The sequence below is a fragment of the Pseudomonas sp. PVC-5-1 genome (genome assembly GCF_057444345.1).
Window position 1 is genome coordinate 4,905,485 of record NZ_CM172024.1, and the last position, 57,671, is coordinate 4,963,155.

Sequence of the window (57,671 nt, forward strand, 5' to 3'; positions counted from 1 at the left end):
GCCTCACGCGCCTCGGCCTGCAGGAACACCTGGTTGACCGCCGCGACCATGGCCTTGCTGGAGCGGTAGTTGGTGTCCAGGCTGTGCAGGCGACCACTGGTGGCACGGCGGGCAGCAAGGTAGGTGTAGATGTCGGCGCCACGGAAGGCATAGATCGCCTGCTTGGGGTCGCCGATCATGAACAGGCCGGTTTCGGCGCGGTTTTCGCTGATCTGGTAGATGCGCTCGAAGATGCCGTACTGCACCGGGTCGGTGTCCTGGAACTCATCGATCAACGCCACCGGGAACTGTTCGCGGATCAAGCCGGCCAAGCGCTCGCCAGCCTCGCTGGCCAGGGCGTGCTGCAGGCGCAGGAGCATGTCGTCGAACCCCATTTCCGCACGCCGACGCTTCTCCACTTCGAAGCGTGCCGATACCCAGTTGGCGGCATGCTCGAGCAATGGGGCATCCGGGCTGTCCAGGGCCTGCAACTGTTGCTGCAAGCTCTGCATGGCATTGAGGGCCGGGTGCTCGGGTGGCTCGCCCTTCCAGGCTTCGGCCATGCCCGCCGGGGTCAGGCGGGTAAAGCCGGTGCCCAGGTCGAGCTCCACCAGTTGTTCGTCTGCGGCCCAGGCGCAGAGCTTGTCGAACCAGGGCTCGAAGTAACGGGCCTGCATCTTGCGGCCATCGACCTGTTTGGCGGCCAGTGCATCACGGCAGATCTGGCGCAACTCCTCGGCCCATTGCGCCCAAGGCGCCTTGAGCCGGGCCAACTGCTCGCCACGCTGCTGCTGCGATGCCTGGATCAGTGCCGCCGGCTCAGGCCCGTCGTGCTGGGCGCGCACGCGACCGAACAGCGGGCGGATCCGCGGCAGCAAGGCGTCGGGGCTGCCCCAGTGGCCACGCACCCAGGCCAGCGCGTCGCCTTGCATGCCGTAGCAGAAGCGCCGCCAGTAGTCGCGCATGACCTGACCCAGCAGTTCGCTGTGGTCGGTTTCCAGGGTCTGGGTGAACAGGCTGCCGCTGTCGAAGGCATGTTCGCGCAGCATGCGCTGGCACCAACCGTGGATGGTCGATACCGCTGCCTCGTCCATCCACTGCACGGCGATTTCCAGGCGCCCGGCACAACGTGGCCAGGTTTCTTCCGGGTAATCGTCACGCAGCTGATGCAGCAGCGGGTCGGCCGCCTCCAGCTCGCCACGGAAGAACCGCGCAGCTTCGGCCAGGCGGGCGCGGATACGTTCGCGCAGCTCTTTGGTGGCGGCGTCGGTGAAGGTCACCACGAGGATCTGCGGTGGTAGCAGCTCGCGGTTGAAGCCCTGCTCGCCACCGTGACCTAGGATCAGACGCAGGTACAGCGCCGAAATGGTGAAGGTCTTGCCCGTGCCGGCGCTGGCCTCGATCAGCTGGCTGCCATGCAGGGGGAAACTCAGTGCCAGGGGACGGTCCTGGGTCATGCGCCTTTCTCCGGGTTGCCCAGGGTCTGCCACGGGGCGTTGAACAATGGGCGGTACAAGGCTTCGCACCAGCCTTCGAAGGTTTCATCAGCGGTGAGTGCGGCAAAGTCGCGGAACTGCCGGGCCAGGGCGATGCTTTCACTGCGCTCGCCGAAGCTGGTGCGCTCGTCGCCTTCGTAGGCGCGGGCAGCGGCAGCCAGGGCTTTGTCGCTATCGTCCTGGGCCAGCCAGGCGAACGCGGTCTTGGCCGCGACCGGCAACGGCGCATTCATCGCCGCCTGGCGGGCTACCAGCAGGTCGCCCAGCAATTGCGCCGCCTGCACTTGCGGCAGTGGCGCAAGCAGCAGGGTCAGGTCGCTGGCCACCAGCGCGCTGTTATAGGGGTAGCCCGCCGCGCAGGCCGCCAGGTGCGTGACCCAGGGCGCGATCAGGCGGTGCCACTTGAGGGCGTTACGTCCAGCACTGATGGTGTTGGGTACGGTGGTGATGCTGAGCAGGCTCTGGTCATCCGCCTGGAACACCCGCCCCAGCCAGCCTTCGAGGCGATGCTGGCCGTGCTCGAAATGCACTGGCAATGCCCCCTCGACCAGCTGCGGCCAGCGTTGCAATAGCTGGCGGTGGCGTTGCAGCAGGTCTGGCAGGGGCTCGATCAGCTCGCGCTGCAGCAGTTCGCCAAAGCCGGCCAGTGGCAGCACGCCACAGGCCTGCAAGCGCCGGGCCTGGGCCTGCAGGGCCTGTTCGGGATTGTCCGGCTCGGCCAGCGCTGCACCCAGCAGGCTTTCACTGGCGCCGTACCGTTGCAGGGTATCGAGGACGAAGGGTTCCTCGTCCGGGGTCGGTGCCTCCAGCGCTTCGAAGTACACCTTCAGACGCTGGCTGAAGAAATGCCGCACCGGGTGGCGCAGGAAGTCATTCAGCTGGGTCAGGCTCAAGGCCTCATCGTCATGGTATGGCGGCAGGCCGGGGTCAGCCTGCTGGTCCTCCTGGCCCTGCTGGTGCAACACCTGCCATTCGTGGGCAAAGCTGAACAGCGGGCTGCCCTTCTGGAAGTAGCGTGAACTGAACGGTTGCAGCGGGTGCTCCTGGGTCAGTGCGTGCAGCAGTTGCTCGCCCGGTTCTGCTGGCTGCCCCTGCTCCGCGCCTGCCAGCTGCCAGCCGGCTGCAAGGTGATCGCGCAACTGGCCGATGAGCACCGAGGCCGGGCGTTCGCTGTTGTCGCGGATACTGCGCCCGACCCAGCTGACATACAGCTGGTCGCGGGCCGACAACAATGCTTCGAGCAGCAGGTAGCGGTCATCCTCGCGGCGCGAGCGGTCACCGGGGCGGTAGTCGCTGGCCATCAGGTCGAAGTCCAGCGGCTGCTGAGCGCGGGGGTAATCGCCATCGTTCATGCCCAGAAGGCAGACCACCCGGAACGGGATGGCGCGCATCGGCATGAGGGTACAGAAGTTCACCGAGCCGGCGAGGAAGCGCTGGGACAACTTGCCCTGGTCGAGGCCCGACAGCCATGCTTCGCGCACCACGGTCAGCGGCAATGGGTCTTGCAGGCCGACGGCCTCACACACCTCAAGCCAGCTATCACGCAGATCCTGCAACTGCATCAGCAGGAACTCGTCGCGCTCGCCCTCGGCCAGGAAAAACACTTGCAGCAATGCATGCAGGCGTTCCCCCCACTGGCTGACAGTGGCAGGCTCGGACAAGGCCTGGCCGGCCACTTCGAGGGCGTCGAGCAAGGCGACCAGCGGGCCGATGAGCGCCGCATCCAGGCCACCGATTTCATCGTAGGGTTCGATGCCGTCACAGGCCTCACCCACGCCGACGGCATAACCCAGCAGCATGCGCCGCAGGCCGAACCGCCAGCTGTTCTGTTCCAGCCCAGCGGGCAAGCCCAGGCTAGCCCGCTGCTCGGCATTGAGGCCCCAGCGGATGCCGGCCCCCTCGATCCAGCGGTGCAGCGTGGGCAGGTCGTTTTCGCGTATGCCGAAACGGGCGCGGACTGCCGGCACATCCAGCAGGTCGAGCACTTCGCTGACCGCGAAGCGGCTGTCCGGCAGCTTGAGTAGGTGTTCGAGGGCAATCAGCAAGGGTTCGCGGCCACGTTGGCCCTGGTCGGTCAGGGTGAACGGGATGTAGCGCGGATCGTTGCGCTGCAACTGGCCGAATACGGCGCGAATATGCGGCGCGTAGGTATCGATGGCCGGCAGCATGACGATCACGTCACGTGGGCGCAGGGTTGGGTCTGCGCTGAACCGGGCCAGTAGCTGATCGTGAAGGATCTCCACTTCGCGTTGCGGGCTATGGGCGATGTGGAAGCGGATCGAGCGGTCCTTCGCTGGGTCGACTGGATGCCACTGCTCACGAGTTTCGGCGAGCGGACGCAGTTCAAGGATGTCGTCCTGCAACTGGTTGAGCAGCGTGGTGGGCGAGCCCTCACTGAATAGGTCGATGCGACCGTCGCTGAACACGCCCTGGTAACTGCTGGGGTCATCGTAGCTGTCGAGCAGGTTGATGTAATCGCGGCCTTGTTTGCCCCAGGCGGCCAGCAAAGGGTGGGCATGCTGGTGCAGCGACTGGTCGTCCAGTTGCAAGGGCATGCCCTGCTTGCGTTGCTGGCGCTTGTACTGGTGGCGCAGCAGGTCCTTGTCGGCAACGATATCGGCCCAGTGGTGGCGGCAGGGGTTGTGCACGCACAGCAGCACCTGGCTGAAGCGTGCCAGGCCGGCCAGTGCCTCGAGGGCCTGGGCTGGCAGCGATGAGATACCGAATACGATCACCCGGGCCGGCAGACCGGCAGGTGCCTGCTCCAGGCTGTTGATCCGTTCGATGAAGCGTTGATGTACGCCGGCACGGCTCTGCGCCATGCCCTGCTCACCAACATCCTCCAGCAATGCACGCCACAACTCGGCCTGCCAGCGGTTGCCCGGGGGCAGCGCCTTGCGTTCACCGCGGGCGGTGTTGAGGATGTGCTCGCCAGCGGCCCAGTCCTTGAGCCAGTCGGCGCGGTAGACCTGATACTGGTCAAACAGGTCGGCCAGGCGCTCGGCGAGCTGATAGCGCTTGCGCAGGTCGCTGTCGTCGGTGAGAAAGCGTCGCAACGGCTCGAAATGCGGGCGTTCGATCAAGGCCGGGAGCAGACGCATCAGACGCCAGGTCAGCGGTGCCTTGTCGAGCAGGGAGACTTCGGGAATTTCGTCACGGCCCAGCACGCTGCGGTAAAGCTGCCACATGAAGCTGCCTGGCAGTTGCACATCGATGGCGGCGGCGATGCCACAGCCGCCCTGGTCATCGTCCTGAGGGTCTTCGGCAAGCGCCAGTTTGAGCCATTGGGCGATGCCATTGCTTTGCACCAGGGCGATTTCGTTTTCCAGAGGTGCCAAGGGATAGCGACGCATCCAGCTCACCACCAAGCTGCGCAGGTCGTCGAGGCGGTTGCCGTGGACGATCATGAAGCCGGGGTGAAGCTGGGTGGTGTTGGGCATCGGGAGGTCTCTGGCTGGCGCTGGGGGCTGAGGGGGCACGATATCACGCGGATGCCCGAAAGGGCCGAGTGCCATCAGGCTGACGCGATCGGTGTGGGCGGGCAAGTCGAGGCATCGAACCGCCGCGAAACAGACGACGCGGTGTATGGCACCGGCTTCGCCGGTGTTCGCGGGCGCGCCCGCTCCCACAGAGGAAGGTTGTGCAGGCCTGGGACTTATTGGCCAGAAAGACAAAACCCCTACCTGCATGCGCAGATAGGGGTTTTGCGAAATGAATCTTGACGATGACCTACTCTCACATGGGGAAACCCCACACTACCATCGGCGATGCATCGTTTCACTGCTGAGTTCGGGATGGGATCAGGTGGTTCCAATGCTCTATGGTCGTCAAGAAATTCTGTTGCCAGAATGTCCAGATGGACAGCCCAGCGAATTCGGATATGCGATATTTGTGATGTTGCGAACTTTCGGTTGTTTCGTCTTCACCACCGCAATCTGCGCTAGCAAATTGCTTGGGTGTTATATGGTCAAGCCTCACGGGCAATTAGTATTGGTTAGCTCAACGCCTCACAGCGCTTACACACCCAACCTATCAACGTCGTAGTCTTCGACGGCCCTTCAGGGGATTCAAGATCCCAGTGAGATCTCATCTTGAGGCAAGTTTCCCGCTTAGATGCTTTCAGCGGTTATCTCTTCCGAACATAGCTACCCGGCAATGCCACTGGCGTGACAACCGGAACACCAGAGGTTCGTCCACTCCGGTCCTCTCGTACTAGGAGCAGCCCCTCTCAAATCTCAAACGTCCACGGCAGATAGGGACCGAACTGTCTCACGACGTTCTAAACCCAGCTCGCGTACCACTTTAAATGGCGAACAGCCATACCCTTGGGACCGGCTTCAGCCCCAGGATGTGATGAGCCGACATCGAGGTGCCAAACACCGCCGTCGATATGAACTCTTGGGCGGTATCAGCCTGTTATCCCCGGAGTACCTTTTATCCGTTGAGCGATGGCCCTTCCATACAGAACCACCGGATCACTAAGACCTACTTTCGTACCTGCTCGACGTGTTTGTCTCGCAGTCAAGCGCGCTTTTGCCTTTATACTCTACGACCGATTTCCGACCGGTCTGAGCGCACCTTCGTACTCCTCCGTTACTCTTTGGGAGGAGACCGCCCCAGTCAAACTACCCACCATACACTGTCCTCGATCCGGATAACGGACCTGAGTTAGAACCTCAAAGTTGCCAGGGTGGTATTTCAAGGATGGCTCCATGAGAACTGGCGTCCCCACTTCAAAGCCTCCCACCTATCCTACACAAGCAAATTCAAAGTCCAGTGCAAAGCTATAGTAAAGGTTCACGGGGTCTTTCCGTCTAGCCGCGGATACACTGCATCTTCACAGCGATTTCAATTTCACTGAGTCTCGGGTGGAGACAGCGCCGCCATCGTTACGCCATTCGTGCAGGTCGGAACTTACCCGACAAGGAATTTCGCTACCTTAGGACCGTTATAGTTACGGCCGCCGTTTACCGGGGCTTCGATCAAGAGCTTCGCTTGCGCTAACCCCATCAATTAACCTTCCGGCACCGGGCAGGCGTCACACCCTATACGTCCACTTTCGTGTTTGCAGAGTGCTGTGTTTTTAATAAACAGTCGCAGCGGCCTGGTATCTTCGACCGGCATGGGCTTACGGAGCAAGTCCTTCACCCTCGCCGGCGCACCTTCTCCCGAAGTTACGGTGCCATTTTGCCTAGTTCCTTCACCCGAGTTCTCTCAAGCGCCTTGGTATTCTCTACCTAACCACCTGTGTCGGTTTGGGGTACGGTTCCCAGTTATCTGAAGCTTAGGAGCTTTTCTTGGAAGCATGGTATCAACCACTTCGTCGCCTAAAGGCAACTCGTCATCAGCTCTCGGCCTTGAAATCCCGGATTTGCCTAAGATTCCAGCCTACCACCTTAAACCTGGACAACCAACGCCAGGCTGGCCTAACCTTCTCCGTCCCTCCATCGCAATAACTGGAAGTACAGGAATATTAACCTGTTTTCCATCGACTACGCTTTTCAGCCTCGCCTTAGGGACCGACTAACCCTGCGTCGATTAACGTTGCGCAGGAAACCTTGGTCTTTCGGCGTGCGAGTTTTTCACTCGCATTGTCGTTACTCATGTCAGCATTCGCACTTCTGATACCTCCAGCAAGCTTCTCAACTCACCTTCACAGGCTTACAGAACGCTCCTCTACCGCGTCATCAAAGATGACACCCGTAGCTTCGGTGCATGGTTTGAGCCCCGTTACATCTTCCGCGCAGGCCGACTCGACTAGTGAGCTATTACGCTTTCTTTAAAGGGTGGCTGCTTCTAAGCCAACCTCCTAGCTGTCTAAGCCTTCCCACATCGTTTCCCACTTAACCATGACTTTGGGACCTTAGCTGACGGTCTGGGTTGTTTCCCTTTTCACGACGGACGTTAGCACCCGCCGTGTGTCTCCCATGCTCGGCACTTCCAGGTATTCGGAGTTTGCATCGGTTTGGTAAGTCGGGATGACCCCCTAGCCGAAACAGTGCTCTACCCCCTGGAGTGATACATGAGGCGCTACCTAAATAGCTTTCGAGGAGAACCAGCTATCTCCGAGCTTGATTAGCCTTTCACTCCGATCCACAGGTCATCCGCTAACTTTTCAACGGTAGTCGGTTCGGTCCTCCAGTCAGTGTTACCTAACCTTCAACCTGCCCATGGATAGATCGCCCGGTTTCGGGTCTATACCCAGCGACTAAACGCCCTATTAAGACTCGCTTTCGCTACGCCTCCCCTATTCGGTTAAGCTCGCCACTGAATATAAGTCGCTGACCCATTATACAAAAGGTACGCAGTCACCTAACAAAGTAGGCTCCCACTGCTTGTACGCATACGGTTTCAGGTTCTATTTCACTCCCCTCTCCGGGGTTCTTTTCGCCTTTCCCTCACGGTACTGGTTCACTATCGGTCAGTCAGTAGTATTTAGCCTTGGAGGATGGTCCCCCCATATTCAGACAAAGTTTCTCGTGCTCCGTCCTACTCGATTTCATTGACAAGAGATTTTCGTGTACGGGGCTATCACCCACTATGGCCGCACTTTCCAGAGCGTTCCACTAATCTCAAATCAACTTAAGGGCTGGTCCCCGTTCGCTCGCCACTACTAAGGGAATCTCGGTTGATTTCTTTTCCTCAGGGTACTTAGATGTTTCAGTTCCCCTGGTTCGCCTCTTGCACCTATGTATTCAGTACAAGATACTCAGCTTGTGCTGAGTGGGTTCCCCCATTCAGAGATCTCTGGATCACAGTCTGTTTGCCGACTCCCCAAAGCTTATCGCAGGCTACCACGTCTTTCATCGCCTCTGACTGCCAAGGCATCCACCGTATGCGCTTCTTCACTTGACCATATAACCCCAAGCAATCTGGTTATACTGTGAAGACGACATTCGCCGAAAATTCGCATGTTGCTCTTTCGAGCAGAACTCACAAATTTTACCTTAGCCTGATTAACCAGCAGTGAAACTGGCCATCAGTCTATATCTATCACATATCCGAATTTTTAAAGAACGATCTGACAAAAGTCAGAAATCAACATTCGAGCTGAATGTTCATTTCTAAGTTCTGACAAGCTACTGCGTACGGCGAAAGTGGTGGAGCCAAGCGGGATCGAACCGCTGACCTCCTGCGTGCAAGGCAGGCGCTCTCCCAGCTGAGCTATGGCCCCGTATTCTACGGCTGAACCATGTAATGGTAGGTCTGGGCAGATTTGAACTGCCGACCTCACCCTTATCAGGGGTGCGCTCTAACCAACTGAGCTACAGACCTATAACAGGGTCGCGTTACAGCATCGTCTTTTACAATGAATCAAGCAATTCGTGTGGGAGCTCATCAGCAGGCTGATGTCGTCGATTAAGGAGGTGATCCAGCCGCAGGTTCCCCTACGGCTACCTTGTTACGACTTCACCCCAGTCATGAATCACACCGTGGTAACCGTCCTCCCGAAGGTTAGACTAGCTACTTCTGGTGCAACCCACTCCCATGGTGTGACGGGCGGTGTGTACAAGGCCCGGGAACGTATTCACCGCGACATTCTGATTCGCGATTACTAGCGATTCCGACTTCACGCAGTCGAGTTGCAGACTGCGATCCGGACTACGATCGGTTTTGTGAGATTAGCTCCACCTCGCGGCTTGGCAACCCTCTGTACCGACCATTGTAGCACGTGTGTAGCCCAGGCCGTAAGGGCCATGATGACTTGACGTCATCCCCACCTTCCTCCGGTTTGTCACCGGCAGTCTCCTTAGAGTGCCCACCATAACGTGCTGGTAACTAAGGACAAGGGTTGCGCTCGTTACGGGACTTAACCCAACATCTCACGACACGAGCTGACGACAGCCATGCAGCACCTGTGTCAGAGTTCCCGAAGGCACCAATCCATCTCTGGAAAGTTCTCTGCATGTCAAGGCCTGGTAAGGTTCTTCGCGTTGCTTCGAATTAAACCACATGCTCCACCGCTTGTGCGGGCCCCCGTCAATTCATTTGAGTTTTAACCTTGCGGCCGTACTCCCCAGGCGGTCAACTTAATGCGTTAGCTGCGCCACTAAAATCTCAAGGATTCCAACGGCTAGTTGACATCGTTTACGGCGTGGACTACCAGGGTATCTAATCCTGTTTGCTCCCCACGCTTTCGCACCTCAGTGTCAGTATCAGTCCAGGTGGTCGCCTTCGCCACTGGTGTTCCTTCCTATATCTACGCATTTCACCGCTACACAGGAAATTCCACCACCCTCTACCGTACTCTAGCTCGCCAGTTTTGGATGCAGTTCCCAGGTTGAGCCCGGGGCTTTCACATCCAACTTAACGAACCACCTACGCGCGCTTTACGCCCAGTAATTCCGATTAACGCTTGCACCCTCTGTATTACCGCGGCTGCTGGCACAGAGTTAGCCGGTGCTTATTCTGTCGGTAACGTCAAAACAGCAAGGTATTAACTTACTGCCCTTCCTCCCAACTTAAAGTGCTTTACAATCCGAAGACCTTCTTCACACACGCGGCATGGCTGGATCAGGCTTTCGCCCATTGTCCAATATTCCCCACTGCTGCCTCCCGTAGGAGTCTGGACCGTGTCTCAGTTCCAGTGTGACTGATCATCCTCTCAGACCAGTTACGGATCGTCGCCTTGGTGAGCCATTACCTCACCAACTAGCTAATCCGACCTAGGCTCATCTGATAGCGCAAGGCCCGAAGGTCCCCTGCTTTCTCCCGTAGGACGTATGCGGTATTAGCGTTCCTTTCGAAACGTTGTCCCCCACTACCAGGCAGATTCCTAGGCATTACTCACCCGTCCGCCGCTGAATCAAGGAGCAAGCTCCCGTCATCCGCTCGACTTGCATGTGTTAGGCCTGCCGCCAGCGTTCAATCTGAGCCATGATCAAACTCTTCAGTTCAATACTGCTTGGGTTTTTAAGAAACCCTAAACTTGGCTCAGCAACCTCAAATGACTATGTGATTTCTCGCATGGCCACTTGTGATGCTGATAATCTTTGTGACTATCAGTCCGTACTCACAAGCACCCACACGAATTGCTTGATTCGATTTGTTAAAGAGCGTTTGGTTAAGAGCGTTTTATCTCAACCGAGGCGCGCATTCTACGCTTTCCTCATTTGCTGTCAAGCGTTTATTTTGAAGTTTTTTGCGAGAAACTCGTTTAGCTTCAAACACTTGACTCGCTGCGATCTCTCGTAGCGGGAGGCGAATCATACAGCGTTTAGAAGCGCTGTCAACCATCATCTCAACCGCTGTCGATCATTTGATCGTAGCCCTTTCAACTTCGCTTCAGCTATCTAACTCTTTGAAAATCAAGGAGTTTGTCGTTCAGGCGTCGCTGGAAGTGGGGCGCATTATAAGGGGATTCGAGAGGGCGTCAACCTTTAATTTCAAGAAATTGAAATAATCGCTCAGACCACCCTCCCCTGCCTCCGACCAACCCTGGGCAGCACCCGCGAAACCGCGGGAACCCGCAACACCATCAACACTGCCCCAATAACCGCATAGATTGCCCACTCCCGCAGATCCGAGCGCACGATCCACAAGAAATGCAGCAACCCCAACCCAAGTATCACGTACACCAACCGGTGCAGCTTCTTCCAACGCGCACCCAACCGCCGCTGGCTATACCGATTCGAGGTAACCGCCAGGGCCAGCAGCCCAAGAAACCCAAGCGCACCCACAATAATGTAAGGCCGCTTGCGCAGCTCAACCGCCAGCTGCCCCCAGTCCAGCCCAAGGATAAAGAACAGGTAAGCCAGGACGTGCAGCACGATATAGGCAAACACCCACAACCCCAACTGCCGGCGCACCACGATCCAGCCCGACCATCCCGTCAGCTTCTGCAGCGGCGTCATGCCCAAGGTAACCAGCAGAAAGGTCAGCGCCCCGAGCCCAAGCCGGTCCATCATGATCTTTCCGGGATCAGGCCCTAGCAGATTCATCGCCGCCTCATACAACCACCAGACTGGGAACAGGCATCCCACGATGAAAATGGCCAGACGAAACCAGGGGTAACGCATCAATAGTTCTTCCGCAGATCAAGCCCGGTATACAGCGACGCCACTTCATCGGCATAGCCATTGAACATCTGGGTTTCCCGCACATTGGGACTGAACAGCCCGCTGGGCAGCCGCCGTTCACGCGCCTGGCTCCAACGGGGGTGGTCGACCGTCGGGTTCACATTGGCATAGAACCCATATTCATCCGGCGCCAGCCCTTCCCAGGTGGTGCCCGGCTGCTCCGCCACCAGGCTGATACGCACGATCGACTTGATGCTCTTGAAGCCATACTTCCACGGCACCACCAGCCGCAACGGCGCGCCATTCTGGTTGGGCAGCTCCCGGCCATACATCCCGACCGCCAGGATCGCTAAAGGATGCATTGCCTCATCCAGGCGCAAGCCTTCTCTATAAGGCCAGTCGATCAAGGCAAAACCCGAACGCTGCCCCGGCATGTGCTCCGGGTCTTTCAGGGTTTCGAAGCGCACATAACGTGCCTTGGATGTCGGCTCGACCTGCTTGAGCACCTGCGCCAACGGGAAGCCCAGCCACGGAATGACCATCGACCACGCCTCCACGCACCGCAGCCGGTAGATGCGCTCCTCGAGCTGGTACGGTTTGACGAAGTCCTCCAGCGCATAGCGGCCGGGCTTACCCACTTCGCCATCGACCACAACGCTCCAAGGTTCGGTCTTCAGGCTGTCGCCATTGGCCGCCGGGTCGCCCTTGTCAGGCCCGAACTCGTAGAAGTTGTTGTAGTGGGTGGCATCCTTGAACGGCGTGATTGCCTCACCCTTGACCGTTACTGCCTGCCATCGGGTGGCTGCGAGCTTTTCATTGAACCAGCCAGGCGCCCTGCCCGCCTCGACATCGGCGTATCGGCTGGCTTCAGCTGCACGCGCCATGCTCGGCAAAGCGCCCAGGGCCAGGCCAGCCAACGAGCCACCCAGCAGGGTACGACGGGAGAGATAGATGCCTTCGGGGGTGATCTCCGACGCCTTGCACTCGGAAGACCTGGGAAGCTTGATGAGCATGAGCGGCTCCACAGCACTGGATAACGGATGTACCAGTAAGACTATGGAGCCGGCGGGTTATTCCAGCATTAAATGATTGTCACGCTTTGCGACGGCGTGACTTCAGCAGGAACTGAATCGGGCCCGAAGCCGCATAGGCGAGGAAGATCAGCAGCAGGATACGCGGCGGGTCGCTGAACACCACGGCAAACACCAGCACCACGGCCAGGATAGCCACGAACGGCACACGCCCCTTCAGGTCCAGCTCCTTGAAGCTGTTGTACTTGATGTTGCTGACCATCAGCATGCCGGCAGCAGCCACCAGCAGCGCCACCAGGAACGACAGCTTGGAGCCCTGGATGCCGTAGTCGCTGAACGCCCACACGGTACCCGCGACCACACCCGCAGCAGCAGGACTGGCAAGGCCGATGAAGTAGCGCTTGTCGGCGGTGCCGACCTGGGTATTGAAGCGTGCCAGGCGCAGTGCTGCACCGGCCACATAGATGAAGGCAACCATCCAGCCAACCTTGCCCATGTCGCCCAGCGCCCAGCCAAAGGCCAGCAAGGCCGGAGCGACACCAAAGGCAACCATGTCCGACAGTGAGTCGTACTCGGCACCAAAGGCGCTCTGTGTGTTGGTCATGCGCGCGACACGGCCATCCAGGCCGTCGAGCACCATGGCCACGAAGATGGCGATCGCAGCGAAGGCAAAGTACTTGCTCGCCTCGCGCGGGTCACCGGCACTCAGGGCGCTCTGCGCGCTCATCGAGCTGATGATGGAATAGAAACCGGCAAACAGGTTGGCGGTGGTAAACAGGTTGGGCAGCAGATAGATGCCACGATGGCGTACCTTGCGCCCTTCGGCGTCATGCCCTTCTTCAACGTGCTCATCGACAGGTAGCAGGCTTTCGGCGTCGGAGGGCTTGTTCGGCTCTTCGGGACGTTCGCTCATGGAGGGTACCTTGCAACAGGATGGAAAATGTTCGACACGGACCTGCAAAACAGGTTCTGACGGCAGGCCACTGGTCTGCTTTATACCAGAAGCTGACTGTCAGAACGAAAAAACGCGGCCGAAGCCGCGTTTTTCATCTTTCGATAAGACTTAGTTCTTGGTCTTGTCGACGATTTTGTTAGCCGAGATCCACGGCATCATCGAGCGCAGCTGCTCGCCGATGATTTCGATGCCGTGAGCGGCGTTGTTGCGGCGCTTGGCGGTCATCGATGGGTAGTTGGTAGCACCTTCGGAGATGAACATCTTCGCGTACTCGCCGTCCTGGATGCGCTTCAGGGCATTGCGCATGGCCTTGCGGGATTCTTCGTTGATGACTTCCGGACCGGTTACGTACTCACCGTACTCGGCGTTGTTGGAGATCGAGTAGTTCATGTTGGCGATGCCGCCTTCGTACATGAGGTCAACGATCAGCTTCAGTTCGTGCAGGCACTCGAAGTAGGCCATTTCCGGCGCGTAGCCAGCTTCGACCAGGGTTTCGAAACCGGCCTTGACCAGCTCTACGGTACCGCCGCACAGAACAGCCTGCTCACCGAACAGGTCGGTTTCGGTCTCGTCCTTGAAGGTGGTTTCGATGATGCCGGTACGGCCGCCGCCTACGCCCGAAGCGTACGACAGGGCGACATTCTTGGCGTTGCCGGAGGCGTCCTGGTAGATGGCGATCAGGTCAGGGATACCGCCGCCCTTGACGAACTCGGAGCGAACGGTGTGGCCCGGGGCCTTCGGCGCGATCATGATCACGTCGAGGTCGGCACGTGGGACAACCTGGTTGTAGTGGATCGAGAAGCCGTGGGAGAAGGCCAGGGTAGCGCCCTTCTTGATGTTCGGCTCGATTTCCTGCTTGTACAGTTGGCCCTGGAACTCGTCCGGGGTCAGGATCATGACCAGGTCGGCAGCAGCTACGGCAGAGGCAACGTCGGTCACTTTCAGGCCATGGGCTTCTGCCTTGGCAACGGTGGCCGAACCTTTACGCAGACCGATGGTGACATCTACACCGGAGTCCTTCAGGTTGCACGCCTGAGCGTGGCCCTGGGAACCGTAACCGATGATGGCGACTTTCTTACCCTGGATGATGGAAAGGTCGCAGTCTTTATCGTAGAAAACTTTCATGAAAATACCCCTGGTTATATCTCGGCCCCTGCGGAGCCATCGCTAATTTTTGAATTTAGATGCTGAGCACTTTGTCGCCACGGGCAATGCCGGTAACGCCGCTGCGCACGGTTTCGAGAATCGATGCAGTGCCGATCGCCTGGATGAAGCTGTCCAGTTTGTCGCTGGTGCCGCTCAGCTGCACGGTGTACACGCTGGCAGTCACATCGACGATCTGGCCACGGAAGATATCCGTGGTGCGCTTGATCTCGGCGCGCTGGGCACCGGTGGCCTTGACCTTGACCAGCATCAGTTCACGCTCGATGTGAGCGCTTTCCGACAGGTCGACGAGCTTGACCACTTCGACCAGCTTGTTCAGGTTCTTGGTGATCTGTTCGATCACTTCGTCATGGCCAACGGTGGTCAGCGTCAGACGCGACAGGGTCGGGTCTTCGGTCGGCGCCACGGTCAGGCTTTCAATGTTGTAGTTACGCTGGGAGAACAGGCCGACCACGCGGGACAACGCACCTGGTTCGTTTTCCAGCAGCAGGGAGATGATGTGCCGCATATCAGGTACGCTCCGTCTTGCTCAGCCACATGTCACGCATCGAGCCATCCTTGATCTGCATCGGATAGACGTGCTCACTGCGGTCAACCGCGATGTCGATGAACACCAGGCGGTCCTTCATCGCAAACGCTTCTTCCAGCTTCGGCTTGAGGTCCTTCAGGCTGGTGATGCGGATACCCACATGGCCATAGGCCTCGGCCAGCTTGATGAAGTCAGGCAGCGACTCGACGTACGAGTGCGAGTGACGACCGTTGTAGGCCATGTCCTGCCACTGACGGACCATGCCCAACACACCGTTGTTCAGGTTGACGATCTTCACCGGCAGGCCGTACTGCATGCAGGTGGACAGCTCCTGGATGTTCATCTGGATGCTGCCTTCGCCGGTCACGCAGGCCACGTCCTGGTCCGGGAAGTTGAGCTTGACGCCCATCGCCGCCGGGAAGCCGAAGCCCATGGTGCCCAGGCCACCGGAGTTGATCCAGCGGTTCGGCTTGTTGAAGCGGTAGTACTGCGCCGCGAACATCTGGTGCTGGCCCACGTCGGAGGTGACGAAGGCATCGCCATTGGTCACTTCGCACAGGGTCTCGATGACTTTCTGCGGCTTGATGACATTGCCGTCACCCTTGTCGTAAGGGAACAGCTCGCCATTGCCACGCCATTCGTCGATCTGCTTCCACCAGGCATCCAGCGCCGCCTTGTCAGGCTGCTCGCCGATTTCCTTGAGGATGCCGAGCATTTCGCTGAGCACGCTGTCGACCGGGCCGACGATCGGCACGTCGGCCTTGATCATCTTGGAGATCGACGCCGGGTCGATGTCGATATGGATGATCTTGGCATTCGGGCAGAACTTGGCCGGGCCGTTGACCACGCGGTCGTCGAAACGGGCACCGACGGCGAAGATGACGTCGGCATGATGCATGGCCATGTTGGCAGTGAAGCTGCCGTGCATGCCGAGCATGCCGAGGAACTGGCGGTCGGTACCCGGGAAGCCACCCAGACCCATCAGGGTATTGGTGACCGGCAGGTTCAGCGACTTGGCGATTTCGGTCAGGGCTTCGGAGCCACCACCGAGGATCACGCCGCCACCGGAGTAGACGATCGGGCGCTTGGCCGCCAGCAGCATCTCTGCAGCCTTGCGGATCTGGCCGGAGTGGCCGCGTACCGCTGGGCTATAGGAGCGCAGCTTGACCTTTTTCGGGTAGACGTATTCGAACTTCTCGGCCGGGTTGGTCATATCTTTTGGAATGTCGACCACGACCGGACCTGGGCGACCGGATTGCGCCAGGTAGAAAGCTTTTTTCAGAACTTCGGGAATTTCGCTGGCATGTTTGATCATGAAGCTGTGCTTCACGATCGGCCGCGAAATACCGATCATGTCGGTTTCCTGGAAGGCATCGGTACCCACCATGGTGCTAGGCACCTGGCCGGACAGGATGACCATCGGAATCGAATCCATGTAGGCGGTGGCAATACCGGTAATGGCATTGGTCGCGCCCGGGCCGGAGGTTACCAGCACCACGCCGGCCTTGCCGGTGGCGCGGGCGTAGCCGTCCGCCATATGGGTAGCTGCCTGCTCATGACGAACCAGGATGTGCTCGACTTCCGGTTCCTTGAACAGCGCGTCGTAAACATGCAGGAGAGCACCACCAGGGTACCCGTAGATGTGCTTAACGCCTTCGTCACGCAAGAAGCGGACGACCATCTCAGCGCCAGATAAAAGCTCCACGTTGTTCACCTCTAAAACGCCAGAATACCGCCCTCACTGGACGGGTCTTAATAGGTTTACTGCCAAGCAGAGCATGAGCGAACGTCAGCACTGACTGAGCAAGTATTGGGAGCGCCCCAGAGTGTTGCGGGGTTTTCCCACCCAGCGCGAGGTAACGCGTTGCGGGGTGTAACAGGTCGGCGCGGGTGTGCGCCTCATGATCTGCTTAGCGGGTCTGCTTCTGGCAGTCCCTCTACAGCGGAGATTGGATTCTTCTGATTCGGCGCCAACAAGTCAAGAAAAATTATTGCCAATTTTTCCCCAAGATGAATTCCTGCCACCACTAAAAATCGCTTCAGCAGCAGAATAAATAAGATTTCCACAAAAAAGGGCCACAATCTGCGGCCCTTGAAGGAAAAACTGAAGAAATCAGGCGGAAGGAGCAATCAATTGGTCAAATGCTGCCAACAGGCGGCGTAGCTCACGACTTTGCTCTGGCCGGTCGGTAAATACCGTTTCAGCCATTACCAGGATGCCGGACGCATTGGGCAGCGGGTGGCCCAGCTCGATGATGATCTTCATCCGCGGCAGGAAGATCCATTGGAGCCACTGCTCGAAACTGAGGGTATCGACTGCGAAAGGCACCGTGCTGGCCAGTGCCTCATCGCTTGGCGGCTCGTCATCCCACCAGCCTTGCACCTGCAGCTCACGTTCGATCAGCAGCAGGTGGTCGGCAACATCCAGAATGCGCTGCTCGATCATCACGAATTGACCCGTGCCTTTTGCCGGGCCAGTGCGGCACCAGCGCTGTCACCCTGCTTCTCGCGGGCCTGGGCGATGGTGTTCCACAGCTCGGCCTGCAGGCTCGGGCGGCCGTTGGCGTAAGTCAGGGCACGACGCGCCAACTGCTCGGCCTGCGGGGCATCACCTTGCGACAGGCGCACCTGGGCCAGACGGTACAGTACCTGCGGCTCGCGCGGGGCAATGCGCTGAGCACGCTCCAGGCTCGATGCGGCACCGTTGAAGTCACCGCTGCCCTGCTGGGTCTTCGCGGTGGTCAGCAGCGCCAGCACCGGGCCGTCCAGCTGCTCGTCGGCCGACAGGCCACCGGTAGCAGCACCGCTACGCGGAATACCGGTTGGCGCGCTGGTGCTTTGCGGGGCGCTGTTCATAGCCGCGATGTCGAAGGGTTCGTCGGCGATCGGGTTGGGATTGGTGGTCATTGGTGCCGAACTGACCGGCCCAGTGGTAATTGGGCCTGGGGTGATCGGCCCCGGGGTAATCGGCGAGGTGCTGATTGGGGCCGCGCCATTGGCCGCCGGGAACGTCTGGATGCCCGAAGCGCCAGCGCCCTGCGGGATCATCACGGTCACGCCGGAGTCTTCAGGCAGCGTTTGAGCCTGCGCGGTACCTGCGTTATAGCCACCCGCAGAGCGATTGGCCGTCACGCGTTCGCTGTTGGACACCCGGGTGCTCGAGTCGACCACCGGAATATTGCCGCGCGGGACGCTGGCGCACCCCTGGAGCACAGCCAGCGCCGTCACGGCAGGAAACAGCCACTTGTTCACGTCACACCTCATCAATGCAGCCTGTGCTTAATTCATCCAGCCCTTGACCCAGTCCATGACCGATTCAACTGGATCCTGCTCGCCGCCGCAGGTCGCGCCGGCGGGCGGTTCACTCCCGCGAATATACGGCATCTGCACCGCTCCCGGACAGCTGCCATCAGACCCATGGCCACTGTACGGGTCAATCCAGGCCTGCACCACGTTGTCCGGTTGCGGCATGTCCAGCGGCAGCGGGTCGGCCTTCTTCATGAAGCTGGTCCACACCTGCAGGGCGCCGGTGGCACCAGTAAATGGCGTCTTGCCGTTGTCGTCACGCCCCATCCATACCACGGCCAGCAGGTCCTGGCTGAACCCGGAGAACCAGCTGTCGCGCGAATCGTTACTGGTGCCGGTCTTGCCCGCCAGGGTGAGATTGCGCGGCAAAGTGTTGTACACCGAGCGGCCGGTGCCTTCGCGCATCACCCGCTGCATGGCGTTCTGCACCAGGTAGATAGCCCCCGGGTCGAAGGTTTGCTGGATCTGGAACGGGTAGCGTTTTAGCGGCTCGCCCTCGGCGGTGAGCACGCTGCGGATACCGCGCATCGGGGTATTGAAGCCTCCGTTGGCGATGGTTTGGTACATCGTCGCGACCTGCATTGGCGACATGCCGCCGGCACCCAGCAGCATGGCCGGGAAGGCTGGCCAGTCAACGTTCACTCCCAGCCGGCCAATGGTCTTGATCACGTTGGGCACACCCACTTCCAGGCCGATCTTGGCAGTCGACAGGTTGTAGGAGTTGGCCAGCCCCTGGTACAGGTAGATGGTGCCATGCGGGCGACGATCGTAGTTCTGCGGGCGCCAGACCTGGCCGTCGGCACCTTTGACCGAGAACGGCTCGTCCTGCACCCAACTGGTCAAGGTGTACTTGGTCGGTTGTTCCAGCGCGGTCAGGTACACCGCCGGCTTGACCAGCGAACCGATCGGCCGCACGGCATCAATGGCGCGGTTGAAGCCGGCGAAGCCGGCCTGGCGGCTGCCGATAAGCGCCTGCACCTCACCGGTTTCCGGATTGGTCACGACCATCGCCGACTCAACCTCGTCCGCCCCCTTGCGCCCCGCGAGGCGCTTGAAGGTCTCGCTCATCGAGGTTTCGGCCTTCATCTGCAGGATCGGGTCGAAGCTGGTGAAGATGCGCAGGCCTTCTTCGGTCAAGTCTTCATCGCGGTAGTCCTGGCGCAGCTGACGCTTGACCAGGTCGAGGAACGCCGGGAACGAGCTGTCTGCCAGGCTGCCGCGCTTGGTCACGCCCAGCGGCATCTTCTTCGCTGCATCGACTTCTGCCTGGCTGGCCACGCCCTGCTCGGCCACCAGGTCGAGCACCAGGTTGCGGCGGGCCAGGGCGCGGTCCGGATAGCGACGCGGGTTGTAGTAGGACGGCCCCTTGACCATGCCCACCAGCAAAGCGATCTGGTGCAACTTCAGTTCCGACAGCGGTTGGCTGAAGAAGAACTGGCTGGCGAGGCCGAAGCCGTGCACCGCACGCTGACCATCCTGGCCGACGAACACCTCGTTGAGGTAGGCCTCGAGGATCTCGCGCTTGTCGTAGTGCAGCTCCAGCAATACGGCCATCATCGCCTCGGTCAGCTTGCGGCTGAGGCTGCGCTCGCTGGTGAGGTAGAAGTTCTTCACCAACTGCTGGGTCAGGGTGCTGCCACCCTGGCGCATGGAACCTGCCGAGGTATTGACCCACATGGCTCGGGCGATGGACTTGGGCGACACCCCGAAGTGGCTGTAGAAATCGCGGTCTTCCGTCGCCACCAGGGTTTCGAGCAGGTACGGCGGTACCTGGTCGATCTTGATCAGGATGCGGTCTTCGAGGTTTTTCGGGTAGATGCCGCCGATCATCAGCGGCTCCAGACGCACTACGTCGAGCGTCTTGCCGTTGGCGCCGGAAAGGCCTGCCACGTAATCGCCGGAGAAGCGCACACGCACGAATTGCGCCGGCTCCATGCCCTCGTAGAACTGGAAACCACGAGTATTGAGCTCGACGGTATTGCCGTTGACTGCCGCCGCTCCCGGGCCGTTGGCCGCGCTTTCACGCCGGTAGCCGAGCGCGTCCAGCTCGGTGAGGAAGTCGTTCTTGCTCAGTTTCTGGCCGGTGAACAGCTCCAGCGGCCGGGCATACACCTTGGCCGGGATGGTCCAGCGCTTGCCGGAAAACTTTTCCTGGACAACGGCATCGAGGTAAACCGCGAAGCCGGCGACTATCACCAGGCCGACCAGGCTGAGCTTCAAAGCGCAGCCCAGCCAGGCGCGGGAGCGGCCGGTCGGGCGTTTCTGAGGGGTACGGGGATTTCGAGTTCGGGTCATGGCGGCGGATTATACGCACTTTATAAAGGCTGGGCAGACGCCCCCGGCGGTAGGCAGGGACGGCACCATTGACCATAATGGCGCATTCGAATTCCCTGCCCCCGGAAGGATTTCCCGTGAGCCAAGCCCTTATCACTGCGTTGCAGAACCCAGCCCTGTACCCTCACCCCGTGGATGGGTTCCAGCTCATCGAGACGCATATCTCCTGGGTCCTGCTCACCGGCGAGTATGCCTACAAGATCAAGAAGCCGATGAACTTCGGCTTCCTCGACTTCACCGGCCTGGACCAGCGCCAGCATTTCTGTAACGAAGAATTGCGCCTGAACCAGCGCCTGACCGACGGCCTGTACCTTGAAGTGTTGCCGATCACCGGTAGCGTCGACGCGCCGCAGATCGGCGGTGAAGGCGAAGCCATCGAGTACGTGCTGAAGATGCGCCAGTTCCCGCAGGGGCAGATGCTCAACACCCTGCAGGCCAATGGCGAACTGAACGCCGCGCACATCGACCAGATGGCCCGGCAGATCGCCGAGTTCCACCTGCAGGCCCCACGCGTGCCGGTGGAGCACCCACTGGGCACGCCGGACAGCGTGATGGCACCTGTGGAGCAGAACTTCGAGCAGATTCGCCCGTTCCTCAGCGACAAGGCCGACCTGCAGCAACTCGACGCCCTGCAGGCCTGGGCACGCAGCAGCTTCGAGCGCCTGCATGGCCTGCTGGAAAAGCGCAAGGCCAATGGTTTCATCCGTGAGTGCCACGGTGACATCCACCTGGGCAACGCCACCCTGATCGACGGCAAGGTGGTGATCTTCGACTGCATCGAGTTCAACGAACCGTTCCGCCTGACCGATGTGTACGCCGATACCGGCTTCCTGGCCATGGACCTGGAAGACCGCGGCCTGAAATGCCTGGCTCGCCGCTTCATCAGCCAGTACCTGGAACTGACCGGCGACTACGAAGGCCTGGAACTGCTCAACTTCTACAAAGCCTACCGCGCGCTGGTGCGGGCCAAGGTTGCACTGTTCAGCATGCCAGCCGATGCCGATGGCGTGCAGCGTGCCACCACTCTTCGCACCTACCGCAACTATGCCAACCTGGCAGAAAGCTACAGCGCCATCCCGTCGCGCCTGCTGGCCATTACCCACGGTGTTTCGGCTGTGGGCAAAAGCCACGTGGCCATGCGCATGGTCGAAGCCCTTGGCGCCGTCCGCGTGCGTTCGGATGTGGAGCGCAAGCGCCTGTTCGGTGAACAGCAGCAGGCTGAGGCTGGCCAGCTGAGTACCGGCATCTATGATCAGGACGCCAGTGTCGCGACCTACCAGCGCCTGCACGAGGTGGCAGCGACCGTACTGCGGGCCGGCTTCCCGGTGGTGCTGGATGCCACCTACCTCAAACGTGATCAGCGCCAGGCCGCAGCGGACATCGCCAGCCAGACGGGCGTGCCGTTCCTGATCCTCGACTGCCATGCGCCGGATGCGGTCATCGCCAGCTGGCTGGAGCAGCGCCGGGCAGAAAATACCGACCCGTCGGATGCCACCCTGGAAGTGGTCAAAGCTCAGCAGGCCAGTCGTGAGCCACTGGATGCACAGGAACTGGTGCAGAGCACCGGCGTCGATACCCAGAGCGCCGGGAGCATGGACCAGGTGATCGAGCAGATTCGCCAGCGCTTGCCTGGGCTGTAAGTTCAGCGTTTTCCTGGACCGGCCACTTCGCGGGTGAACCCGCGAATAGGCCGGCACAGGACATCTCGTCGCCCCCTATGGCAAAAGGCCGCGCATTTCCTATCCCCCGCTACACTCCTCTCTGACCTGCTCGCGATTTATCCCCCAATCCCCGTTCAGCCATCGCAAGGAGGCTCGATGAACGATGAATTGCAGCATCTGAAGAACCTTGGCAAGACCTCTGCGCAGTGGCTGCATGCAGCCGGCATCCACAGTGCATCGGATCTGCGCCGCCTGGGCGCGGTAGGTGCGTACCAGGCCGTGAAGACACGAGGGTTCCGCGCATCGAAGGTGCTGTTGTATGCCATTGAAGGCGCCCTGCTGGACATGCACTGGAACGATTTGCCGCTGGAGCGCAAAGAAGCGCTCAACCAACAACTGGATGCGAAAAGCCCTGCGCAAAAAAATCAGAAATAATCTCGGGAAAGGGATTGACGTCGAAATGAGAATAGTTATGATTATCACAACTGGTCGCGAGACTGGTTGGATAAGCTAAGAGCCCCTGGTTCGGACTCTCAGATTATCTCCTCATCAGGCTAATCACGGTTATTGACCCGGCAATTTGCCGGGTCTTTTTTTGCCTTTTACAGCCCCGTCACCGCAGTTGCGCGCAATATTCCTGCTCCGGCATCGCTGCCGTGTACCACACAAAATCAGCCTCGCCTGCCTCGACCTGCTCACCAACCTCAGCTAGCAGTAGCACCTTGCTCTCCCCCTGCGCTTGCAGGTCAGCCAAGTGCAACGGTACACCCAGGTCCTTGCGCACGTGATAGGCCCCGGCCAGCAGCAGTGCTGGCTGCGGCGCCGCCAGCAAGCGCTCGGCCATGCGCCGGTCGCGCTGCTGCTGCACGGCCAGCATCGCCGGCAACTGGCTTTCTGGCAGCATCCCGCAATGTCCGGCGCGCACCTGCTCCAGCAGGGCGGCCTTGACCGTCGGCGCATTGGACCGTTCGCCCATTAACGAAGCCGGCTGGCGATAGGCCTGGCGCATCTCGCCAGGTGAGAGGTTGGCGGACAGCAAAGGCACCCGCTGCTGCAAGGCTTCAGTCACGATTGGCCCGTACAGCTGCCAATCCCAGCCGTCCTGCCAGGCCATGGCCTTGGGCAGGTCTGCCGGCAAAGGTTGCCCCGCGAGCTTGTCCAGCAGCGGTTGCTGCTCGGGCTGCAACATCTCCAGCAGCAGGCTGCCCTGCGCGCGTTGGCCTTGCAAGGCACGCAGCAGCCACAGCTGCAGCGCGTGATGGTCGGAGTTGTCGTGTTTCTCGCCGACCAGCACCCGGGGGGCGGCAGACAGGTGCTGCACCAGCTGCTCAGGGCTGATCAGCTGGCCACTGGCAAGATCGACGATATGCCCCAGCTCGGCATGGCTGCGCCCCTCACTGCTCTGCCAGGCGGGCGGCGGTGGCAGGCTGGCCTGGCAGCCACCCAGTACCAGCCCCAGGCACAGCGAGAAAACGGACAGCAGCGGATGTCGCATGTGTATCTCCCCTCACGGCCTGACCGGAGTATGTAGGAGCAGCCTTGTGCTGCGAAGAGGCCGGTATGGGCAGCAGACATGCATTGTCAGTACCGGCCTCTTCGCAGCACAAGGCTGCTCCTACAAAGATCGCGCCAGCGTTAGCGAGTGATGATCAGCGGATGCCCACGCTCCGGGTGCGCCTGTACCAGTACGTCGATCCCGTATACCGCCTTCAACGCCGCCGGCGTCAGCACTGCTGACGGTGCGGCAAAGGCATGGCAGCGCCCCTGCTCCAGCAGCAGGATACGATCACAGTAGCGCGCCGCCAGATTCAGGTCATGCAGGATCACCAGCACCGCGGCGCCACGGTCGGCAAAGCGGCGCACGGCTTCGAGGGTGGTGTGCTGGTGCAACGGGTCGAGCATCGAGGTTGGCTCGTCCAGCAGCAGCGTTGTACCCGCCTCGCCCGGCCACAGCTGCGCCAGCACCCGAGCCAGGTGCACTCTTTGCCGCTCGCCGCCAGACAACGCCAGGTAACTGCGCTCCACCAGGTGCCAGGCATCCGCTGCCCGCAAGGCCGCTTCGACGATTTCAGCATCGCGCCGCTGCCCGGTGCCATGGGGCATGCGCCCCATGCCCACCACTTCCTCGACCCGGAACGAGAACCCCAGGCTGGACACCTGCGGCAACACCGCCAGGCGCCTGGCCCGCTCCTGCCCTGCCCAGTCCGCCAGTGGCCTGCCCTGTAGCGTCACCCGCCCGTGATCGGGCGCCAGCTCACCACACAGTACTCCTAGCAGGCTGCTCTTGCCGGCACCGTTGGGGCCGAGCACGCCCACCACCTGCCCCTGGCTCAGCTGCAGATGAATGTCATGCAGCACTTCGTTGCTGCCCCGCCGCAAGTGCAGCCCCTCGGCTTGCAACATCAACTGCGCCCTCGTATCAGCAGGAACAGGAAGAACGGTGCGCCGATAAAGGCCGTGACGATGCCGATCGGCAGCTCGGCAGGCGCCAGCAGCAGCCGCGCCGCCAAATCGGCGAACAGCATCAGCACACCGCCAGCCAACAAGGAAGCTGGCAGCACCACACGGTGATCAGGCCCGGCCAGCAGGCGCACCAGGTGCGGCACCACCAGGCCGATGAAACCGATCAGCCCTGCTGCCGCCACCGCCGCACCCACGCCCAGCGCCGTGCAGAACACCAGCTCGCGCTTGAGCCGCTCCACGTCAATGCCCAGGTGACGCGCCTCCGATTCACCAAGCAGCATGGCATTCAACGCCTTGGCCCGACGTGGCAGCCACACTGCCACGCCCGCAGCCACCAGCAGCAAAGGCCACAGCCGCTGGTAACTGGCACCATTGAGGCTGCCCAGGTTCCAGAAGGTCAGCGTGCGCAGCGTGGCGTCGTCGGCCAGGTAGGAGAACAACCCCACGGCAGCACCGCCCAGCGCGGTCATGGCCACACCGGCCAGCAGCATCGTGGCGACGTTGGTCTGGCCGTCGCGTCGCCCCAGACGATAAACCAGCGCAGTCACGCCCAGCCCGCCGATGAAAGCGCACAGCGACAACAGGTAAGGGGCAAGCACATCCGGCATGCCGCCCAGCCAACTGCCGCCAACGATGGCCACCGCCGCGCCCACCGCTGCTCCGGCGGCAACCCCTACCAGCCCGGGGTCGGCCAGAGGGTTACGGAACAGCCCCTGCATGGCCACACCAGATAGCGCCAGCACCGCGCCCACCGCCAACCCCAGCAAGGTGCGCGGCAGGCGGATCTGGCCGAGGATCATCTCGGCCTGCTGCAGGCCGTCAGCGGCAATGGGCAGCCCCAGCAGGCGCAGGCCGGCACGCAGGGTATCGAACAGCGGCAGGCTGACCGGCCCCAGGGCCAAAGACAACCACACCGCCAACAGGCACAACAGGCTCAGGCAAACGAACAGTGTGCGTGGCTGGACGCGTTGTTTCATTGGGAGAGGCTGATCTTGGCGGCCGGATAGAAGGTAGCCGCAAGCAACTGAAGTGTTGCCGGCAGGCGTGGCCCGAGCCCGCCGACCAACAGTGTCGGGTCAAGCGATACCAGGCGTTTCTCTCGCACGGCGCGCGAAGTCGCCAGCGCGGGGTTTTCTTTCAGCAACGCCTTCAAGGCTTCGTCATCGGCCAGCGCCCGGTCGGAAAACACGATCACATCCGGGTCCAGCGCAGCCAGTGCTTCGCTGGAGAAATTCTTGTAGCCCTGATGTTCTGCCAAGTTGCGCCCGCCTGCCTGGCTCAGCAGCCAGTCGCCGGCGGTACCCTGCCCGGCGATCAGCGGCTTGGAACCCGCATGCCCGACCAGCAGCAACACTCCTGGCGCCTTCTGCCCGGCCTGGGCCTGCCTGACCCTGGCCTGCAAGGCATCGAGCTGCTGGTGGTAACCCGACGCCAAGACCGCGGCCTGCTCTTCTGCGCCCAGCAATTGCCCCAGATGCTTGAGGTTTTCATCCACCGCCGCCACCTCGGCTTTGCTGGAGAACAGTTCGACCCGCACGCCAGCCTTGCGGATTTGCGCCAGTACCGGTGGCGGCCCCATTTCTTCGGTGCCCACCAGCACATCCGGGCGCAGGCTGAGAATGCCTTCCGCAGACAACTGCCGCTGGTAGCCGACGCTAGGCAGTGACTTCAGCGATTGCGGGTGCTGGCTGGTGGTGTCCACACCCACCAAGCGCGCTTCACCGCCAAGTGCGCTGATCCATTCGCTCAGTGCGCCACCAGCGCTGACCCAACGCTGCGGCAGCTCGGCCGCCAGGGCCTGGGTGGACAGCACAACGCTCGCGCACAGAGCGAGCAAGGCGACAGGACGGCGCATCATCGGTTTCCTTCTGCAGGCGAGCCGCGCGCCTTGTGGCGAGCGACGGAACTGCGCACCATAGGCAGCCGGGCGCAGCGAATATGGACAATTTGATAATTATTCGCATTGAAGCGTCAACCCATCACTTGTTCCACGAGTCGTCTTTGCCATGCACTTCCTTTGTACCTACCACGGCCTGGCCGAAGGCCAAAGCCGCGCCTTCAGCGTAGACGGCATCGAACTGTTCGGCGTGCGCCGCCAAGGCCAGGTGTACCTCTACCGCAACCGTTGCCCGCACCGCGGCATCCCGCTGAACTGGGTAGAAGATGCGTTTCTCGATGACAGCGCCAGCCTGATTCACTGCGCCCATCATGGCGCGCTGTTTCTGATCGAAAGTGGAGAATGCGTGGCCGGGCCGTGCGAGGGCGAGCAACTGCAGGCCCTGGGCTGCCACGAGGACAGCCAGGGCATCTGGCTCAAGGGGTAAGCAGCACCGGCAGGCGGCGGTCGATGACAATGCCTTCGGAGTCCAGGCGTGCGCCGTAGGCCAGCACCTCCACTCCATCTGAAACTGCCGCGCGCAGGGCCTGGGCATAAGCCGCATCGATTTCCTCGGCTGGGCGCACCGCGTCGATACCGGTCAGGTTCACACAATACAGCTGCACAGCCCGCACGCCTTGCCTGGCCAACTTCGCCAGCTCTCGCAGGTGCTTGGCGCCGCGCTGGGTCACCGCATCAGGAAAGGCCGCGACCGTGCTGGCTGGGTAGCCCAGGGTCACGCTCTTGACCTCGACATAGGCCGGGGCACCGTCGAACTCCAGGCGAAAGTCGATGCGGCTGCCTTCCTCGCCGTAGGCTACCTCACGCCTTAGCGCACTGAAACCGGCCAGTTCGGCGATGATGCCGGCACGCAGGGCCTCTTCGACCAGCGCATTGGCCCGCCCGGTATTCACACAGGCCAGCCGCCCCTGCGGAGTTTCGCTGATTTCCCAAGTGCCCGGGAGCTTGCGCTTGGGGTCGTTGGAGCGGCTGAACCACACCTGCCCGCCTTCACGCATGCAGTTGAGCATCGAGCCGGTGTTGGGGCAGTGGATGGTCAGTTGTTCGCCGCCGGGCAGTTCGATATCCGCCAGAAAGCGTTTGTAGCGGCGCAGCAGGCGGCCCTGTTCGAGTGGGGGATGGAACTGCATCAGCCTTGCCAGCTCCGCAGGCCGCGGGCAATCCGCTGCACCGCCTCTTCCAGGCGCGGCAGGCTCTGGGTGTAGGCAAAGCGCACATGGTGGCCGGCCAGGTGACGGCCGAAGTCCAGGCCCGGGGTGAAGGCCAGGTGCTCGGTCTCCAGGAAGTGCCGGCAGAAGGCGAACGCGTCACCGCCAAAGGCACTGATGTCGGCATACAGGTAGAACGCCCCCTGCGGCTCGACGGCAATGCGGAAGCCCAGTTCGCGCAGGGCGGGCAACAGGTAGTCGCGGCGGCGGGCGAACTCGGCGCGGCGCTCCTCGAAAATGGCCAGGGTTTCGGGCTGGAAACACGCCAGCGCGGCATGTTGGGCCATGCTTGGCGCACTGATGTACAGGTTTTGTGCCAGCTTCTCCAGGTCGGCCACCGCGCCAGGAGGCGCCACCAGCCAGCCGAGGCGCCAACCGGTCATGCCGAAATACTTGGAAAAACTATTCAGGACGAATGCCGAGTCGTCCACTTCCAGCACGCTGGGCGCGTCCATGCCATAGGTCAGCCCGTGATAGATCTCGTCCACCACCAGATGGCCGTGCCGTTCACGGGTGGCGCGGGACAGTTTGGCCAGGTCGTCACGCCCCAGCACGGTACCGGTCGGGTTGGCCGGCGAGGCGACCAGGGCTCCGACCGTGTCCTTGTCCCAGTAGCGGTCGACAAGGTCGGCAGTCAGCTGGTAATTCACGTCCGGACCCACCGGCACAAGCTGCGCCCCGCCCTCGACCAGGCGCAGGAAGTGGCGGTTGCACGGGTAGCCTGGGTCGGCCAGCAGCCAATGTTTGCCTGGGTCGACCAGCAGACTGCTGGCCAGCAGCAGCGCACCGGAACCACCCGGGGTGATGAGGATGCGTTCAGGGTCGACACTCAGGCCGTAACGCTGGCCATAGAACCCGGCAATGGCTTCGCGCAGTGCCGGCAGGCCGCGTGCGGCGGTGTAGCGGGTGTGCCCGGCGGCCAATGCTGCCTGGCCGGCGGCAACGATGGGCGTGGCCGTGGTGAAGTCCGGCTCGCCGATTTCCAGGTGGATCACGTCGTGCCCGGCCGCCTGCAGCTCGTTGGCCCGGGCCAGCAGCGCCATGACGTGGAAGGGTTCGATGGCGCGGCTGCGCGCACTGTAGGGGTGGGCCATGACCTTCTCTCAATTGGGTCTAAACTGGAGATTCTACCTCTGCACGCCACCGAACGTGCGGCTCAGGCCGCTGTCAATTACCAGGATCGGGCGGGGTAGCGCACCCCCGATCTATCTGGTAAGTTCGGCGGCTCGCAGTCGCAGGGCCGGCGGGTGCCGGAGATGGAGCAGCCTGCGCATTGGATCAGATGAGTGAGAGGCGGTCTATTCATGTCCACCGTAGAAAAGCAAAAAGCCCAGACCATGTACGGTGTCGAGCCCTACGTAGAATCCAAAGGTGAAGAGTACATGGGCGAGCCCATGAAGAAGCACTTCACCAAGCTTCTCGGCGCCTGGAAGCAAGAGCTGATGACCAGTGTGGACCGCACTGTGGACCACATGAAGGACGAGGCAGCCAACTTCCCCGACCCGGCCGACCGTGCCAGCCAGGAAGAAGAATTCGCCCTGGAGCTGCGCAACCGCGATCGCGAGCGCAAGCTGATCAAGAAAATCGACAAGACCCTCGACAAGATCAAGGCCGACGAGTACGGCTGGTGCGAATCGTGCGGCATCGAGATCGGCCTGCGTCGCCTGGAGGCCCGCCCTACCGCCGACCTGTGCTTCGACTGCAAGGAAATCGCCGAGAAAAAGGAAAAGACGGTCGGCAAAGGCTGATCTTTCTTTCCACCTGAACGGGGCGCATCATGCGCCCCGTTTCATTTATATGCCCAGCCTGACCATGACCCACTCAAGCTACATCGGGCGTTTCGCCCCCACCCCCAGCGGCTTCCTGCACTTCGGCTCGCTGGTCGCCGCCCTCGCCTCCTGGCTCGATGCCCGCGCCGTGAACGGCCGCTGGCTGCTGCGCATGGAAGACACCGACCCGCCTCGGGAAATGCCCGGTGCTCGCGATGCGATCCTGCAGACCCTGGAGCGCTACGGCCTGGAGTGGGACGGCGAAGTGGTGTTCCAGAGCCAGCGGCACGATGCCTATGCTGCGGTGGTCGACCGCCTGTTCAACATGGGCCTGGCCTACGCCTGCACCTGCTCGCGCAAGCAGCTTGAGGGTTACAACGGTATCTACCCGGGCCTTTGCCGCAATGCCGGGCATGCTAGGGATGGCGCGGCGATCCGCCTGCGCGTGCCAGAGCTGATCTACCGCTTTACCGACCGCGTACAGGGCGAGTTCCAGCAGCACCTTGGGCGTGAAGTGGGCGATTTCGTCATCCAGCGCCGCGACGGGCTGTATGCCTACCAACTGGCGGTGGTACTGGACGATGCCTGGCAAGGTGTTACCGACATCGTGCGTGGCGCCGACCTGCTCGACAACACCCCGCGCCAGCTGTACCTGCAAGAGTTGCTGGGCTTCTCGCAGCCGCGTTACCTGCATATTCCGCTGATCGTGCAGCCGGACGGGCACAAGCTGGGCAAGTCGTACCGCTCGCCGCCGCTGCAGGCGGACCAGGCGACACCGCTGTTGCTGCGGGCGTTGCGGGCGCTGGGGCAGAAAGCCGACCCCGAGTTGTTACTGGCAACGCCGGCGGAGGTATTGGCGGTAGCTCGCAAGCAGTGGCGGCCCGAGGCGATTGCACAGCGGACCACGGTGCCAGAGGCTGATTTGCGCTGAGGCATTACCGGCATCTTCGCGGGCACGCCCGCTCCCACAGGAACTACACCGCCTTCAAGATTTGTGGTTTACCTGTGGGAGCGGGCGCGCCCGCGAAGAGGCCCGCACAGGCAACCCACCCCTCAAAAACAAAAGCCCAATAAATTCAACCTCTTGGCGAACACCATGGATTCCCGCTAGCATCCCCCCAGCCATTTGCGCCAATAATAAGTCCAAGCCCGCAGCGCCCAACCATCGAGGCCAGCATGTACATCTATCGTTTGGTCCTGCTTCTGGTCGTGGGGATCTACCTGTTCTCCCCGGCCATCATGGACTGGTGGATCGAACCGACCGGAGCCTGGTACCGCCCTTACCTGCTCTGGCTGATCCTGATCGTCGTCACCTTCATCCTGCAGAGCCAACGAGATGCCGATGAGCTTTAGCCTGACCCAGATGATCCTGATCAGCGCCGCGTACCTCATGGTGCTGTTCGGTGTGGCCTGGATCAGCGAGCGGGGGTTGATCCCGCGCTCGATCATTCGCCACCCGCTGACCTACACCCTGTCGCTGGGCGTATACGCCAGTGCCTGGGCCTTCTATGGCTCGGTGGGCCTGGCCTACCAGTACGGCTACGGCTTCCTTGCCTGTTACCTGGGGGTGTCCGGCGCGTTCCTGCTGGCGCCAGTGCTGCTCTATCCGATCCTGAAGATCACCCGTACCTACCAGCTGTCCTCGTTGGCCGACCTGCTGGCGTTCCGCTTTCGCAGCACCTGGGCCGGGGCGCTGACCACCATCATCATGCTCATCGGCGTTCTGCCCTTGCTGGCCCTGCAGATCCAGGCGGTAGCCGACTCGATCAGTATCCTTACCGGTGAGCCGGTCAAGGCACGTGTGGCCTTCGCCTTCTGTACGCTCATCATCCTGTTCACCATCTTCTTCGGCTCGCGGCACATCGCCACACGCGAAAAGCACGAAGGGCTGGTGTTTGCCATCGCCTTCGAGTCGGTGATCAAGCTGCTGGCCCTGGGCGGTATCGGCCTGTATGCCCTGTATGGCGTGTTCGGCGGCCCGCACGAACTGGAAGTGTGGCTGCTGCAGAACCAGACCGCCCTGGCCGCTCTGCATACGCCGCTGCAGGAAGGTCCATGGCGCACCTTGCTACTGGTGTTCTTCGCCTCGGCCATCGTCATGCCGCACATGTACCACATGGCCTTCACCGAAAACCTCAACCCGCGCTCGCTGGTCAGCGCCAGCTGGGGCCTGCCGCTGTTCCTGCTGCTGATGAGCCTGGCCGTGCCGCTGGTGCTGTGGGCCGGCCTGCGCCTGGGCGCCACCACCAACCCCGAGTACTTCACCCTGGGCCTGGGGCTTGCCGCCAACAACCAGGCACTGGCGCTGCTGGCCTACATCGGCGGCTTGTCGGCCGCCAGCGGGCTTATCATCGTCACAACCCTGGCGCTGTCGGGCATGGCCCTCAACCACCTGGTGCTGCCGCTGTACCAGCCGCCGGCCGAAGGCAACATCTACCGCTGGCTGAAGTGGACCCGCCGCGCGCTGATCGTCGCCATCATCACCGCGGGCTTCATGTTCTACCTCACCCAGAACAACCACCAGAGCCTGGCCAACCTGGGCATCGTCGCCTTCGTGGCCACGTTGCAGTTCCTGCCGGGCGTGCTGTCGGTGCTGTACTGGCCGACTGCCAACCGCCGTGGCTTCATCGCCGGCCTGCTGGCCGGCACCCTGGTGTGGATGGTGACCATGCTGCTGCCACTGCTGGGCAACCTGCAGGGCTTCTACATCCCGCTGCTGGACATGATCTACGTGCTGGACGACACCAGCTGGCACATGGCGGCCATCGCCTCGCTGGCGGCCAACGTGCTGTTGTTCACCCTGATCTCGCTGTTCACCAACGCCAGCAACGAAGAGGTCAGCGCCGCCGAAGCCTGCGCGGTGGACAACGTGCGCCGCCCGCAACGCCGCGAACTGCACGCCGCCTCGCCACAGGAGTTCGCCACCCAACTGGCCAAGCCGCTGGGCGCCAAGGCCGCACAGAAGGAAGTGGAACAGGCCCTGCGCGACCTCTACCTGCCATTCGACGAGCGCCGCCCCTATGCCTTGCGCCGCCTGCGCGACCGCATCGAGGCCAACCTGTCCGGCCTGATGGGGCCGAGCGTGGCCCAGGACATGGTCGAGACCTTCCTGCCGTACAAGTCCGGTAACGAAAACTACGTGACCGAGGACATCCACTTCATCGAAAGCCGCCTGGAAGACTACCACTCCCGCCTGACCGGCCTGGCCGCCGAGCTCGACGCCCTGCGCCGCTACCACCGCCAGACCCTGCAGGAACTGCCCATGGGCGTCTGCTCGCTGGCCAAGGACCAGGAAATCCTGATGTGGAACAAGGCTATGGAAGAGCTCACCGGCATCGCCGCCAAGCACGTGGTCGGCTCGCGCCTGGTCACCATCAGCGAACCCTGGCGCGGCCTGCTACAAGGCTTCATCAACGTGCCAGACGAGCACCTGCACAAGCAGCGCCTGGCGCTGGACGGCCAGCCGCGCTGGCTGAACCTGCACAAGGCGGCCATCGACGAGCCGCTGGCCCCGGGCAACAGCGGCCTGGTACTGCTGGTGGAGGATCTTACCGAAACCCAGGCCCTGGAAGACAAATTGGTGCACTCCGAACGCCTGGCCAGCATCGGCCGTCTGGCCGCCGGCGTGGCCCACGAAATCGGCAACCCGATCACCGGCATCGCCTGCCTGGCGCAGAACCTGCGCGAAGAGCGTGAGGGCGATGGCGAAATCATCGAGCTGTCCAGCCAGATTCTCGAACAGACCAAGCGGGTATCGCGCATCGTCCAGTCGCTGATGAGTTTCGCCCATGCCGGCGGCAGCCACCAGAACAGCGAAGAACCGGTATGCCTGGCCGAAGTGGCGCAGGACGCCATCGGTCTGCTGGCGTTGAACCGGCGCAATTTCGAAGTACAGTTCTTCAACCTCTGCGACCCGGAGCACTGGGCCGAAGGGGACCCGCAGCGCCTGGCCCAGGTGCTGATCAACCTGCTCTCCAACGCCCGCGACGCATCAAAGCCCGGCAGCGCCGTGCGCGTGCGCAGCGAAGTCAGCGAGCACACCGTCGACCTGATCGTCGAAGATGAGGGCAGCGGGATCCCGAAGAACATCATGGACCGCTTGTTCGAACCCTTCTTCACCACCAAGGACCCGGGCGAAGGAACCGGACTGGGGCTTGCTCTGGTCTATTCCATCGTGGAAGAGCATTATGGGCAAATCACCATCGACAGCCCGGCCGATATCGAACGGCAACGTGGCACCCGGATCCGCGTGACCCTGCCCCGGCATGTCGTAGCGACGTCCCCTGAAATTCGAGACCGTCGAGAGAATTGAATCAATGCCGCACATTCTGATCGTCGAAGACGAAACCATCATCCGCTCGGCCTTGCGTCGCCTGCTCGAACGGAACCAGTACCAGGTCAGCGAAGCCGGCTCGGTGCAGGAAGCCCAGGAACGCTTCAGCATTGCCACCTTCGACCTGATCGTCAGCGACCTGCGCCTGCCAGGCGCACCCGGCACCGAACTGATCAAGCTCGGCCAAGGCACCCCGGTACTGATCATGACCAGCTACGCCAGCCTGCGCTCGGCGGTAGACTCGATGAAAATGGGCGCGGTGGACTACATCGCCAAGCCCTTCGACCACGACGAGATGCTGCAAGCGGTTGCGCGTATCCTGCGCGACCGGCAGAACGCCCCGGCTGCCGCACCGGCGGCCGAGCCACGCGCCACCAATGGCAAGGCCGCCACCGCCGACAAAGGCGGCGCGGCGGCCGCCAATGGCGAAATCGGCATCATCGGCTCGTGCCCGCCGATGCAGGACATGTACAGCAAGATCCGCAAGGTCGCGCCCACCGACTCCAATGTGTTGATCCAGGGCGAGTCGGGCACCGGCAAAGAGCTGGTCGCACGCGCCCTGCACAACCTGTCGCGTCGGGCCAAGGCACCAATGATTTCGGTGAACTGCGCGGCCATCCCCGAGACACTGATCGAGTCCGAGCTGTTCGGCCACGAGAAAGGCGCGTTCACCGGCGCCAGCGCCGGGCGCGCTGGCCTGGTGGAGGCTGCCGATGGCGGTACCCTGTTCCTCGACGAAATCGGCGAACTGCCGCTGGAAGCCCAGGCCCGCCTGCTGCGCGTGCTGCAGGAAGGCGAGATTCGCCGGGTGGGTTCGGTACAGTCGCAAAAGGTCGATGTACGCCTGATCGCCGCGACCCACCGCGACCTGAAGAACCTGGCCAAGGCCGGCCAGTTCCGTGAAGACCTGTATTACCGCCTGCACGTGATCGCCCTGAAACTGCCTGCCCTGCGCGAGCGCGGCAGCGACGTCAACGAGATCGCCAGCGCTTTCCTCGCCCGCCAGAGCGCGCGCATTGGCCGCGACGACCTGCACTTCTCGGCCGAAGCCGAGCAGGCCATTCGTCACTACAGCTGGCCGGGTAACGTGCGAGAGCTGGAAAACGCCGTGGAGCGTGCGGTGATCCTCAGCGAGAGCGCAGAAATTTCCGCCGACCTGCTGGGCATCGACATCGAGCTGGGTGACCTGGAGGAGGACGAAATCCTCGATAACGCCCTGGTCGGGGCCAGTACGGCCAATGCCAGCCATGAGCCTACCGAGGACCTGTCGCTGGAAGATTACTTCCAGCACTTCGTGCTCGAGCACCAGGACCACATGACCGAGACCGAGCTGGCCCGCAAGCTCGGGGTCAGCCGCAAGTGCCTCTGGGAACGCCGCCAGCGCCTGGGCATCCCGCGGCGCAAGAGCAACGCTACCAGCGAATAACCACGCTGCCTGGGCGGGAGGTTCCTCCTGCCCCTATCTACAACCTCTCCAGCCTCTTCGCGGGCATGCCCGCTCCCACAGGAATTTCACTGCCCTAAAGGGTGGTGCATCCCCTGTGGGAGCGGGCGTGCCCGCGAAAGGGCCAGCAAAGCCAGCGCACACACCTCGGTAACACATCAGCCCCCGCAAAAATCTGTTACCCAAGCTTTCCGCCGTAACAGTTCCCGAGGCGTACGGTAACGAAATTTCGACATTTTCGACCGCTGAAAAACTGCTCACCACCTCCAAACCCTTGATTTTACTGGGTTTGCAAAAGTTGGCACGGCACCTGCTATATGTCTGGTACAAGAACAATAACAAGCACTGCAACTCAGAATAAGAACAAGACGAAACGGCTCACGCACAATAAAAACAAGACGGCGGAGGCGCAGCTAACTGATTCTTTTGGAGAGGATGCGTGTTTGGGGCTTGCCCCACAACCAGGTAGAGAACAACAAAAACTGCACTAAAAAGCAGCGCCTGAACTGGTTGGATCGACAGATCAACGTGACATCAGCGACCAAAGCAATCCGTTTGCTCTTAACCCCTGGATTGGGGGTCGTCCACAAGCTTCGAGATTTGTGGACAGGGCACTCAACAAAAACAAGAAGCCCAGCAGAAAAACAATAAGAGCACGCAACGACTTCTTGGGGAGCTTAGGCTCCCCTTGTCGTTTCTACCCTTCTGGCAGGCATCCTGCTACCCGCCTACACCATTCCTTGAGTAAATGCTAGAATCCCCGCCCATCATGCGGCCATTCTCCTATTCTTGGCCGAACATTCCTTCAAACAGTGCATCCCATGCTGAAGAAGCTGTTCCAGTCGTTCCGCCCGCCCGTACCGGGCCCGCACCACAGGCGCACCACGCCTGAGGTGATCAACAAGAGCCAGCACTCGCTGCAACGCCACCAATTCAGCCGCCATGCGGTGAACATCGTGGAACGCCTGCAGAGCGCCGGTTACCAGGCTTACCTGGTCGGTGGCTGTGTCCGCGACCTGATGCTGGGCATCACGCCGAAAGACTTCGACGTCGCCACCAGTGCCACCCCTGAACAGGTCCGTGCCGAGTTCCGCAACGCACGCATCATTGGCCGCCGCTTCAAGCTGGTCCACGTGCATTTCGGACGTGAAATCATCGAAGTCGCAACTTTCCGCGCCCACCATTCGGAAGACGACCAGGGCGACAGCCACCGTTCGTCGCACAATGCCAGTGGCCGCATTCTGCGTGACAACGTGTACGGCACCCTGGAAGAGGACGCGCAACGTCGCGACTTCACCATCAACGCCCTGTACTACGACCCGGTCAGCGAGCGCATCCTCGACTACGCCAACGGCGTGCACGATATCCGCAACCGCTTGCTGCGCCTGATCGGCGACCCTACCCACCGCTATCAGGAAGACCCGGTGCGCATGCTGCGCGCGGTGCGCTTCGCCGCCAAGCTCGACTTCGGCATCGAAAAACACACGGTCCAGCCGATTCGAGAGCTGGCCCCACTGCTGCGCGAAATTCCGCCAGCGCGCCTGTTCGAAGAGAGCCTCAAGCTGTTCCTCTCCGGCCAGGGCGCCATCGTCTTCGAAATGCTGGTCGACCTTCAGTTGTTCGAGCCGCTGTTCCCGGCCAGTTCGCATGCCTTGGACGAGCGCCCGACCTACACCCACACGCTGATCAGCCAAGCGCTGAACAACACCGACCTGCGCGTGAAGCAAGGCAAACCGGTAACCCCGGCCTTCCTCTTCGCCGCGCTGCTGTGGCCAGCCCTCCCGGCTCGCGTGCTGCACCTGCAGAACCAAGGCGTGCCGCCTATCCCGGCCATGAACGGTGCGGCCCACGACCTGATCGCCGAACAATGCGCACGTATCGCCATCCCCAAGCGCTTCACCCTGCCGATCCGCGAGATCTGGGACATGCAGGAGCGCCTGCCACGCCGCAGCGGCAAGCGCGCCGACATGCTGCTGGACAACCCGCGCTTCCGCGCCGGCTACGACTTCCTGCTGCTGCGCGAAAGCGCCGGGGAAGAAACCGACGACCTCGGCCAGTGGTGGACCGACTACCAGGATGCCAACGACAGCGAGCGCCGCGAGATGATCCGCGAACTGGGCAGCCGTGACGAAGGCACCGGCGCCGGCCCGCGCAAACGCAAGCGCAGCGGTGGCAAGCGCAAGCGCAGTGGCGACGAGGCGTTCGAGTGAGCACCCGCGCCTATATCGGCCTGGGCAGCAACCTGGATGCGCCTGCCGAGCAGTTGCGCAGCGCGTTCCAGGCCCTCGACCAGGTCGAAGCCACACGACTGGTGGCGGCCTCGGCCCTGTACACCAGCGATTCGCTGCTGCCCGGCCAGCCGCGCTACACCAACGCCGTCGCCGCCCTGGACACCACGCTAGCGCCGCTGGCCCTGCTCGATGCCCTGCAGGCCATCGAAAACGAACAGGGCCGCGTGCGCAAGGAACGCTGGGGCCCACGCACACTGGACCTGGACATCCTGCTGTTCGGCGACCAGGTGCTCGACGAGCCGCGCCTGAAAGTACCGCACTACCACATGCATGCCCGGCCTTTCGTGCTGTACCCGCTGGCGGAACTGGTACCGGGCGATTTCCGCCTGGCCGACGGCCGCGCCCTTGCGCAACTGCTTGACGACTGCCCGTTCGTCGGCCTGGAACGCCTGTAAACCGGGCGTTCCAGCCTTGCACACTGGCGCGGTAACGCCAGTAACACCCTGATCGTAACAATGCGGTAACAGGGTGATTGACTTCCCCCACCTCGCTCACGACTATAGGCGTCCCGTGTGGCACCAAAGTGCCGCATACCCGTATTTAGGCCCGGACGGACCTGTGCCCGAACATCACGCGCGATGATGTGCCGCTCCGGAAAATGACTACACGCGTTGAATGCAGTCGTTTCTTACAGCGCCTGAACGAGGAATTTCCTACATGCCTGAAGTAACCCTGACCACCCTCAATGGCCTCAAGGCCAAGGGTGAAAAAATCACCATGCTGACCTGTTACGACGCCACCTTTGCCAAGGCTGCCAGCCAGGCCGGTGTCGAAGTGTTGCTGGTGGGCGACTCGCTGGGCATGGTCCTGCAAGGCCACGACAGCACACTGCCGGTGACCACCGCAGACATGGCCTACCATACAGCCAGCGTCAAACGTGGCAACGACGGTGCGCTGATCCTTGCCGACCTGCCGTTCATGGCGCACGCTACACCAGAGCTGGCCTTTGCCAACAGCGCCACGCTGATGCAGGCCGGCGCCCACATGATCAAGATCGAAGGCGCTGCCTGGCTGGCCGAGACCATCCGCCTGCTGGCCGAGCGTGGCGTGCCAGTATGCGCGCACATGGGCCTGACACCGCAGACTGTCAACGTGATGGGCGGCTACAAGGTCCAGGGCCGCCAGGAAGCACAGGCCCGGCAGATGCGCGCCGACGCGATCGCCCTGGAACAGGCCGGTGCGGCCATGCTGCTGCTCGAATGCGTGCCCAGCGAACTGGCGGCGGAAATCACCAGTGCCGTATCCATCCCGGTGATCGGCATTGGCGCCGGCAGCGGCACCGATGGCCAGGTACTGGTCCTGCACGACATGCTCGGCCTGTCGCTGAGCGGCCGCGTACCGAAGTTCGTGAAGAACTTCATGCAAGGCCAGCCGGATATCCACAGCGCCCTCGTCGCATACGTCGAGGCGGTCAAGCAAGTCAGCTTCCCAGGCAGCGAACACGGGTTCAGTGCATGAATACAGTCAAGACCGTCCGCGAACTGCGCGCCGCTGTCGCCCGCGCCCGCGGTGAAGGCAAGCGCATCGGCTTCGTGCCGACCATGGGCAACCTGCACAGCGGCCATGCCGCCCTGGTGACCAAGGCTGCACAGCGCGCCGATTTCGTGGTCGCCAGCATCTTCGTCAACCCGCTGCAGTTCGGCGCCAACGAAGACCTCGACAAGTACCCGCGCACCCTGGCCGCCGACCAGGAGCGCCTGCTCCAGGCGGGCTGCAATCTGCTGTTCGCGCCCAGCGTCGAAGAGATGTACCCCGACGGCATGAGCGTGCAAACCCGCGTCAGCGTACCCCACCTTTCCGAAGGCCTGTGCGGCGCCAGCCGGCCCGGTCATTTCGAAGGCGTGGCCACCGTGGTCAGCAAGCTGTTCAACATGGTCCAGCCCGACCTTGCCGTGTTCGGTGAAAAGGACTTCCAGCAGCTGGCGGTTATCCGCGCCATGGTGCGCGACCTGAACATGCCGATCCAGATCATCGGCGAGCCCACAGTGCGGGCCGAGGACGGCCTGGCGCTGTCGTCGCGTAACGGCTACCTCACGCCGGAGCAGCGTTCTACGGCACCTGCGCTGTACCGCACGCTGCAGCATATCGCTGGGGCCATCCGCCATGGCCAGCGGGACTTTGCCGCACTGGTTGCCGAAGGCAAGGCGCAGTTGACCGCCGCGGGTTTCCGCCCGGATTACCTTGAGGTGCGTCATGCGGTAAGCCTGCGACCCGCGATGATCGATGATCGTGATCTGGTGGTGATTGCGGCGGCTTACCTGGGTAACACACGGTTGATCGACAACCTGTACCTTCATCTGGAAGAGAAGACCGCGTAACGGCCCGGGGCTGCCTTGCAGCCCATTCGCCGGCAAGCCAGCTCCCACCCCGACCGCATCGGCCTCGAGCCATGCGCTATCCCTGCGGGAGCTGGCTTGCCAGCGATGAGGCCAGTACCGGTAGCGCCCCCAAATCACACCCCGACCGCATCGGCCTCGAGCCATGCGCTATTCCTGTGGGAGCTGGCTTGCCAGCGATGAGGCCAGTACAGGCAATACAAGACAGTTGCTTCCCCCAAATTCCCCCGCCTTACCCATTCCCTGCAAGTGGCCTTTGCCTATAATGGTGCCAGCCTGAACCCGGCAATGAGTGCCGTGTCCAAGGTCTCATCACGCACCAAGGGAACCCCGCGCAATGGCGTATTACCGTACACCCCACGATGTCACGGCCCTGCCCGCCTGGCAGGCGCTTCAGCAACACCGCGACGCCATGCAAGGTTTCAGCATGCGCGAAGCCTTCGCCGCCGATACCAAGCGCTTCGAGCAGTTTTCCTTGAGCTGCTGCGGCCTGTTCCTCGACTACTCGAAAAACCTGATCACCGAACAAAGCCGCGACCTGCTGGTGAACCTGGCCAACGAAGTGGGCCTGCAGGACGCCATCAAGTCGATGTTCAGTGGCGAAATCATCAACGCCTCCGAAGGTCGCCCGGTGCTGCACACCGCCCTGCGCCGGCCGGTAGGCGACAAGCTCAGCGTCAACGGCGTGAACGTCATGCCGGAAGTACACAAGGTACTCAACCAGATCACCGAACTGGTCGGCCGCATTCACGACGGGCTGTGGCGCGGCTACAGCGAAAAACCGATCACCGACGTGGTCAACATCGGCATCGGCGGCTCGTTCCTCGGCCCCGAACTGGTGTCCGAGGCGCTGCTGCCCTACGCCCAGCGCGGCGTGCGCTGCCACTACCTGGCGAACATCGACGGCAGTGAGTTCCACGAGCTGTCGGCCAACCTGCGCGCCGAAACCACCCTGTTCATCGTCTCGTCGAAATCGTTCAACACCCTCGAGACCTTGAAGAACGCAATGGCCGCGCGTACCTGGTACCTGGCCCAGGGCGGCTCGGAAGCCGAGCTGTACCGCCACTTCATCGCCGTTTCCAGCAACAAGGCCGCCGCCGTGGCCTTCGGCATCCGCGAAGAAAACATCTTCCCGATGTGGGACTGGGTGGGCGGGCGCTACTCGCTGTGGTCGGCCATCGGCCTGCCGATCGCCCTGGCCATCGGTACCGCCAACTTCAAAGAGCTGCTGTCCGGTGCCTACACCATGGACCAGCACTTCCAGACCGCGCCGTTCGACAAGAACATGCCGGTGCTGCTGGCCCTGCTGGGCGTGTGGTACGGCAACTTCTGGGGCGCCCAGAGTCACGCGATCCTGCCGTACGACCACTACCTGCGCAACATCACCAAGCACCTGCAACAGCTGGACATGGAGTCCAACGGCAAGAGCGTGCTGCAGGACGGCACCCCGGTGAAGACCGACACCGGTCCGGTTATCTGGGGTGGCGTCGGTTGCAACGGCCAGCATGCCTACCACCAGCTGCTGCACCAGGGCACCCAGCTGATTCCGGCCGACTTCATCGTGCCGGTGGTGAGCTTCAACCCGGTGGCCGACCATCATCAGTGGCTGTACGCCAACTGCCTGTCGCAGAGCCAGGCGCTGATGTTGGGCAAAACCCGCGAGGAAGCCGAGGCAGAGCTGCGTGGCAAAGGCCTGAACGAAGCGGACATCGAAAAGCTGGCCCCGCACAAGGTGATCCCAGGCAATCGTCCGAGCAACACCCTGGTGGTGGAACGCATCAGCCCGCGCCGCCTGGGCGCGCTGGTGGCGATGTACGAGCACAAGGTGTTCGTGCAGAGCGTGATCTGGGGCATCAACGCCTTCGACCAGTGGGGCGTGGAGCTAGGCAAGGAGCTGGGCAAGGGCGTTTACCAACGCCTGGTCGGCAGCCTGGAAGAAAGCGCCGAAGATGGTTCCACCCAAGGCCTGATCAACTACTTCCGCGGCCGTCACCGCGGTTGATCTGAAACCTTCGCCAGCTTCTTCGCGGGCTCGCCCGCTCCCACAGGTACCGCACAGGCCTCAAGAACTGTTCAGTACCTGTGGGAGCGGGCGAGCCCGCGAAGAGGCCGGCACAGGTTGAACACCTCTCCCAGCTACACTGTCCTATCGAATAGCCGTTGCAGTCCATCGCCCCTTACAAGAGCAGGACCACCCGCCATGTTCGATATCCGCAACTACCCTCAGGCCCTGGCCGTCAGCCAGTCCGCCGCCCTAACCCCCGACGAGTACCGCCGCCTCTACCGCCAGTCGGTGGATGACCCCGACACCTTCTGGGCCGAACAGGCCAAGCGCCTGGACTGGATCAAGCCCTGGTCGAGCGTGCAGCAATGCGACCTGAAGACCGGCAGCGCCCGCTGGTTCGACGGCGCCCAGCTCAACGTCAGCTACAACTGCATCGACCGCCACCTGGTCCGACGCGGCGAACAGACTGCCCTGCTGTGGGAAGGCGACGATCCCAAGGATTCCAAGGCCATCACCTACCGCGAACTGCACCGCCAGGTCTGCCGCCTGGCCAATGCGCTGAAAGCACGCGGGGTAAAGAAAGGCGACCGGGTGTGCATCTACATGCCGATGATCCCCGAGGCCGCCTTCGCCATGCTTGCCTGCACCCGCATCGGTGCCATCCACTCGGTGGTGTTCGGCGGCTTCTCGCCAGATGCCCTGCGCGACCGTATCCTCGATGCCGACTGCCGTACGGTGATCACTGCCGATGAAGGCGTGCGCGGCGGCAAACGCATCCCGCTGAAACAGAACGTCGACAAGGCCCTGGCCAGCTGCCCTGCGGTCAGCAGCGTATTTGTGGTGCGCCGCACCGGCGGCGATGTCGTCTGGGCCGAAGGCCGTGACTTCTGGTACCACGAGGCAACGGAAAAGGCCGGCGACGACTGCAGTCCCGAGCCGATGGGTGCCGAAGACCCGCTGTTCATCCTCTACACCTCCGGCAGCACCGGCAAACCCAAAGGCGTGCTGCACACTACCGGCGGCTACCTGCTCCAGGCCACCCTCACCTTCAAGGTGGTGTTCGACTACCGTGACGGCGAGGTGTTCTGGTGCACCGCCGATGTCGGCTGGGTCACCGGCCACAGCTACATCGTCTATGGTCCGCTGGCCAATGGCGCGATCTCGCTGATGTTCGAAGGCGTGCCCAACTACCCGGACACCTCGCGCTTCTGGCAAGTGGTGGACAAACACAAGGTGAACATCTTCTACACCGCCCCGACCGCTCTGCGCGCGCTGATGCGCGAGGGCTCCGCGCCGCTGCAGAGCACTTCACGCCAGAGCCTGCGCCTGCTGGGCAGCGTCGGCGAGCCGATCAACCCGGAAGCCTGGGAGTGGTATTTCGAAGAAGTCGGGCAAAAGCGCTGCCCCATCGTCGATACCTGGTGGCAGACCGAGACAGGCGGCATCATGCTCACCCCGCTGCCCGGCTCGCAGTCGCTCAAGCCCGGCTGTGCCACCCAGCCCATGTTCGGCGTACAACCGGTGCTGCTGGACGAAAAGGGCAAGCTCATCGAGGGCCCCGGTGCCGGCCTGCTGGCGATCAAGGCCAGCTGGCCCGGGCAGATCCGAAGTGTCTATGGCGACCATCAGCGCATGGTCGACACCTACTTCAAGCCGATGCCCGGCTATTACTTCACCGGCGACGGTGCCCGCCGCGATACCGATGGAGACTACTGGATCACCGGGCGTATCGATGACGTGATCAACGTTTCCGGTCACCGTATCGGTACCGCCGAAGTGGAAAGCGCGCTGGTGCTGCATGACAGCGTTGCCGAAGCGGCGGTGGTCGGTTACCCCCACGACCTCAAGGGCCAAGGCGTTTACGCTTTCGTCACACCGATGAATGGTGTAACGCCGGACGACGCGCTCAAGGCCGAGCTACTGGCCCTGGTCAGCAAGGAAATCGGCAGTTTCGCCAAACCCGAGCTGATCCAGTGGGCTCCGGCGCTGCCCAAGACACGCTCAGGCAAGATCATGCGGCGTATACTGCGCAAGATCGCCTGCAACGAACTCGACAACCTGGGCGATACCTCGACCCTGGCCGACCCCAGCGTGGTGCAGGGCCTGATCGACAAACGCCTCAACCAGTAACCGGCGGCCGTTGCCCATGGCCGCCCTGAACCAAAGGTCGCCATGGAAGCCCTTCGCCGCCGCATCGAAACCCAGGTCATGAGCCTTACCGGGCTGGCCCTCGGCCAGCTCGACCTGGAATCGCCCAAGGGTGACCCCGGGCTGTTCGGCCCGCACAGCATCAGCTGGCGGGTACATGGCGACTTCCCGAGCATGCTGGTCGGTGGCATCAGTGCCCTCATGCTGCAGTTGCTGCACCCGCTGGCCCTGGCCGGGGTGTGGGACCATTCCAACTTCCGTGAAGACCTGCTCGGCCGCCTGCGCCGTACCAGCCAATTCATCTCCGGCACCACCTTCGGCGCCACCCGCGATGCCGAGTGGCTGATCGACAAGGTGCGTACCATCCACCTGCAGGTAACCGGCACCGCGCCGGATGGCCGCCCGTATGCGGCCAGCGACCCTGACCTGCTGACCTGGGTGCACGTGGCGGAAGTCAGCAGCTTTCTCGCCGCCCACCTGCGTTACCGCAACCCGCAACTAGCGCGCGCCGAGCAGGATGCCTACTACGCAGAGATCGCATTGATTGCCGAGCGCCTTGGCGCCCGCGACGTGCCGCGCTCGTGCCAGCAGGTCGAGGACTATCTGCAGCGCATGCGTCCGCAGTTGCACTGCGACGCACGCAGCCATGAGGTGGTCGGCATCCTGCTCGATGCCCCCGCCCCCAGCCGCCTGGCACAGCCGGTGGGCAAGCTGATGCTGCACGCCGGCATCGACCTGCTGCCGGGCTGGGCCCAGACCATGCTCGGGCTACAGCACGGTCCGTTGCAGCGGCGCATGATCCGCCTGGGCCTGCAACGCACTGCGCCAGTACTGCGCTGGGCGATGCGCGACGGCTCGGCGCACCGGGCCAAACGGCGCATGGGTATCGAATGAGGTCAACTGGTCGCCTCAGCGGAACTGATTTAACGTGCCATACTCCAAGCTCTCCTGCTTAGACAGACGAAGCGACACATGTACAAAGGATTGACTCGCGCCGCTGGCGCACTGCTGGCCCTGGTAGCCCTCTACAGCCTTCTTGGCTTTTTCGTTCTCCCCGGTGTCGCGCTGCGCATCGCCAACCAACAGTTGGCCCAGTACGCAACCGTGCCTGCCCACCTCGAACGGATCGAACTCAACCCCTTCAGCCTCGAGCTGACACTGTGGGGCCTGCAGATCGGCGAGCCTGGCAAGGAGCAGGTCGGCTTCGACCGGCTGTACGCCAACCTTTCGCTCGACAGTCTATGGAGCGGTGCCCTGCACCTGGACGCAGTGGAACTGGTCAAACCGCGCAACGAAGTGCTGTTCGCCAAGGACGGTACTCTCAACCTGACCCGCCTGTTCAAACTGCCAGCCAGCGAAGCCAAGCCTGACGAGCCACCCAGCGACCCGCTCCCGCTACGCATCGGCAGCATCAAGCTCAGCGATGGCTACCTGCACTTCGAGGACCTGCGCCCGAGCGAGCCGATCGAGTTCCTCTACGACAACATGAACCTGGAGCTGAAAAACCTCAGCACCCTGCCCAACGACAATGCCGACATGACCCTGGTGGCCATCGGCCCCAACGGCGGGCGCATCGACTGGAAAGGCACCCTTAGCCTGGCGCCAATCGCCTCTGAAGGCACACTGAAGATCACCGAAGGCAAGATGAAGGCATTCTGGCCCTATGTGCGCGATGCCGTGCCACTGGTGCTGGAAGACGGCGTGGTCAGCCTCGACACCCACTACAAGCTCAACCTCGCCAAGCAGACCGAACTGTTGCTGGACAACGCGTCGGTGCGCATCGCCCCGTTTGCCATAAAGGCCCCGGATGGCCGCCCGCTGGCACGCCTGGCCAGCCTGGAAGTAAGCGAAACCTCGGTCGATCTGGTCAAGCAGCTGGTCACCGTGGGCAAGATCCGCAGCGAAAAACTGGAAACCTGGGCCGCGCTGGAAAAGGACGGCCAGCTCGACTGGCAGAAACTGTTCGCCAGCCAGCCGGCCAAGGCTACGCCGAAGGAAAAGGCCGAACCGGCCGCCGCCGAGCCCACGCCCGAACAGCAAGCCGCCAAGGAGCCGAGCAAACCCTGGCAGGTGCTGCTCAAGGACGTGCAACTGCGTAACTACCTGGTACACCTGGCAGACCGTACTCAGAAGGAGCCGGTGGCCCTCGACGTCGGCCCGCTCAACGCCGACCTGCAAGGTTTCGACAGTCTCAACAAGTCGCCCTTCAACCTCAAGCTCGATACCGGCGTGGGCAAGCAAGGCAAGCTTCAGGCGGCCGGCCAGGTCAACCTGGCGCCCATCTGGGCCAAGCTGGACGTGAGCACCCGCGATATCGACCTGCGAGTGGCCCAGGCCTATATCAGCCCGTTCATCCTGCTGGAGCTGCGCAGCGGCATGCTCGCCAGCGACCTCAAGGTCGACCTGAAGAACACCGCACCACTGGCCTTCAGTGTTACCGGCAAGGCACAGGTCAGCCAGCTGCACACCCTCGACACCATCAAGAGCCGTGACTTCGTCAAATGGCAACAGGTGAACGTCGACGGCCTGTCCTACGTGCACGGCGATGCGCTGTCGATCGACAAAGTGACCCTGCTGCAACCCTATGCGCGCTTCATCATCAACGAAGACCGCACGACCAACATCAACGACCTGCTGATCCCGCAGCCGGCCGGCGCCCCAGCGACCAGCCAGTCCAAGCCGGCCTCCGCCGGCAACGACAAGCCGCTGGGCATCCACATCGGCCAGATCGACATCAACGACGGCTCGGCCAACTTCGCCGACCTGTCCCTCACCCCCAACTTCGCCACGGCCATCCAACAGCTGAACGGCCGGATCGGCACCATCGACAATCGCAAGCCGGTGCCGGCCAAGGTCGACGTCAAGGGCAAGGTCGACCGCTACGCGCCGGTCACCATCAAAGGCGCCCTCAACCCGTTCAACCCGCTGGCCAGCCTGGATATCGCCACCAGCTTCAAGCGGGTCGAGCTGACCACACTCACACCCTACTCCGGCAAGTTCGCCGGCTTCCGTATCCGCAAGGGCCGGCTCAACCTCGACCTGCATTACCTGATCACCAATGGCCAGCTGAAGGCCGAGAACAAGGTGGTGGTTGAGCAGTTGCAGTTAGGCGAGAAGGTCGACAGCCCGGACGCAGTGGACCTCCCTATCCGCCTGGCGGTGGCACTGCTGAAGGATACAGAAGGCAAGATCTCGATCGAGCTGCCGGTATCCGGAGACCTCAACAACCCGCAGTTCAGCGTGATGCCGATCGTCTGGCAAACCCTGCGCAACCTGGTGTTGCGTGCGGCGCAAGCGCCGTTCAAGTTCATTGGCGGGCTGGTTGCCGGCGGTGGCTCGGAAGATCTGGGCAATGTGTCCTTCGCCCCGGGCTCCAGCGAGCTTAGTGGCGACGCCCAGGCATCGTTGGACAAATTGGCGTCGGCCCTGAAGGAGCGCCCGGAGCTGCGTCTGGAAATCGAAGGCACCAGCGCCCAGGCCAGCGACGGCCCGCTGATCGCCCAGCAGCGCCTGGAGCGTGAGTACCAGGCCACCTGGTACAAGATTCTGCAGCGCCGCGGTGACAAGGTGCCGGCCAATGCCTCGATGCTGGTGGTCGACGACAGCGAAAAACCGGCGATGCTCGAAGGCATCTACCGTAACCGCCTGAAGCAACAGCCGCCTGCGGAATGGGAGCAACTGGGCCGCGACGAGCGCACCGCCAAGCTGCGCGAGGCGGTGATCAAGTCCTGGGCCGAAAGTACTGCGCTGCTGCGCACACTTGGCCAGGAGCGGGCCAGCAGCATCAAGGATTACCTGGTAGACAAAGGCCAGCTGGAAGATGACCGGGTGTACTTCATCGATACCAGTCTGGGCCAGGCCGAGAGCGATGGTCGGGTGGTGACGCCGATGCATCTGGATGCCGAGTAACTTCTACTAGCAGGTCTGGCCTCTTCGCGGGCTTGCCCGCTCCCACAGGTACTGCACAGGCCTTGAACCGTGTACGGTCCCTGTGGGAGCGGGCAAGCCCGCGAAGAGGCCGGTACAGGCTTCACACCAACCGCTGCCCCGACACCGCCGGGTGGTACAACGGCTGCACCTTGTTCCCTGCCGGGTCCAGCAGGTGGAAGCTGCGCGCCCCGTCACCATGGTTGAACGGCCGGTCCAGCAGGGTCACGCCATGGGCCTTGAAATACTGGTACCAGGCCTCCAGCTCCTCCACGCTATCGACGATGAACCCATAGTGGTCCAGGGTCTGCAAACCATTGGCCGCCCCTGCCCCGCGCCCCAGCGACAGGTTGTCGTTACCACAAGTGAGATACACCAGGTCTTCGTTGGCGCGGTTCAGCACCTCCATGCCCAGCACATCGACGTAGAAGCGTTCGCACTCCTCCAGGTTGGGCACCAACAAGGCAATATGGCGCAGGCCGTCCAGGCGACCAGGGCGTGCAGGCAATTCGGACATTGGCGAAGCTCCATTTTTGTATACAATTCACAGTATAATTTAAAACAAAAGGAGAGCCTTGTGTATAGCCTGTTCATCAAGACCCGAGTGAAGCCCGGTTGCGCCGAGGATTTTCTAACTGCGATCAAGGTCAATGCCGCAGCCTCAGTCGCCACTGAACCTGGTTGCCTGGCATTCGATGTGTCGCAAGACCGGGTCGACCCGGAGTTGATCTACCTGTACGAGATCTACCGCGACGATGCAGCCTATGAAGCGCATACCCAAACCGCGCACTTTCGCGATAGCCGGCCATTGGTCGAGCCGCTGATCGTCGAGCAAGAATGCTTCGAGAGCGATGTGATCGCGCGTAACCCGGTGTACTAGCCGCAAATGAAAAGCCCCGGCAAATAGCCGGGGCTCGGAGCGAAGGTGGCCAAATCCGTTTGGCCGACGGGACATTCCTTATTCGGCTTTCAGGCCGTCAGACATGACGCTTTTCACGCCTTTGATGTTCTTGGTGATGCGTACTGCTTCTTCTTTCTGGGATTGAGTGATCGCCACGTCAGACGACAGCGAGACGACGCCTTGGCTGGTCTCGACTTTGATGTCGCTGCCTGGAATACCTTTTTCAGTCAGCAGGTCCGCTTTCACCTTGGTAGTGATCCAGGTGTCGGAACCTTCCTGCTTGGCGTTATCCACGGTGTTGGCAGCCAACATGACTGGAGCCTGGGTTGGCTCCGCAGCGAGTGCGCCGTTAGCCATGGTCAGGGTCAGGGCGGTAGCAGTAGCGGCAGCAATGGCGAACTTCTTCATGTGAGTCACTCCTGTTTTTTCGAAAGGTCTGCGCCGTATGTCCTGGCGTCAGATATGGAGGTAGTTGCATGCGCTGTGCCAGCTTTTCCGTCTCGCTTGTTTCCTTTTAAATCAACAAGTTAGCCAAATTTAGATTTGGCCGATGTCGTGCATTCTGCAATCCGCACGATAAAACTGCTTGCAAGATGCAAGTCCGCAAAAGGTTCCGTACAGCCATAAAAAAAGGCCCCTTGCGGGGCCTTTCTTTCTACTACGAGGCAATCATCAGACGCCCGAGGCCTTGGCCGCGGCAACGTCCTTGATCGACAGCTTGATACGGCCGCGGTTGTCCACGTCCAGTACCAGTACTTCGACTTCCTGGCCTTCTTTCAGGATGTCGGTGACTTTCTCGACGCGAGCATCGCTCAGCATGGAGATGTGCACCAGGCCGTCCTTGCCAGGCAGGATGTTTACGAACGCACCGAAGTCGACGATGCGCTCGACCTTGCCGACGTAGATCTTGCCGATCTCGGCTTCGGCGGTAATGCCCAGGATGCGTTGCTTGGCAGCATCTGCCGCTTCCTTGGTTTCGCCGAAGATCTTGATCGAGCCATCGTCTTCGATGTCGATCGAAGCCTTGGTCTCTTCGCAGATGGCGCGAATGGTGGCGCCGCCTTTACCGATGACGTCACGGATCTTGTCGGTGTCGATCTTCATCGCGATCATGGTCGGGGCGTTGGCCGACAGCTCGCTACGCGACTGGGCGATGATCTGGTTCATCTGGCCGAGGATATTCAGGCGCGCTTCCAGGGCCTGGCCCAGGGCGATCTCCATGATCTCTTCGGTGATACCGTTGATCTTGATGTCCATCTGCAGCGCGGTAACACCCTTGGCGGTACCGGCTACCTTGAAGTCCATGTCGCCCAGGTGGTCTTCGTCACCCAGGATGTCGGTCAGGACGGCGAACTTGTCACCTTCCTTGACCAGGCCCATGGCGATACCGGCAACCGGTGCCTTCATCGGTACACCAGCGTCCATCAGGGCCAGGGAAGCACCACAGACCGAAGCCATGGAGCTGGAACCGTTGGATTCGGTGATTTCCGATACCACGCGGATGGTGTACGGGAACTCGCTGTCGCTCGGCAGCATGGCCTGCACGCCACGACGGGCCAGGCGGCCGTGGCCGATTTCACGACGGCCAGCGCCGCCCATGCGACCGCACTCACCCACCGAGAATGGCGGGAAGTTGTAGTGCAGCATGAACGGGTCTTTTTTCTCGCCTTCCAGGGTGTCCAGCAGCTGGGCGTCACGGGCAGTACCCAGGGTCGCAACGACCAGGGCCTGGGTTTCGCCACGGGTGAACAGCGCCGAACCGTGAGTCTTCGGCAAGACGCCGACTTCGATGTTCAGCGGGCGCACGGTGCGGGTGTCACGGCCGTCGATACGCGGTTTGCCGTTGACGATGTTCTCACGGACGGTGCGGTATTCCAGCTCGCCGAAGATTTCCTTGATGGCGCCGGCGGACGGGCCGGTCTCTTCGTTGCTCAGACGGGCAACAGCCTCGTCGCGCAGCTGGCCCAGGCGGTTGTAGCGGTCAGCCTTCTGGGTGATGGTGTAGGCCTGCGAAACGGCTTCGCCGAACTCGGCGCGTACCAGGTTCATCAGCTCGACGTTGGCCGGGGCTGGCTGCCAGTCCCAGGTCGGCTTGCCGGCTTCGGCAGCCAGTTCCTTGACGGCCTGGATCACGGCCTGGAATTCGTCGTGGGCGAACAGCACGGCGCCCAGCATCTGGTCTTCGGTCAGCTCTTTGGCTTCCGACTCAACCATCAGTACAGCCGATTCGGTACCGGCAACGACCATGTCCAGGCTCGAGGCAGCCAGTTGCTCGTAGGTCGGGTTCAGCAGGTAGCCGGTGCTTTCGTGGAAGGCAACGCGAGCGGCGCCGATCGGGCCTTCGAACGGAATGCCGGAGATGGCCAGGGCAGCCGAGGTACCGATCATCGCAGCGATGTCCGGGTCGGTCTTCTTGCTGGTGGAAACCACGGTGCAGACAACCTGCACTTCGTTCATGAAGCCTTCCGGGAACAGCGGACGGATCGGACGGTCGATCAGGCGCGAGGTCAGGGTCTCTTTCTCGGAAGGACGGCCTTCACGCTTGAAGAAGCCACCCGGGATCTTGCCGGCGGCGTAGGTCTTTTCCTGGTAGTGGACCGACAGCGGGAAGAAGCCCTTGCCTGGATCGGCCTGTTTGGCACCGACCACGGTCACCAGCACGGTGACGTCGTTGTCGACGGTAACCAGCACGGCGCCGGTTGCCTGACGGGCAATACGGCCCGTTTCGAGAGTAACGGTCGACTGACCGAACTGGAATGTCTTGATTACCGGGTTCACGGTTTCCTACCTTTTTTCAGTGGCTCTGGGGGAACTGGTTTCTTGCGAATTCTTGGGCAGAACGGGGAATCGGCCCCATTGACCGTCCAGATACAACACGAGGCTGGGAGCCTGGCACCAAGCGGAAAATCCGCTCAGCATTGCCAGGCTGCCAACCTCGGAGATACGCGTGGCGTGTCCAACGGCAGCACTGCAAAACAGCCCTGCCGAAGCCTGCGACACGCCATGCACACCACTGGCCAGGCCGCTATTAGCGACGCAGACCCAGGCGACCGATCAGGGCGCTGTAACGAGTGGTGTCTTTGCCCTTCAGGTAGTCCAGCAGCTTACGACGCTGGTTGACCATACGGATCAGACCACGACGGGAGTGGTGGTCTTTGTCGTTGGCCTTGAAGTGGCCTTGCAGCTTGTTGATGTTGGCGGTCAGCAGAGCAACCTGCACTTCCGGGCTACCGGTATCGCCGGCGGCTTGCTGGTATTCGGCAACGATCTGAGCTTTTTCTTCAACGCTGAGGGCCATTTGGCTTCTCCTGATAACGGATCCCGCATGCGGGGTCCAATAGGCCAGGGACAAATCCCTGTATTAATAAAAAAGGTGTGACCGTGCCTACTGACAGCCACCCTTGGTGCCGTGGGGCCTGGCAATTGCCCGACCCCGCGGTTTCGGTCATTCCGACCGAATCAGCCGACGCGGCGCAATGCGCCCGTCTTCGCTCACTTCACCGATACCGATGAAGCGCGCATTGTGATCCTGTACCCGGACCATGCCAAATTGCGGCGCGTCCGGCGCGCGTACCGCCTGCCCATGCAGCCAGTAAAACGCACTGTGCTCGGACAGGCACACCAGTGGCCAGTCCTGCAGGCCGCTGTCCGAAGGCATCAGGAAGCGGTCGAGCGCTTCGTTGCCGCCTTCGGCGTGGGCCTGTTCGAGTTCCTCGAGGGTGACCGTCTGTGCCAGCGCGAAAGGCCCGGCCTGGGTCCTGCGCAGCTCGGCGACATAGGCGCCGCAGCCAAGGGCCTCACCGATATCCTCCACCAGGGTGCGGATATAGGTGCCTTTGCTGCATCCTACGCTCAGCCGTGCACGGGTGCCTTCGCACTCGAGCAACTCCAAGCGGCCAATAGTAACAGAACGCGCCTCGCGCTCCACTACCTCTCCTGCACGTGCCAGCTTGTAAAGCGGCTGGCCATCACGCTTGAGCGCCGAGTACATCGGCGGTATCTGGCTGATCTGGCCACGAAAACGCGGCAGCAGGGCCTCGATGTCGGCGCGACCAACGGTCACCTCACGGGTCTGCAGCACTTCACCTTCGGCATCGCCGGTGTTGGTAGTCTGCCCCATCTGCATGACCGTTTCGTAGCCCTTGTCGGAATCGAGCAGGTACTGCGAAAACTTGGTCGCTTCGCCAAAGCACAGCGGCAGCACGCCGGTTGCCAGCGGATCGAGGCTGCCGGTGTGACCGGCCTTTTCCGCATTGAGCAGCCAGCGCACCTTTTGCAGGGCGGCGTTGGAGGTGAAGCCCAGCGGCTTGTCGAGCAGGATGATGCCGCTGACGTTGCGGCGGATACGTTTGACCTGGGCCACCGCTTACTCCTCGGCGTCCAGCTTGTCGGCATCCTTGTGCAGACGGTCTTCGGCGACCGCGCGCTCGATCAGTGCCGACAGGTGGGCACCACGGCTGACGCTTTCGTCGAAGTGGAAGTGCAGTTGCGGCACGCTGCGCAGTTGCATCACACGGCCCAAGTGCAGGCGCAGGAAGCTCGCGGCGCTGGTCAGGGCCTTGAGGGTCTGCGGTACGGCGTCGGCGCCGTCCTGGCCCATCACGGTGATGAACACCTTGGCGTGGCCAAGATCACGGCTGACATCGACGGCAGTGATGGTCACCAGGCCGACGCGCGGGTCTTTGACTTCACGGCGGATCAGCTCCGACAGCTCGCGCTGCATCTGGTCGCCGATGCGTTGGGTACGGCTATATTCTTTTGCCATTCTTGCTACCTGTAACTTAAAGCGGCAAACGCCCGGTCAGGCTGAAGCCTGACCGGGCGCTACCTACTGAGGCACTGCCCACCGCCCTGCGGCGGGGCTGGCGCCCTGCTCACCCTTAAAGGGTACGAGCAACCTGGACTTTCTCGAAGACTTCGATCTTGTCGCCGACCTTGACGTCGTTGTAGCTCTTCACGCCAATACCGCACTCCATGCCGTTACGTACTTCGGAGGCGTCGTCCTTGAAGCGACGCAGCGACTCCAGTTCGCCTTCGAAGATCACAACGTCTTCGCGCAGTACGCGGATCGGACGGTTGCGGTACACGGTACCCTCGATGACCATACAGCCAGCGATGGCGCCGAACTTCGGCGAACGGAACACGTCACGTACTTCGGCGACACCCAGGATGTTCTCGCGAACATCGCTGCCGAGCATGCCGGTCAGGGCCTTCTTGACGTCTTCGATGATGTCGTAGATCACGTTGTAGTAACGCATATCCAGACCTTCCTGCTCGACGATCTTGCGCGCGCCGGCATCGGCACGCACGTTGAAGCCGAACAGTACTGCATTCGAAGCCAGCGCCAGGTTGGCGTCGCTTTCGGTGATACCACCGACGCCGCCACCGATCACGCGCACCTGAACTTCGTCGTTGCCCAGGCCCGACAGCGAACCCTGCAGTGCTTCCAGGGAACCACGCACGTCGGTCTTGAGGACGATGTTGAGGGTCTTCTTCTCTTCCTGACCCATGGTCTCGAAGATGTTTTCCAGCTTGCCAGCGTGAGCACGGGCCAGCTTGACCTCGCGGTACTTGCCTTGACGGAACAGGGCAACTTCACGAGCCTTCTTCTCGTCGGCAACCACGGACAGCTCGTCACCGGCTTCCGGGGTACCGTCAAGGCCGAGGATTTCGACCGGGATCGACGGGCCGGCTTCCTTCACAGGCTTGCCGTTCTCGTCGAGCATGGCGCGCACGCGGCCATAGTTGGAACCGCACAGGACCATGTCGCCCTGACGCAGGGTACCGTCCTGAACCAGGATGGTCGCCACCGGGCCACGGCCCTTGTCCAAGCGAGATTCGACAACCACACCACGACCTGGAGCGGTCGGGGTAGCGGTCAGTTCCAGGATCTCGGCCTGCAGCAGGACAGCCTCGAGCAGTTCGTCGACGCCGGTACCCATCTTGGCCGAAACCTTGACGAACGGAGTATCACCACCCCAGTCCTCGGAGGTCACGCCTTCGACAGCAAGCTCGTTGCGGATGCGATCGATATCGGCACCCGGCTTGTCGATCTTGTTCACTGCAACCACCAGCGGAACGCCAGCTGCCTTGGCATGCTGAACGGCTTCGCGGGTTTGCGGCATCACGCCGTCGTCCGCTGCCACCACCAGGATGACGATGTCGGTAGCCTTGGCACCACGGGCACGCATTGCGGTGAACGCAGCGTGGCCTGGGGTATCGAGGAAGGTGACCATGCCGCGGTCGGTTTCCACGTGGTAGGCACCGATGTGCTGGGTAATACCACCGGCTTCGCCAGCGGCAACCTTGGCACGACGGATGTAGTCGAGCAGCGAGGTCTTACCATGGTCAACGTGACCCATGACGGTAACGACCGGCGCACGCGATTCGACTTCACCTTCGAACTTCAGCGATTCGGCCAGGGAGTCTTCCAGGGCGGTATCGCTGACCAGGGTCACTTTGTGGCCCAGTTCTTCGGCGACCAGCTGAGCGGTTTCCTGGTCGAGCACCTGGTTGATGGTGACCGGGGTACCCAGCTTGAACATGAACTTGACCACTTCAGCGGCCTTGACCGACATCTGTTGGGCCAGTTCCGAGACGGTGATGGTCTCGCCGATGGTCACGTCACGGATGACTGGACCGGTCGGGTTCTGGAAGCCGTGCTGGTTGCGCTTCTTCAGCTTGCTCTTGCCACCGCGGCCACGGCGTACGCCATCGCTCTCTTCATCGGTGGTGCGCGGTGCGGCGCGAGGAGTCGGAGCCTTTTCCTTCTCCTTGACCTTGACCTTGATCGACACGCGCGGGGCCTCGCCACGACGCTCGCCACCACGACGGTCTTCGTCACGGGTGCGGCCTTCGTTGCGACGGGCTTCGTCCTTCTTGCGCTCGGCAGCACGGGCTGCGGCGTCTTCGGACGCCGGGGCGTCGGCAACTACCGGTGCCGGGGCAGCGGCAGGTGCCGCTTCTGGCTTGGCGGCAGGCGCAGGGGCTGCAGCAGCGGTTTCGGCGGCCTGACGGCGAGCCTGCTCCTCGTTGCGCTGGCGAACTTCGGCCTCGACCTTGTCGCGAGCGGCGTTTTCAGCCGCGCGGCGCTCTTCCAGCTCACGCTTCTGCTCAGCCTGGATTTCTTCCGGGCTGCGCTGCACGAATACTTTCTTCTTGCGTACTTCTACGCTGATGCTCTTGCTACCGGCGACACGCAGGGTGCTGGTGGTTTTGCGCTGCAAGGTAATCTTGCGCGGCTCTTCCGCCTTGCTCTTGTGGCTGCTCTTCAAATGAGTCAGCAAGGTCTGCTTCTCATTGTCGGTCACTACCTGACCGGCGTCGGTGTGCGGCAGACCTGCCTCACGCATCTGCTGCAGCAGGCGCTCTACCGGTGCCTCGACCTCTTGGGCCAGTTCTTTCACCGTGACTTGCGTCATGCACTTCTCTCCTCAGGCCGCGCCTAATTACTCGAACCAGTGGGCTCGGGCGGCCATGATCAACTTGCCGGCACGCTCTTCGTCGATGCCGTCGATGTCGAGCAGATCGTCGATCGACTGCTCGGCCAGGTCTTCGCGGTTAACCACGCCGCGCACCGCCAGTTCCGCCGCCAGGTCCTTGTCCATACCCTCGAGGGAGAGCAGGTCGTCAGCCGGATGGGCGTCTGCCAGTTTTTCTTCGGTAGCGATGGCCTTGGTCAACAAACGGTCCTTGGCTCGAGCGCGGAGCTCGTTGACGATATCTTCGTCAAAGCCATCGATGTTGAGCATTTCTTCCAACGGTACGTAGGCAATTTCTTCGAGGCTGGTGAAGCCTTCGTCGACCAGCACTTGGGCCAGCTCCTCGTCGACTTCCAGTTCATCGATGAAATTGCGCAGGATGTCACCGGTTTCGGCCTGCTGCTTGGCCTGGATGTCCTTCTCGGTCATCACGTTCAGGGTCCAGCCGGTCAGCTGACTGGCCAGGCGAACGTTCTGACCGCCACGACCAATGGCCTGGGCCAGGTTGTCCTCGGCAACGGCGATGTCCATGGCATGGGCATCTTCATCAACGATGATCGCCGCGACTTCAGCCGGCGACATGGCGTTGATGACGAACTGCGCCGGGTTATCGTCCCACAGGACGATATCCACACGCTCACCACCCAACTCCCCGGATACGGCCTGGACGCGCGAACCACGCATGCCGATACAGGCGCCTTGCGGGTCGATGCGCTTGTCCTTGGAGCGGACGGCGATCTTGGCTCGCGAACCCGGATCACGGGATGCAGCCATGACTTCGATGAGGCCCTCGGCAATTTCCGGCACTTCGATGCGGAAAAGCTCGATCAGCATCTGTGGCGCGGTGCGCGACAGGATCAGCTGTGGGCCACGGTTCTCGGTGCGAATTTCCTTGAGCAGCGCACGCAGGCGCACGCCAACACGGAAGGTCTCGCGCGGAATGATGTCTTCGCGGGCCAGCAGGGCCTCGGCGTTGTTGCCCAGGTCAACGATG

The 57,671-nt window shown here is 61.9% G+C and carries 42 protein-coding genes, 2 tRNA genes and 3 rRNA genes (2 of these 47 running past the window's edge); 17 read left to right on the forward strand and 30 right to left on the reverse strand.

Going from position 1 to position 57,671, the window contains the following annotated elements; all coding sequences use genetic code 11:
* From recB to mrcB, 16 genes are all read right to left on the reverse strand, one after another.
* Positions 1 to 1,436, reverse strand: partial view of an exodeoxyribonuclease V subunit beta gene (gene recB, locus AC2T3R_RS22465; protein WP_486744285.1) — the beginning only. 2,242 nt of this gene lie to the left of the window's left edge; the window shows 1,436 of its 3,678 coding nt (coding positions 1-1,436); the start codon lies at positions 1,434 to 1,436; the stop codon falls past the left edge of the window.
* Positions 1,433 to 4,915, reverse strand: coding sequence for an exodeoxyribonuclease V subunit gamma (gene recC, locus AC2T3R_RS22470; RefSeq protein WP_410953178.1), 3,483 nt, complete (start codon positions 4,913 to 4,915; stop codon positions 1,433 to 1,435). Before recC ends, recB begins: the two co-directional genes overlap by 4 nt.
* A 276-nt stretch (positions 4,916 to 5,191) precedes the next feature.
* Positions 5,192 to 5,307 (reverse strand): 5S ribosomal RNA (gene rrf, locus AC2T3R_RS22475).
* A 131-nt stretch (positions 5,308 to 5,438) separates the two neighbouring features.
* Positions 5,439 to 8,330: ribosomal RNA gene (locus tag AC2T3R_RS22480) — 23S ribosomal RNA — on the reverse strand.
* Between the two features lie 243 nt (positions 8,331 to 8,573).
* Positions 8,574 to 8,649: transfer RNA gene (locus tag AC2T3R_RS22485), tRNA-Ala, on the reverse strand.
* 24 nt (positions 8,650 to 8,673) lie between these two features.
* A tRNA-Ile gene (locus AC2T3R_RS22490) sits at positions 8,674 to 8,750 on the reverse strand.
* An 85-nt stretch (positions 8,751 to 8,835) separates the two neighbouring features.
* Positions 8,836 to 10,372 (reverse strand): 16S ribosomal RNA (locus AC2T3R_RS22495).
* The 16S, 23S and 5S rRNA genes sit together here with 2 tRNA genes alongside, the layout of an rRNA operon.
* Positions 10,373 to 10,882: 510 nt before the next feature.
* Entirely contained in the window at positions 10,883 to 11,494 is a 612-nt protein-coding gene (msrQ, locus tag AC2T3R_RS22500) for a protein-methionine-sulfoxide reductase heme-binding subunit MsrQ (protein ID WP_085663626.1), read from the reverse strand.
* Positions 11,494 to 12,507 (reverse strand): protein-methionine-sulfoxide reductase catalytic subunit MsrP, encoded by a 1,014-nt coding sequence (msrP, locus tag AC2T3R_RS22505; RefSeq protein ID WP_015271833.1) that lies wholly within the window; start codon positions 12,505 to 12,507, stop codon positions 11,494 to 11,496. Before msrP ends, msrQ begins: the two co-directional genes overlap by 1 nt.
* 79 nt (positions 12,508 to 12,586) lie before the next feature.
* Positions 12,587 to 13,438, reverse strand: coding sequence for a CDP-diacylglycerol--serine O-phosphatidyltransferase (pssA, locus tag AC2T3R_RS22510; protein WP_009685387.1), 852 nt, complete (start codon positions 13,436 to 13,438; stop codon positions 12,587 to 12,589).
* Positions 13,439 to 13,588: 150 nt separating this feature from the next.
* Complete coding sequence (gene ilvC / locus AC2T3R_RS22515; protein WP_013974255.1) at positions 13,589 to 14,605, reverse strand: ketol-acid reductoisomerase; 1,017 nt, start codon at positions 14,603 to 14,605, stop codon at positions 13,589 to 13,591.
* Positions 14,606 to 14,660: 55 nt separating this feature from the next.
* Positions 14,661 to 15,152 carry an acetolactate synthase small subunit gene (gene ilvN / locus AC2T3R_RS22520; RefSeq protein WP_003250040.1) on the reverse strand — a complete coding sequence of 164 codons (492 nt, stop codon included), beginning with the start codon at positions 15,150 to 15,152 and terminating at the stop codon, positions 14,661 to 14,663.
* A 1-nt stretch (position 15,153) separates the two neighbouring features.
* Complete coding sequence (locus AC2T3R_RS22525) at positions 15,154 to 16,878, reverse strand: acetolactate synthase 3 large subunit (RefSeq protein ID WP_015271834.1); 1,725 nt, start codon at positions 16,876 to 16,878, stop codon at positions 15,154 to 15,156.
* A 408-nt stretch (positions 16,879 to 17,286) separates the two neighbouring features.
* Entirely contained in the window at positions 17,287 to 17,619 is a 333-nt protein-coding gene (locus AC2T3R_RS22530) for a YqcC family protein (RefSeq protein WP_031324603.1), read from the reverse strand.
* Positions 17,619 to 18,437, reverse strand: coding sequence for a tetratricopeptide repeat protein (locus tag AC2T3R_RS22535; RefSeq protein WP_085663625.1), 819 nt, complete (start codon positions 18,435 to 18,437; stop codon positions 17,619 to 17,621). Before AC2T3R_RS22535 ends, AC2T3R_RS22530 begins: the two co-directional genes overlap by 1 nt.
* A gap of 15 nt (positions 18,438 to 18,452) precedes the next feature.
* Positions 18,453 to 20,774 carry a penicillin-binding protein 1B gene (gene mrcB, locus AC2T3R_RS22540; RefSeq protein ID WP_486744286.1) on the reverse strand — a complete coding sequence of 774 codons (2,322 nt, stop codon included), beginning with the start codon at positions 20,772 to 20,774 and terminating at the stop codon, positions 18,453 to 18,455.
* 116 nt (positions 20,775 to 20,890) lie between these two features.
* Here mrcB and AC2T3R_RS22545 point away from each other — a divergent pair, with 116 nt between their 5' ends.
* Positions 20,891 to 22,453 (forward strand): bifunctional aminoglycoside phosphotransferase/ATP-binding protein, encoded by a 1,563-nt coding sequence (locus AC2T3R_RS22545; protein ID WP_486744287.1) that lies wholly within the window; start codon positions 20,891 to 20,893, stop codon positions 22,451 to 22,453.
* Between the two features lie 177 nt (positions 22,454 to 22,630).
* Positions 22,631 to 22,909, forward strand: a complete 279-nt coding sequence (locus AC2T3R_RS22550) for a TfoX/Sxy family protein (RefSeq protein WP_013974260.1) — start codon at positions 22,631 to 22,633, stop codon at positions 22,907 to 22,909.
* Positions 22,910 to 23,087: 178 nt separating this feature from the next.
* On the opposite strand, the gene AC2T3R_RS22555 is transcribed toward AC2T3R_RS22550, so the two are convergent.
* The 4 genes from AC2T3R_RS22555 to AC2T3R_RS22570 all read right to left on the reverse strand — a co-directional run bounded on the left by AC2T3R_RS22555 (position 23,088) and on the right by AC2T3R_RS22570 (position 26,795).
* Complete coding sequence (locus AC2T3R_RS22555; RefSeq protein ID WP_486744288.1) at positions 23,088 to 23,969, reverse strand: ChaN family lipoprotein; 882 nt, start codon at positions 23,967 to 23,969, stop codon at positions 23,088 to 23,090.
* 140 nt (positions 23,970 to 24,109) lie between these two features.
* Complete coding sequence (locus AC2T3R_RS22560; protein ID WP_486744289.1) at positions 24,110 to 24,877, reverse strand: heme ABC transporter ATP-binding protein; 768 nt, start codon at positions 24,875 to 24,877, stop codon at positions 24,110 to 24,112.
* Positions 24,877 to 25,860, reverse strand: coding sequence for a FecCD family ABC transporter permease (locus tag AC2T3R_RS22565; RefSeq protein WP_162276790.1), 984 nt, complete (start codon positions 25,858 to 25,860; stop codon positions 24,877 to 24,879). The genes AC2T3R_RS22560 and AC2T3R_RS22565 overlap by 1 nt, the downstream gene beginning before the upstream one ends.
* Before the next feature lie 50 nt (positions 25,861 to 25,910).
* The gene (locus AC2T3R_RS22570; RefSeq protein WP_486744290.1) at positions 25,911 to 26,795 is read right to left on the reverse strand and encodes a heme/hemin ABC transporter substrate-binding protein; all 885 of its coding nucleotides are present in this window, start codon (positions 26,793 to 26,795) and stop codon (positions 25,911 to 25,913) included.
* A gap of 148 nt (positions 26,796 to 26,943) precedes the next feature.
* Between AC2T3R_RS22570 and AC2T3R_RS22575 the strand changes: the two genes are divergently transcribed.
* Positions 26,944 to 27,261 carry a Rieske (2Fe-2S) protein gene (locus tag AC2T3R_RS22575; protein ID WP_486744291.1) on the forward strand — a complete coding sequence of 106 codons (318 nt, stop codon included), beginning with the start codon at positions 26,944 to 26,946 and terminating at the stop codon, positions 27,259 to 27,261.
* Here AC2T3R_RS22575 and sfsA read toward each other — a convergent pair.
* Both sfsA and AC2T3R_RS22585 read right to left on the reverse strand, forming a co-directional pair.
* Positions 27,251 to 27,964 (reverse strand): DNA/RNA nuclease SfsA, encoded by a 714-nt coding sequence (sfsA, locus tag AC2T3R_RS22580; RefSeq protein ID WP_013974266.1) that lies wholly within the window; start codon positions 27,962 to 27,964, stop codon positions 27,251 to 27,253. The genes AC2T3R_RS22575 and sfsA overlap by 11 nt on opposite strands.
* Positions 27,964 to 29,136 (reverse strand): pyridoxal phosphate-dependent aminotransferase, encoded by a 1,173-nt coding sequence (locus tag AC2T3R_RS22585; protein WP_410952191.1) that lies wholly within the window; start codon positions 29,134 to 29,136, stop codon positions 27,964 to 27,966. Before AC2T3R_RS22585 ends, sfsA begins: the two co-directional genes overlap by 1 nt.
* A gap of 210 nt (positions 29,137 to 29,346) precedes the next feature.
* On the opposite strand from AC2T3R_RS22585, the gene dksA reads away from it, so the two are divergent.
* From dksA to AC2T3R_RS22650, 13 genes are all read left to right on the forward strand, one after another.
* Positions 29,347 to 29,790 carry an RNA polymerase-binding protein DksA gene (gene dksA, locus AC2T3R_RS22590; protein WP_003259209.1) on the forward strand — a complete coding sequence of 148 codons (444 nt, stop codon included), beginning with the start codon at positions 29,347 to 29,349 and terminating at the stop codon, positions 29,788 to 29,790.
* 64 nt (positions 29,791 to 29,854) lie between these two features.
* Entirely contained in the window at positions 29,855 to 30,742 is an 888-nt protein-coding gene (gene gluQRS / locus AC2T3R_RS22595; protein WP_024087757.1) for a tRNA glutamyl-Q(34) synthetase GluQRS, read from the forward strand.
* A 245-nt stretch (positions 30,743 to 30,987) separates the two neighbouring features.
* The gene (locus AC2T3R_RS22600; protein ID WP_003250005.1) at positions 30,988 to 31,164 is read left to right on the forward strand and encodes a hypothetical protein; all 177 of its coding nucleotides are present in this window, start codon (positions 30,988 to 30,990) and stop codon (positions 31,162 to 31,164) included.
* The gene (locus AC2T3R_RS22605) at positions 31,148 to 34,123 is read left to right on the forward strand and encodes a sensor histidine kinase (RefSeq protein ID WP_023661523.1); all 2,976 of its coding nucleotides are present in this window, start codon (positions 31,148 to 31,150) and stop codon (positions 34,121 to 34,123) included. The genes AC2T3R_RS22600 and AC2T3R_RS22605 overlap by 17 nt, the downstream gene beginning before the upstream one ends.
* A gap of 4 nt (positions 34,124 to 34,127) precedes the next feature.
* On the forward strand, positions 34,128 to 35,570 hold the full coding sequence (locus AC2T3R_RS22610) for a sigma-54-dependent transcriptional regulator (protein WP_100413853.1): 1,443 nt from the start codon (positions 34,128 to 34,130) through the stop codon (positions 35,568 to 35,570).
* Between the two features lie 839 nt (positions 35,571 to 36,409).
* On the forward strand, positions 36,410 to 37,798 hold the full coding sequence (locus AC2T3R_RS22615) for a polynucleotide adenylyltransferase PcnB (RefSeq protein WP_015271847.1): 1,389 nt from the start codon (positions 36,410 to 36,412) through the stop codon (positions 37,796 to 37,798).
* Positions 37,795 to 38,274 (forward strand): 2-amino-4-hydroxy-6-hydroxymethyldihydropteridine diphosphokinase, encoded by a 480-nt coding sequence (folK, locus tag AC2T3R_RS22620; protein WP_085721785.1) that lies wholly within the window; start codon positions 37,795 to 37,797, stop codon positions 38,272 to 38,274. The genes AC2T3R_RS22615 and folK overlap by 4 nt, the downstream gene beginning before the upstream one ends.
* Before the next feature lie 262 nt (positions 38,275 to 38,536).
* Positions 38,537 to 39,337 carry a 3-methyl-2-oxobutanoate hydroxymethyltransferase gene (panB, locus tag AC2T3R_RS22625; protein ID WP_061551389.1) on the forward strand — a complete coding sequence of 267 codons (801 nt, stop codon included), beginning with the start codon at positions 38,537 to 38,539 and terminating at the stop codon, positions 39,335 to 39,337.
* Complete coding sequence (gene panC, locus AC2T3R_RS22630) at positions 39,334 to 40,197, forward strand: pantoate--beta-alanine ligase (protein ID WP_410952195.1); 864 nt, start codon at positions 39,334 to 39,336, stop codon at positions 40,195 to 40,197. Before panB ends, panC begins: the two co-directional genes overlap by 4 nt.
* Positions 40,198 to 40,552: 355 nt before the next feature.
* Positions 40,553 to 42,217: a glucose-6-phosphate isomerase gene (gene pgi, locus AC2T3R_RS22635; protein WP_410952196.1), complete on the forward strand. Its 1,665-nt coding sequence runs from the start codon at positions 40,553 to 40,555 to the stop codon at positions 42,215 to 42,217.
* Between the two features lie 198 nt (positions 42,218 to 42,415).
* Positions 42,416 to 44,350, forward strand: a complete 1,935-nt coding sequence (gene acs / locus AC2T3R_RS22640; protein ID WP_486744293.1) for an acetate--CoA ligase — start codon at positions 42,416 to 42,418, stop codon at positions 44,348 to 44,350.
* A gap of 42 nt (positions 44,351 to 44,392) precedes the next feature.
* A complete protein-coding gene (locus tag AC2T3R_RS22645) occupies positions 44,393 to 45,262 on the forward strand; it encodes an oxygenase MpaB family protein (protein ID WP_015271851.1) in 870 nt (289 codons plus the stop codon).
* A 78-nt stretch (positions 45,263 to 45,340) separates the two neighbouring features.
* Complete coding sequence (locus AC2T3R_RS22650; protein WP_486744294.1) at positions 45,341 to 48,277, forward strand: DUF748 domain-containing protein; 2,937 nt, start codon at positions 45,341 to 45,343, stop codon at positions 48,275 to 48,277.
* Positions 48,278 to 48,398: 121 nt separating this feature from the next.
* Here AC2T3R_RS22650 and AC2T3R_RS22655 read toward each other — a convergent pair whose 3' ends face one another.
* Positions 48,399 to 48,812: a VOC family protein gene (locus AC2T3R_RS22655; RefSeq protein ID WP_486744295.1), complete on the reverse strand. Its 414-nt coding sequence runs from the start codon at positions 48,810 to 48,812 to the stop codon at positions 48,399 to 48,401.
* A gap of 60 nt (positions 48,813 to 48,872) precedes the next feature.
* Between AC2T3R_RS22655 and AC2T3R_RS22660 the strand changes: the two genes are divergently transcribed.
* Complete coding sequence (locus AC2T3R_RS22660; protein ID WP_023661347.1) at positions 48,873 to 49,175, forward strand: heme-binding protein; 303 nt, start codon at positions 48,873 to 48,875, stop codon at positions 49,173 to 49,175.
* 78 nt (positions 49,176 to 49,253) lie between these two features.
* Here AC2T3R_RS22660 and AC2T3R_RS22665 read toward each other — a convergent pair whose 3' ends face one another.
* The 7 genes from AC2T3R_RS22665 to nusA all read right to left on the reverse strand — a co-directional run.
* Positions 49,254 to 49,604: a BON domain-containing protein gene (locus tag AC2T3R_RS22665; RefSeq protein ID WP_486744296.1), complete on the reverse strand. Its 351-nt coding sequence runs from the start codon at positions 49,602 to 49,604 to the stop codon at positions 49,254 to 49,256.
* A gap of 264 nt (positions 49,605 to 49,868) precedes the next feature.
* Entirely contained in the window at positions 49,869 to 51,974 is a 2,106-nt protein-coding gene (gene pnp / locus AC2T3R_RS22670; RefSeq protein WP_013974283.1) for a polyribonucleotide nucleotidyltransferase, read from the reverse strand.
* Between the two features lie 250 nt (positions 51,975 to 52,224).
* Positions 52,225 to 52,494 (reverse strand): 30S ribosomal protein S15, encoded by a 270-nt coding sequence (gene rpsO / locus AC2T3R_RS22675; protein ID WP_003249971.1) that lies wholly within the window; start codon positions 52,492 to 52,494, stop codon positions 52,225 to 52,227.
* A 147-nt stretch (positions 52,495 to 52,641) separates the two neighbouring features.
* Positions 52,642 to 53,559 carry a tRNA pseudouridine(55) synthase TruB gene (gene truB, locus AC2T3R_RS22680; protein WP_013974284.1) on the reverse strand — a complete coding sequence of 306 codons (918 nt, stop codon included), beginning with the start codon at positions 53,557 to 53,559 and terminating at the stop codon, positions 52,642 to 52,644.
* A 3-nt stretch (positions 53,560 to 53,562) separates the two neighbouring features.
* Complete coding sequence (rbfA, locus tag AC2T3R_RS22685) at positions 53,563 to 53,961, reverse strand: 30S ribosome-binding factor RbfA (protein WP_003258061.1); 399 nt, start codon at positions 53,959 to 53,961, stop codon at positions 53,563 to 53,565.
* A gap of 115 nt (positions 53,962 to 54,076) precedes the next feature.
* Positions 54,077 to 56,617, reverse strand: coding sequence for a translation initiation factor IF-2 (gene infB / locus AC2T3R_RS22690; RefSeq protein WP_015271856.1), 2,541 nt, complete (start codon positions 56,615 to 56,617; stop codon positions 54,077 to 54,079).
* Positions 56,618 to 56,644: 27 nt separating this feature from the next.
* A protein-coding gene (gene nusA, locus AC2T3R_RS22695; protein WP_003258062.1) for a transcription termination factor NusA crosses the window boundary here: on the reverse strand, positions 56,645 to 57,671 show its 3' portion. It continues 455 nt past the right edge of the window; the window shows 1,027 of its 1,482 coding nt (coding positions 456-1,482); its start codon lies beyond the right edge, outside the window — the gene reads right to left on this strand; its stop codon occupies positions 56,645 to 56,647.

Bases quoted from the DNA above. Each gene is read 5' to 3' on its own strand.
- panB (WP_061551389.1), top strand. From the start codon at position 38,537: ATGCCTGAAGTAACCCTGACCACCCTCAATGGCCTCAAGGCCAAGGGT.
- ilvC (WP_013974255.1), bottom strand. From the start codon at position 14,605: ATGAAAGTTTTCTACGATAAAGACTGCGACCTTTCCATCATCCAGGGT.
- AC2T3R_RS22575 (WP_486744291.1), top strand. From the start codon at position 26,944: ATGCACTTCCTTTGTACCTACCACGGCCTGGCCGAAGGCCAAAGCCGC.
- pgi (WP_410952196.1), top strand. From the start codon at position 40,553: ATGGCGTATTACCGTACACCCCACGATGTCACGGCCCTGCCCGCCTGG.
- AC2T3R_RS22655 (WP_486744295.1), bottom strand. From the start codon at position 48,812: ATGTCCGAATTGCCTGCACGCCCTGGTCGCCTGGACGGCCTGCGCCAT.
- AC2T3R_RS22645 (WP_015271851.1), top strand. From the start codon at position 44,393: ATGGAAGCCCTTCGCCGCCGCATCGAAACCCAGGTCATGAGCCTTACC.
- AC2T3R_RS22535 (WP_085663625.1), bottom strand. From the start codon at position 18,437: ATGAGGTGTGACGTGAACAAGTGGCTGTTTCCTGCCGTGACGGCGCTG.
- AC2T3R_RS22600 (WP_003250005.1), top strand. From the start codon at position 30,988: ATGTACATCTATCGTTTGGTCCTGCTTCTGGTCGTGGGGATCTACCTG.
- AC2T3R_RS22615 (WP_015271847.1), top strand. From the start codon at position 36,410: ATGCTGAAGAAGCTGTTCCAGTCGTTCCGCCCGCCCGTACCGGGCCCG.
- AC2T3R_RS22570 (WP_486744290.1), bottom strand. From the start codon at position 26,795: ATGATGCGCCGTCCTGTCGCCTTGCTCGCTCTGTGCGCGAGCGTTGTG.
- acs (WP_486744293.1), top strand. From the start codon at position 42,416: ATGTTCGATATCCGCAACTACCCTCAGGCCCTGGCCGTCAGCCAGTCC.
- AC2T3R_RS22585 (WP_410952191.1), bottom strand. From the start codon at position 29,136: ATGGCCCACCCCTACAGTGCGCGCAGCCGCGCCATCGAACCCTTCCAC.
- AC2T3R_RS22555 (WP_486744288.1), bottom strand. From the start codon at position 23,969: ATGCGACATCCGCTGCTGTCCGTTTTCTCGCTGTGCCTGGGGCTGGTA.
- infB (WP_015271856.1), bottom strand. From the start codon at position 56,617: ATGACGCAAGTCACGGTGAAAGAACTGGCCCAAGAGGTCGAGGCACCG.
- recC (WP_410953178.1), bottom strand. From the start codon at position 4,915: ATGCCCAACACCACCCAGCTTCACCCCGGCTTCATGATCGTCCACGGC.
- pssA (WP_009685387.1), bottom strand. From the start codon at position 13,438: ATGAGCGAACGTCCCGAAGAGCCGAACAAGCCCTCCGACGCCGAAAGC.
- gluQRS (WP_024087757.1), top strand. From the start codon at position 29,855: ATGACCCACTCAAGCTACATCGGGCGTTTCGCCCCCACCCCCAGCGGC.
- msrQ (WP_085663626.1), bottom strand. From the start codon at position 11,494: ATGCGTTACCCCTGGTTTCGTCTGGCCATTTTCATCGTGGGATGCCTG.
- sfsA (WP_013974266.1), bottom strand. From the start codon at position 27,964: ATGCAGTTCCATCCCCCACTCGAACAGGGCCGCCTGCTGCGCCGCTAC.
- mrcB (WP_486744286.1), bottom strand. From the start codon at position 20,774: ATGACCCGAACTCGAAATCCCCGTACCCCTCAGAAACGCCCGACCGGC.
- rbfA (WP_003258061.1), bottom strand. From the start codon at position 53,961: ATGGCAAAAGAATATAGCCGTACCCAACGCATCGGCGACCAGATGCAG.
- AC2T3R_RS22605 (WP_023661523.1), top strand. From the start codon at position 31,148: ATGCCGATGAGCTTTAGCCTGACCCAGATGATCCTGATCAGCGCCGCG.
- rpsO (WP_003249971.1), bottom strand. From the start codon at position 52,494: ATGGCCCTCAGCGTTGAAGAAAAAGCTCAGATCGTTGCCGAATACCAG.
- panC (WP_410952195.1), top strand. From the start codon at position 39,334: ATGAATACAGTCAAGACCGTCCGCGAACTGCGCGCCGCTGTCGCCCGC.
- AC2T3R_RS22610 (WP_100413853.1), top strand. From the start codon at position 34,128: ATGCCGCACATTCTGATCGTCGAAGACGAAACCATCATCCGCTCGGCC.
- AC2T3R_RS22560 (WP_486744289.1), bottom strand. From the start codon at position 24,877: ATGTTGCAAGCCGAGGGGCTGCACTTGCGGCGGGGCAGCAACGAAGTG.
- msrP (WP_015271833.1), bottom strand. From the start codon at position 12,507: ATGCTCATCAAGCTTCCCAGGTCTTCCGAGTGCAAGGCGTCGGAGATC.
- ilvN (WP_003250040.1), bottom strand. From the start codon at position 15,152: ATGCGGCACATCATCTCCCTGCTGCTGGAAAACGAACCAGGTGCGTTG.
- AC2T3R_RS22550 (WP_013974260.1), top strand. From the start codon at position 22,631: ATGAACGATGAATTGCAGCATCTGAAGAACCTTGGCAAGACCTCTGCG.
- AC2T3R_RS22530 (WP_031324603.1), bottom strand. From the start codon at position 17,619: ATGATCGAGCAGCGCATTCTGGATGTTGCCGACCACCTGCTGCTGATC.
- dksA (WP_003259209.1), top strand. From the start codon at position 29,347: ATGTCCACCGTAGAAAAGCAAAAAGCCCAGACCATGTACGGTGTCGAG.
- AC2T3R_RS22650 (WP_486744294.1), top strand. From the start codon at position 45,341: ATGTACAAAGGATTGACTCGCGCCGCTGGCGCACTGCTGGCCCTGGTA.
- AC2T3R_RS22665 (WP_486744296.1), bottom strand. From the start codon at position 49,604: ATGAAGAAGTTCGCCATTGCTGCCGCTACTGCTACCGCCCTGACCCTG.